This window comes from Ruegeria sp. YKSF070 (assembly GCF_059612725.1).
This window is the reverse complement of the sequence record NZ_JBXWRD010000025.1, coordinates 1-57,671: the sequence shown is the minus strand read 5'-3', so window position 1 is coordinate 57,671 and position 57,671 is coordinate 1. Positions and strand designations below refer to the sequence as shown.

The following is a 57,671-nucleotide window of genomic DNA, read 5'->3' as shown; positions in this document are numbered from 1 at the left end:
CCTCGGGCCTGTTCGACCACGTGATCGTCTCGACCGATGACGCCGAGATTGCCGATGTGGCCCGCGCCGCGGGGGCCGAGGTGCCCTTCATGCGCCCCGACAATCTGGCCGATGATTTCAGCCCGACCCGGGTGGTGATCAACCATGCCATCCGCGCCATGGAAGACATCCACGGCCGCCCGGTCGAGATGGCCTGCTGCATCTACGCCACCGCCGCCTTCGTACGCCCCGAGGATCTGCGCGCCGCCCATGCCACGCTGACCGAGCGCGACGACACCCGGTTCGTCTTCGCCGCCGCCACCTTTGCGCATCCGGCGCAGCGGGCCATGGTCGAGACCGGCCAGGGCGGGGTCGAGATGCTGTTCCCCGAACATGCAAAGACCCGCAGCCAGGATCTGGCGGAAACCTTTCACGACGCGGGCATGTTCTACTGGGGCCGGCGTGACGCGTTCATCGACGACCACCCGATGTTCGGCTCGCAATCCCGCCCGCATATCATGCCGCGCGCCCGCACCCAGGACATCGACACGCCCGAGGACTGGGAGTTTGCCGAGGCGCTGTTCAGGTTACTCTGATCAGGTCCCGGACCGGCCTCTGCCGGGCGCAGGAACAGGAGACGCTCCATGGATCAGGACCCTTCGGATGACGCGCGGTTCGACGCCGGGTACCAGGCCTGGCTGAAAGACAATCCGGGCAAGCGGTTCTCGAAATATTTCGAGGCCGTCTATGTGCCGAAGATCGACCGGGGCGTCGCGCATGACAGCCTGGGTCAGAACCTGAAACACGCCGATTGGCGCGAGATGGGCAAGGGGCCTTTCAAGCTGATCAACCGGATCCATGATGCCCTCACCGGCAGCACCGGGGGTCTGCCGCAGGACATGACGGTTTGCGATTTCGGCTGCGGCACCCTGCGGGTCGGCGCCCATGTCATGGCCCACCTGGCGCCGGGGCGCTATATCGGCCTGGATATCGCACAGGCGCTGATCGACAATGGCAGCGCGGCCTGGGCCGACCGGGTCGCCGAGCGGCAGCCGCTGCTGGGCACTTTCGACACCACCCTGGATGCCGCCATCGCCGCCGCGCCGGACCTGCTTTTCGCCTTCAACGTAGCCTGTCACATCCATCCTGACGAAGAGACGGTGTTCTTCGACCGGATCACGTCCCTGCTGCACAAGCCCGGCGCAATCGCGCTGATTCATGTGCTGGTGGCCGACAAATCGCTGCGCTATCAGGAATCCGGCTGGGCCCACCCGGTGGATCATTACGTCCGGGCCCTGGCGCCGCTGCGCCTGCGCCCCCACCCGCTGGAATTCCTCACCTCGGTCGAGAAGTCATCCCAACGCCTCGACTCCCGCGTGCTTGCCTTCGAGAGACCCCGCTGAGGAGCCCATCCCCGCCGGGGATCAGGCGAGCTGGCCAAGCGCCCTGAGCTTCAGTTCCACCTTTGCCAGATGCCGCCGGACGGCGGCGTTGCCCGGCTCCCGCCGCAGGGCCCGCAACAGGCAGAACCGGGCCGGCTGGAACTCGCGATCCGCCACATGGGTCAGGGCAAGAGAGATCAGCGTGCGCACATGTCCGGGCTGTTTTTCCAGGATGCCCTGGCAGATCGCCTTGGCCCGCGCGGTGCCCTGGTTCAGACGCAGCGCAACGCAGAGCAGCAAAAGCAGGTTCACGTCATCGCCACAGCCGACCGCCGCCTGGGACAACACCGTCAGCGCCTCGGCCGGACGGTTCAGATGCAACAGCGCCTCGCCCAGCAGGGCTTGGGCCGCCTCGCCGTTGGGATAGGCCTCGAGCGCGGCCCGTGTCAGCCGTTCCACCCTCTCCCAATCGGCACCGTCCGACCGGGCCTCGCACAGCGCCTCGAACCCCTGTTCCACATATCCCTTTGCCGTCAGCGCCCGGCCAGTCCCGGCCTCGACCCCGACCCCCTTGCCCGCGACGAAATCGCGCAGCAACGGACCGAGCCGGGCCTGGCGCGACAGGAAGGTCGGCATGACATGGCTCCCGCCCACCATCGAGATCGCCTTGATCCGGGCAACCCGCATCAGATCCCTCGCCGACTTCAGGTCGGACAGGTCGCGCTCTCCCACGATCAGGGTCAGATCCGGCGCCGCCTCTCGCACCAGCGGGCGCAGGTCGGGACATGTTGGGGGTTGCGTGCCGGTGAAATGCGCCGCGCTCTGCGATTGCGGCGCATTGAGCACCGCATCGGTCGAGAAGGCCAGGATATCGGCCCCGAGCGCGGCCCCGTAGCGGATCGCGGCATAGCCCCCCATCGAGGTCCCGACCATGTAGATCCTGGTCGCCTGCAACACCTCCCGCCAGCGCGCCAGCAGGTCGAGCACCGCGGCGTCGCTGTCGGCGAAACCGGGGATCCCGTATTGATACCAGTGGTTTTCGCCATTGTTGAAGAAGAACCTGTGCGCCTTCAGCTCGCGCCCCTGCTGGAAGAAGTTGAAAACCCCTTCGGCAAGATCCTTGGCCCCGAAGAAGACCACCATCGGCCGCGGGGAACTGCCCTCCCAAGGCAGGATGTGATGACAGGGGCCGCAGAGGCTCGAAGGATAGGGTTCACACGACATCACGTGCTCCCCCGCAAGACTGGTGCGCGTCCCCATGTCACGGTCGGTCACGACACATCCCCTCTCCTTTCCGCCCGGCAACGACGCGGCCCAGACCCGCATGACGCGTCCCGGGCGCGCGTCCGGTTGCCGGGATCAGCCTTTCAGGGCCATACGGCGATAGGTTGCATTCGACGGTTGCAGCCGGAATGCCTCGGCATAACCGGCCTTGGCCGCTTCCTTGTCGTCCAGCCGGTTACAGATCTGTGCCAGATCGAAATGCGACGGGTGATAGTCGGGCCATTTCTCGAGGATGATCCGGTGGTGAAAGGCGGCTTCCTCCAGATCTCCGGTCATGCGCAGGCAATGGGCGAACAACGAGCGGTGTTCCACGAAATCCGGGGTCAGCGCCGCCGCCATGGCGGCATGCTCGCGCGCCCGTTCCGGATGCCCTTCCTTGAGATTGAGACGGGCCATCAGGTAATTGACCCGCGCCGATATCGGATATTGGACCAGGGCGTTTTCCAGTTCGGCACGGGCCCGCACGTAATCCTTGTTCAGGTAATGCACCCAGCCCCGGAAGAAGCTGCGCGGAAATTCCTTGATCTCCAGCGCATTGCCACGATCGACCAGCGTGGGCATGGGCTGCCCTTCGGTCATCGCCCGGATCGCGGGCACCAGCCGGTCCGAGAAATTCAGGTTGCGCATGACCGTATGTTCGTCATTGCGCAGGGTGACGATATTGACCGTATCCAGCTTCTTGACCAGGGCCGCGCAGTACAGATCGACCGGATCCATCTCGCCGGTGTAGATATGGAGCTTTTCCTTCGCCCCGGCCAGAATGTCATGCAGGTCGCCATACCGGTGCGGCGTTCCCGGCGGCATCATCTTGAGCGAACGGCTATAGGGCAGACCAAGGCGCGTTTCGGGGCTGAAGGCCAGCGCCGCGCCGCCCAGTTTCGCCGCGAAGAGCAGCGCGGCATAGCCGCCCATGCTGCTGCCGCAGACCCCGATCCGCTTCACCTTCAGCCCATCCGCAAGCCGCCGGATACTGTCGAATGTCTCGTCAAGGTTCGATCCCAGGCCGGGAACCCCGTTCTGATACCAGTCGTTGACCGGAACCCGCAGATACAGCTTGTGATAGGGCAGTTGGTCGGCCAGCTTCCACAGGTTGAAATGGCTCGGCTTGGTCCCGGTCGCACTGAGCAGGATCAGCAGATGCCGTGACCGGCCATGGGTTATGAGGTGATGTGACTCACTGCGCCGCGGCGTACCATTTAGGGTTTCCCCCGAACGTACCATCTTAACTATCCCCATTGAAAACGTTGCTCCTTCTTGCCCTGCCATACGAGGATCAACAAGCTGACCGCTCCACAAACCGCACCGGGTGTTCTGCGCAGGCTACATGATCGCGGCTCCGGCCCCCCGATCGGCCCGAGAAATCGCGTGCGCCCCCCGCCGATGGCCGGGGCAAGGTGGAAAGGAGGCTGGAAAGGGTGATCTTCATATCTGTCTCGTCTGGTATGCGCCCAAAAAGCCCTGATCCTAAACCGGAACGGCGGCCGCGGCAAACCCCGGCTCGAACCGTTCCCCCAGGGCGCGTCCCGCCAGTTCGATAACCGCCGGGTCCGGGGCTTTCTGATGCCGCTTGACATCGTCCTGGAACCAGTAGGGCGGGTAGAGCACCTTGTTGGTCACCGGGCGCGCATGATAGCGATAGGCCTGGGTGAACTCCTCGTTTGCCATGTAATCCAGCCAGACCGCCGCCCGCTCGCGCAGATCGGGGGCCACTTCGGCCGGCTTCTCGAAGCGCAGATACGCCTCGAACTCCTGCCGGTCGCGCACCGAGACATGGCCGATCGGATAGTCGATCGGCGCGAAATGGCCGGCCAGCACACAGGGCACGCCCATGATCCCCAGCTCGATCGCCGTGGTCCCGTTATAGACCAGCCCCAGATCCATCCGTTCAAGCATGTCATGCATGTCGAACCAGCGATGCCCCATGAAGACGGCATTCTCGCCCAGTGGCTCGTCCAGCAGGTCGCGGAAATACTCGGTCGGAAAGGTGGCGATCTGGTTGTTCAGCTCATGCGGATGCGGCTTGATCAGCAACAGCGTGTTGCTGCCCTGGACCGTCCGGATACAATGGTTGATCCAGTCCTTCATGTTGCTATGCGCCGGGCCGCCGTCAAAGGGCACCGCGCTGTCGCACACCACCTTGCCAAAGGCACAGGCGATCTTGCCGCCCTTGGCCCGCCATTCCTTCAGGCGCTTGTCCAGCGCCTGGGCCTCCTTGGGCAGCCCCGAGGTCCCCTCGGTCGAGCGCTTGACCTTGGTCACCCCGATGAAACGCTCCATGATCGCCGGGATATCGCCCTTTTTCTGTTCGTAATAATTCTCGAAAAACTCGGGGATCGGGAAACTGCCCGAGCGCACCTGCGGATATTGCGTCACGTTCCGCATGACAAACCGCTGCGAGATATTGGTCGAGAAATTGGTGAAATAGTTCTGGTACCCGTTGGCGACCTGCAGGCAGAAGAAGTTTTTGGGGTCGCCGTGTTCCTCGCAGAAGAAACGGAACAGCGAATCCGGCAGGCGGCAGCTGAACAGCGCGATACAGGCACCGGGCAGGTTGCGGTCGCGCGTGGTCTTCAGGGCATATTGCAGCACCCGCGCCTCGGCCCGGGTCCAGTCGACCAGCCCGCCCAGATAATGTTGCAGCTCGGGGCAATGCCAGTGGATCGAATAGCGGCGCCGGTTGATCGCCGCGTCTTCCCACAGCGAATGCCCCAGGTCGATCTTACCCCAGCGCAGGGTCGCATTGTCCGGGTCGAAGACGAAATCCTCCACGTCCGGCATCACCTCGGCGGCCTCGGGGCTGAACACGATATTGGGATTGAGCGCGCCATTGAGCACGTCGATCTCCTTGATACCGGTCAGTTCCCGCGGCAGGAACCCTTCGACAATGGGCACCACGGCCCAGCCCTTGCGCTTGAGTTCCGGCAGGACCATCAGCGGGTTGCGCCGGAGATGGTCGATATTGCGCGGCGCGATCAGCAGCACCCCCTTGGGGTTCTTGGGCTGTGGCACCGATTTGAAATGCTTGGCAGTCTCGATCAGAAAGCGCAGCTCGCCCACCCGCTTGATCAGACTGTGACTGGAAAAGGCGTTGACGGTGCTGGGATTGCTCAGCATCTGCCCATAGACTTCCTTGACCAGGTTCAGCGCCTCGTTGAACCGGCCCTGGCGTTGCAGGATATTGGCATAATACAGCAAGCCGCTGCGCCGGCGCAGGTTCTTGGGCAGAACCTTGTAGAAGGCGTTGGCCTTTTCATATTCCCGCGCGATCATCGCCCAGCGGAAAAAGTTCTGCATGTCCCGGTTGACCTTGGGCTTGAGCCCCTCGAGCCGGGCCATGATGCGGCAGGACAAGGCGACCCCGCCGGTATCGCGCGCGATGGTGGCCGGCACCGACCACAGGAAGGGCAGCATCTCGACGCGTTCCGACAACGCCTCCATGCGCGCATGCACCCGGTCGATCTCGGCGGCCAACCCCAGCCGGCGGACCAGCAGCAGATAGTCGCACAGCACCAGAACCATATCCGTGTTCTGTTTCGCGGTCCGGGGCGCGCTGTCGTCGAACAGCGGCTCCAGCTCGGCCTTCATCTCCGCCAGCCGGGTCCGGGCCAGCTCGTACGAGCTGCTGTAATCGGGCACGTGCCGCACGCTGGCGCGCACCATGTCCTGGATCGCCTTGATCCGGGCCTGAAGCGTCTCGGCCTCGGCAAAATCCTTGTCGCAGATCTCGAGATAGGTGTCGCGCATCCGGCCTTGCAGGGCCAGTTCCTTGAAATCCTGCATGCCGGCCACGCCAAAGGATTCCTCGGCCGCCGCGCCACTCTCCTCCGCCTTGGCCGAGGCCTTCTCCGACTTGCTCTCCTTCTTGCCCGCCGAAGCGACCACCAGGCTGTCGTAATCGCCGTCCTCGCTGGCCCAGTCCATGGCCTCGCGGGCGATCAGATCCACCATCCGCAGACTGTCCTGCAGGATCTTGGTGCGCCGCTTCATCAGCAGTTCGGGCGCGGCCTCGAGATTGGCCAGTTCCTTCACGATCCGGCGGGCAGCCGGGTGATAGGCGCCCTTCATCGCCCGGCACAGGGTGATGATATGGATCAGGAAGATGCTGTCGGTATATTGCTTCTGCGTATTGAGAGCCGCCGCCAGCAGGCGACGGCGCCCGGGTTCGGACACCATCTGCTGCGCGATCAGGTAACCGGCCTTGTAGGGGGCCGGACGGCAGGTCCGCTCCATCTCCGCCATCAGGGCGAACAGCCTGGCATAGTCCTTCTGCTCGATCGGTTCGGCCATCTGCGGTCGCAGCTGCCGGGCCCTGTACTCGGCGGCGCGCTCGAAATCGCCCAGCCCTTCATAGGCGCGTTCCTTCAGCCGCAGGGTCTTGGGACAGTCCGGCTTGTACTGGCCCGGCAGGTAGAGCAGCTGGCTCGCCAGCTTGTAGCGATTATAGCGCAACAGCACCTTGCTCAGCCGCAATGGCGCGCCATAGGTCAGTTTCCGGACGACCACGCTTTTGACACGATACAAGCTCTCGCGGAGCATAGCGTTCACCCCGCCTTACGATTTGTCGTCCAGAAGATCCCAGCTCATCGGCGTGCCACGCTTGACATCCTGTCCGACCCGGCGGCCGATCAGCGCATCGAAATGGCGCGGCGCCAGGCCCAGGCCCGGACGGATACGGCGCAGGTTCTCGGGCGTCAGCACATCGCCGGCCGTGAGATCGGCCCCGATATAGAGCGAGCGCCGCTTGCGGCGTCCGGCCTGTTCCGAGGCGGTCCCGCCAAAGGTGATCTTGCCCATGCCCGCCGCGGCGCGCTTGACCTCGGTCACCAGCGCGGTGAATTCGTCGGGCTCCAGCGAAAAGGCGCTGTCCACCCCGCCGGCGGACCGGTCGATGATGAAATGCTTCTCGATCACTGATCCCCCCAGGGCGGTGGCGGCACAGGACACGCCATTGCCCATGGTGTGATCGGACAGGCCGTAATTGCAGCCGAAGGTCTGACCGATCAGCGGCATGGTCACCAGGTTGGTGTTCTCCGGGCTGGCCGGATAGCTGGACGTGCATTTCAGCAGGGTCAGGTTGGTACAGCCCGCCGAGCGCGCCGCCTCGACCGCCTCGCCGATCTCGACCGCGCTGGCCATGCCGGTCGAGATGATCATCGGCTTGCCGGTCGCCGCCACGCAGCGGATGAGCGGCAGGTCGACCGCCTCGAACGAGGCGATCTTGTAGGCCGGCACATCCAGGCTTTCCAGCAGCTCGACCGCATCCTCGGAAAACGGCGTCGAAAAGGCCAGAATGCCTTTCTCGCGGGCCCGGTCGAAGATCGGCTTGTGCCATTCGGCCGGGGTCTTTGCCTCTTCATAGAGACTGTAGAGCGTGCGCCCGGTCCACAGCGACTTGGGATCGGTGATGGTGAATTCGCCCTCGCTCAGATCCAGCGTCATGCTGTCGGCGGTAAAGGTCTGGATCTTGAGCGCATCGGCCCCGGTGGCGGCGGCGGCATCGACGATCTCCAGCGCCCGGTCCAGCGACTGGTTGTGGTTGCCCGACATCTCGGCAATCACGAAGGGGCTGCCGTCATTTGCGATGCCGTGGGTTTTGCTAAGTTCTTCTCTCAGTGTGAGCATGAAACATGTCCTGTTTGTTCTGGGTTGGTCATCGCGCAATGACTTTGGAATCTTTGGAGCCTTCTATACCCGCGATGGCCGCGTTTTCCATGATAAGTTCGAGATTCAGCACCCTGAGGCAGCGCCCCCATTGAAAGGTGGTGATCCGCTCCGCCTCACCGCCGTGCAGCGCCTTCCACAGCGACGCGTAGACCTGGGTGACATAGGTGCGCGTCTCGGCGTCGGTCACCGCCGCCAGCACCCGCGAGGTTTCGGGGTTGAGATAGGCCACATGGTCGCGCACCATCTTCTCCATCGCATCCATCGACAGGGTCTTCACCTCGTCGACCGTCGGCCCGGCGCGCAGCTTGCGATAGGTTTCCCCGGCAAAGCGGCGGCACAGATCATAGACTTCGCGCTTGGGCACGGTGGCATCCAGCAGGTTTCTGGGCCGGCCCAGGTAATAGCTCAGCAGCGGCCCGCTCATCGCCACCAGCACCGAGCGGGAGTTGCGCCCCACCGGCAGCGTCGCCAGACGCTTGTTCGACAGGTGGCCATAGGTCAGGTAACGGACCATGTCGAGCGACATCCGCGGCGAGAGACCGGGCCCCACATGCGCCTTGAACAGGTCCAGTTCGCGGTTGAGATAGGTCATCCGGTCATGCGGATGATGCGCCGGCGACAGCAGGTTGGGATACTGGTGCGAGATCATGCCGCGCAGGATCCCGTCCAGTCCCGGCTCGGGATCGGGATCGGCCGGCCCCTGGATATGGGCGTAGAAATCCATCGTCCGGCGCTGAAAGACCGGGTTTTCCAGAAACTCGTCGGTGAACTGGAGATTGGTCAGGAACGCCTCGTATTGCAGGACCTTCTCGGCATTGGTCTTGATGCTGCGGGTCTTGGCGCGGGACAGAAAGCCCAGTTCGTGATTGGCATGCAGGATGGTCATGTTGGTATTGACCAGCGCATCCATGTTCTGCCCGTGCAACAGGTCGGTATCGGTCAGGTCCTGCCCCAGCAGGGCCAGGTGCACACTGCGCGCGCTGATGACTTCCTGGCGCATCATGTCGATGATCCCGGCCTGCACCTCGGGCCGGTCCCATGTGGTCTCGGGCAGGATTTCCAGGTCGATATCCAGCTGGTTGCTGACCGGCACCGCGCGCGAGGGCCCGTTGCTGCCCGAGAACTCGACCGAGAAGTTGCGGATCCGCTCCACCCCCATCTTCCAGCGCAGGCCGAGATAGATCAGCAGGCTGTCCACCCCGCCCGAGAACATCACCCCGATCTTGTTGGTGCCGCGGCTGCCGTAATAGCGCGCCAGCTGCGCCATCACGTCCTTGAACGCGCTTTCAAAGGAAATCGGTTTTTTCAACGGCGACGGGCGGGACAGATAGCTGTAATTCTCGCTCACCCGCCCATTGCGCAGCTCGAGCACCGCGCCCGGCACAAGCCGCAGAACATCCTTGAACACCGTGGTGAAGGGCATCTGGTTGAAATTGCTCTGGGGCGCGTAGCTGAACCAGAAACAGATCCCGAACGGATCCATCTCGACCGGCCCCGGCAGGTCGCGCAACACCGCGGACAGGGTCGATCCGGCGACGAACCGACCGTCCCGGGCACAGAAATAGCCGCCGCAATATCCCGGTGCGGTGATGATGCGCAGGCCGTCCCCGCTCTGGTCGACCAGCACGTAATTGCCGATCCCGTGGCGCGCCTCGGCGGCAAGATAGTCCTCCAGCGGCTGCTGGCCGTATTCCTGCAACAGCTTCTTGCGGCTCTTGTGCATCGGATCGCCGAAAATCTGCAGGGACGGCGTATCCGCCCCCTGCCCGGCGGTAATCAGGAACGTCTCGACCGGCTGCCCCGGCACGTCCTCGTCATTGACGGACACGGTCGAAAAGCTCCGCCGGGCGTCGTCTTTCAAACGCCCCAGCCGCCGCAGCACTCTTGTCGTCAGTCGTTCCATTCCGACCCCTGATCCTCAAATTTCCGACGCATCGGGCGGCACGCCTGCAAGGCCGCCATGTCAGAGCACGGCCAAGGCCGGGTTCCGCAACACCGGCGGGACATGGCTATTCCGCGCGGCCCCCCGCCTGTCGCTGCATGCGCTCGAAATCCTCAAGCCCCGCGCGCAGGGAAAAGCCCGGCGCCCAGCCGAGCATCCGCTCCGCCTCGTCCAGCGCCATCGCCGTTTCTGGCATCGGCGTGTCGCTGTCGGTGTCATAGCGGATATTGCCCGCGTTGCCGAATACCGCATTGACGGTTTCGGCGATCTCGCCCACCGGGATGGCGCGGCCGCCGCCGATATTGCAGACCCCTGTCGCCGCGCCGCGCAGCGCCGCCAGGAATGCCGCCGTGGCATCGCGCACGTAAAGCTGGTCGATGCGGTAATCGGCATTGCCGGTCAGCACGATGGTTTCCCCCGCGCTGGCCTGGCCTACAAACCGCATCAAGGCGGGCGTGCCCTTTTCACCATGGCCATAGACCGCCGCCAGCCGCAGCGCCACCGCCGCCGGCCCGCGGGCCCGGGTCAGCATCTCCAGATGCTGCTCGGCCATCAGTTTCGACAAGGCATAGGCATTGATCGGACGCGCCGGCGCGGTTTCGCGATAGGGCAGGCCGCTGGCGGGCGAATAGACCGCGATGGTCGAGGCCAGCACGATCTTTTGCAGCCCGTTCTCGCGCGCGGCATGCACCAGGTCGCCGATCGCCGCGACATTGGGCTCCCAGAACGGGGCCAGCTCCATCGGCGCGTCTTCGCGGGTCATCCGCCGCCCCGCCAGGTGGATCACCGCATCGGCCCCATCCAGCGCCGCCACCAGGCTGTCGCGGCTGTAATCGGTCTGTCGGTCGTCCGGCTGTTCCGCCGGTCCGCGTCCCAACCGGCGCACCCGGTATCCGGCCGCCTCGAGATCGGCGCACAGATAGCGCCCGATAAACCCCGAGGCGCCGGTGACCGCGATCAGGCCCGAGGCGACGGCTCCGCTCATGGGGTCTCCCTCACGTAATAGCCCACCACCTCGAGCGTGCCGTTGACCGGGCGCACCTCCTGCCCCGCCTCATAGCGATACTCGTGATAGATCGCGCCCTCGGGCTGGGGGAACCGCCCGGGGTCGAAGGCCGCGCCCGGCGCCATCTGCTGGAACATCAGCTCCATGTCGCGCCCGTGGCGGTCGCCCTCGCCATTGTTGGGCAGCACCCCGGGCGTGCCCTCGCCGGTCAGGCAATCCATGGTCATGGCGATCAGATCGACCTGTTCCGCCGCCCGGATCAGGCGCCACATGTGGCAGCCGTCCAGCCGCGGCGCAATCTCCACCACGCGCGGACCCTCCGGGGTCACGATCATCTGGAAATACAGCACCCCGTCCCGGGTTCCCATCGCCGCGATGATCCCGTCGACCAGCTCCAGCGCGGCGCGCTGGTTGTCTTCGCTGACATCCTTGCAGGGCACCAGATGCCCGCGCGGCACGCCAAGCGCATGGGGCCCGTGCACCAGGCGCTCGGACAGCACCTTCATCCGCACCTGGCCGCCGCAGACCATCACGTTGCACGAGATCTCGACCCCTTCGAGAAAGCCCTCGACAATCGCCTTGCGGCTGCGCGAGAAGCCGATCGCCCGGGTGATCGCGGGTTCCAGATCCTCGGCCCGGTCGATACGCACCACGCCGCGCTGGCCCTGGGCATCGGTGGGCTTGACCATGCAGGGGAAATGATCCCAGCCCGCCGCCGCCGCCGGGTCGCTTACCTCGACAAAGGGCACCGGGCTCAGGTCGTGCTCTTTCAGGAACGCCCTGAGTGCCGCCTTGTTGTCCAGCAGCGCGATGAAATCGCTGTCATAGAAATGCGGCAGGCCCAGGCGCTCGGACAGGGCCACCACCGAGGTCATCGCGATATCGGACGAGATCGAATAGACCAGATCGACCTGATGGCGCTGCGCCGCCTCGGCCAGCGCGTCCAGGTCGACGATGTTGATCGCCTCGACCACATCGCAATAGGCCTGCCCGGACTCGCCGGCGACCGGAGAGACGCCGATCACGAACCAGCCGCGATCCTTCATGTGGCGGATCAGATCCGCCTGACCGGCATTGGTGCCCAGCACCATGATCTTCTTCTGAGTACTCATGCGTGTTCTCTTTCCCGTTCCAGCAGGGCCTCGACCAGCCGTCTGGTCCCCTGCCCGTCCACCAAGCGTCGCCCCTCGGCCGCCATCGCGGTCCGTGCGGCATCATCCTCGACCAGCGCGGCCACGGCCGCGTGCAGTTCCAACGGCGTCACCGCCCCGACCTGGCCAAGATAACGGGCCCCGGTCAGTTCCTGCCAGCCCCGGCAGGGCCGCTCCTGATTGGGGGCCAGTCCCATGAACACGATCGGCAGGCCGCAGATCGCCGCCTCGTAGCTCATCGTGCCACCGCCGATCACCGCCAGGTCGCAGTCCCGCATCAGCCCCGCCATGTCGGGCGGATTGACATGAAACTCGGCCTGGCCCGCGGGCAGGGCCGCCACCTCGGCGGCAACCGCCTCGCGGCGCGGGTTGCCCGCCCCCGACACGATCACCAATGTCACATCCGGCCCCAGACGGCCCGCCAGCGCCGCGATCGCGGTGGCGATGGCGCCCCGGTCGTCGCCGCCGCCAAAGGCCACCAGGACGCGCCGCACCGGGCGCCCGTCGGCCCGCGCGGCGATGCCTGCAAAGGCCGGGCGCAGCACCGCGTAGCGCGGCCCGAACAGGGTCCGGGTGCGCGCCGGCTCCTTCAGCCAGGGCAGATATTGTTCGCGCCGCTCATAGGGGCTGGCATTGACCAGCAGGTCGGGCTGAAATTCCCAGGGGGCACTGGCATCAAACTGCTGCAGCCAGCGCAGGCCCGCATCGCGCAGGATCTGCTGATATTCGGGATCGCCGCGATAATCGTCCATCACCGCATAGGGGGTGGCATGGTCCCGGCACAGCGCCACCAGCCGGGCCGCATCCTCGGCCGAGCTGCCGCGTTCGGGCACCTCGATCCAGTCGGCGAACAAGCGCGCATCCTGATCCGAGCGCAGCGTCTCGGGCGGCCCCAGCAGCACCGCCTGCCCGCCCAGGGATTGCAGATATCGCGCCATTTCCCGGCAGCGCATCAGATGCCCGATCCCCACCGCGGCGGATACAGCACAGCGAAATATCACCTTGTCTGTCACGCCTCGTCTCCTTGCGGACGCGGCTCGCGGCTTGGCTGTTCTGACATATCTTACATAATGATCTTAAAATGAAACGTCTGACATCGGCCCTTCGGTAGGCCGATTTCGGCAAGGTTGCAAATAAATAAATGCGGCCTGCGACCCTGCCGACCGGCCCGGTTCAGACCGGGTCAGGATGCCGTCCATTTGAGCTTGTCGCGCTGCACCTGCTCCACCGGCAGGATCTCTGCACGCTTGTAGGCCAGCGCCTGATCGACATTGCGCACATCCCGGCACAACCGGCGCAGCCCGTCGGGTTCCAGGCTGGCGGCGTGGTCGGTGCCCTTCCAGGTGCGGTCCAGGGTAAAGTGGCGTTCGATATGGGTGAACCGGCCCTTGCCCTCGGCCTCCATCCGGCGGCCAAGCGCCAGCGCGGCCACATCCGCGGCAATGCCCAGATGATGCCCGGAAAAGCCGATGCCCTTGACCGTGGAGCCGAACTTTTCCATCAGATTGCAGATTTCGAACAGGCAGATATCCTCGAAGGCCACCGGATAGCCCGAGGTGCAGCTGTAGATCACCAGATCCCCGGCCCGGCCCCGCTCGGCATAGAACTGCACCAGATCGGCGATTTCCTTGCCCGTGGACATGCCGGTCGAGACATGGATCTCCCCGGCGAAATTCTCGCACAGAAAGTTCTGCATCTCGTAATGCAGGTTGGTGGCCGAGGGAATCTTGAGCATGGTCGGGTTCAGCGCCGCCATCTCGCGCGCCGAGGTCAGATCCCAGACGCTGGTGGAATAGGCGATGCCATGGGCCTTGCAGGTCTCGATCAGCTCCTGGTGCTGATCGGTGTCGAATTCCAGGAACTCGCGATGCGCCCCATAGGTGTCGCCATAGGCATTGGCCGGCACCGGATGCGGGGTGTCATAAGCCTCGGGCGACAGCAGCTCTCGGTTATGGCGTTTCTGGAACTTGGCGACATCGGCATTGCACACCGTGGCCGCGACGCGGATCAGCTCCTTGGCAATGTCCATGTCCCCTTTGTGATTGCACCCGATCTCGGCGATGATCTGAACGGGTCGGGTTTCTTGCGTCATATTGAAATCCTAAAAGAATTGGGGGGTCGGGATTTTCTGCCCGGACTTGAGCCGAGAGTTACCCCGGACCTTCCATATGTGTCAAACACTCCCCTCGGGCCGGGGCGCCGCATCCGCGTCGATCTCGTGCAGGACCCGGGCGCCCAGATCGGGGGGACAGAACATGTCGTCGACCCAGCCGGGATCGGGCGCCCGATAGCGCAGGTGCAGCAGATCGCGCAGCGAGACGACCAGGTTGCTGGCCTCGAACAGGGCGCGCATCGGCGGCACCAGGGGATCGACATAGGCATCGACATAGTCCAGATGCACCATCGTCGGCACCCCTGCCCGCACCAGGTCCATCGCCGCCGTCGAGGTGCAGACGATCCCGATCGCGGCCTGGGCCAGCGCGCTGTCCATGTCGCAGGCGGTCAGGCGCAGATTGTCCGGCACCGCGAGCGCCTTCATCAGGTCCGGATAGCTGAACCGCTCCCTGTGCACATGGGTGGTGTTCTCTTCGGGCAGGTGGCGCAGCTTGATCCACACGGTCCGCTCCGGGTTGGACCGGGCGAGGGCCGCCATCACCCGCAGCATGTGCAGCCGTCCCCGCCGGGTCGAGGGCGACAGCGCCTGGGCAAAGAAATAGATATCCCCGTCGGGCAGCGCGGGTGGCGTGGCCCGCTCGGGGCGCAGACAGGCCGGGTGCCCGAACCCCACCCGCCGGGCCTTTCCCGGCCCGCCCGGATCATGCGGCGGCAGTTCCGCGGCCTGCAACGCCCGGAACCGTGGCAGGTAATCGCGGGGGAACAGATAGACACTGTCGCAATAGAGCCGGTTGCGCATGCCCCGGTCGGGAAAGAAATCGAGCCCGGGCAGAAAGGCGATGATCCGGGGCCGGGCGCTGCTCTGGCGATAGGCGGGATCCATCAGCAGATCGGTCAGCACCCGGGGCACCTTGCAGACGATGATGGCATCCAGATCCGGCGCCCGCGCCGCCGCCGTCAGCCCGGCAAGGTCCAGCACCGTGTAATCCCCCTCGGGCACATGCAGCGCCAGCTGCCGGGGCGACAGGGCCAGCTCGTCGGCAAAGGCGCCCAGCGTCACCTCGGCCACCGGGTCGGCCGCGCGCAACTGGGCCCGCATCCGGGTGGCAAAGAACAGGGTGGAATCATCGCCGAACAGGATCAGCAGGCGTCGGGGCCGGGTCATGAACTCAGCTGTCTCCGCGTTCGAAATCTTCAAGGATGCGCTGCTGTTCCCGGTTATGGGCACGGTTGGCCGCCTTCAGATGCGCCGGAGACGGGATCCGTTCATAGACCGGCGCCGCCCGTTTGCCCAGCCGCCAGACCGCCCGACGCAGCCGCCACAACGCCCGACCCAGAGACGAGTTCTTGAGCTGCAAAAGCATCCTGCAAAACCGGTAAATCCAAGATCCACGAAGGATTTACACAGCGCCCCCCGGTTTGTAAAGGTAACCGGACTGCGGCGCCCGGACCCCGCGCCCGCCTGCCCGCGGCGCTTGGGCGCGACCCGACCCCGCGGCGCCAAATGCGCAAGACGACAGAGTATCGACATGACCGGCACAGCCCCCGCCCCCGAGGCCACCGCCTGCATCATCCTGGCCCGTGGCGGGTCCAAGGGCATCCCCGGCAAGAACCTGCGCCCCGTCGGCGGCGTCTCGCTGATCGGACGCGCCGTGCGCGCGGGCCGTGCCGCGCCCTCGGTCGAGGCGGTCTATGTCTCGACCGACGATGCCGCCATCGCCACCGAGGCCCGCCTGCATGGCGCCCGGATCATCCACCGGCCCGCCGATCTGGCCGGAGACACCGCCAGTTCCGAATCCGGCTGGCTGCACGCGCTCGGCCCGGTGCGCGCCGATCTGCCGGCGCTGGAGCGGCTGGTGTTCCTGCAATGCACCTCGCCCTTCACCACCGGCGAGGATATCGAGGCCTGCCTGGCCGCGATGCGGGGCCAGGGCGCCGATTGCGCGATCTCGGTGATCGAGGATCACTCGTTCCTCTGGCGCCCCGATGCCCAGGGGTTCGGCACCGGCATCAATCATGACGAGACCGGCCCCAGGATGCGCCGCCAGGACCTGCCGCCCGCCTTTCGCGAAAGCGGCGCGATCTATTGCGTGCGGGCCGACGCCTTTGAACGGGTGGGCAACCGGTTCTGCGGCCGGGTGGCGCTCTGCCCGGTGGATCACCCGGCGGTCGAGATCGACAGCCTGCGCGATCTCGACCTGTGCAGCCAGCTGGCGCGCAGCCACGGGCTGGACAGCCCGGCGGCGGATCGTCTCGGCCGTATCCGCGCGGTGGTGATGGATTTCGACGGGGTGCATACCGACAATCTGGTGATCACCGACCAGAACGGGGTCGAAAGCGTGCGCACCTCGCGCGGCGATGGCATGGGCCTCTCGCTGCTGCGCGAGGCCGGGCATTGGCGGCTGATGATCCTGTCGAAAGAGCGCAACCCGGTGGTGCTGCGCCGGGCCGAGAAACTGCAGATCGAGGTCCAGAACGCCACCGACGACAAGGTGGCCGCCCTGTCCGGCTGGCTGTCCCGGCACGGGCTGGACTGGGGCCAGCTTCTCTATGTGGGCAACGACATCAACGACCGCGCGGCGATGGAGCAGGCCGGCCTGTCGGCCTGCCCCTCGGATGCCCATCCCGAGATCCTGGGACTGGCCGACTGGATCCTGCCGCATCCGGGCGGGCATGGCGCGCTCCGGGCCATGGCCGACACGCTGCGGGCGGCACCGCGCGCGGGACAGCCGGACGACCGGAAATGACATCCGACACCTTTGTCGTGGCCGGCGGCGGCCTGTCCCTGACCCGGCTGATCCCCGGCCAGGTGCTGGTCACCGACCGGATTGTCCGCACCAACAATTTCTTCTTCGAGCCGATGCACTATCTGGGCCGCCGGGTGGATCTCGCCTTCATGGGCGGCGATCCGCGGGTGGCGCCCTTCATGTTCGAAACCCTCTGGCGATGCCGCGCGGATTACGACCTGGCGGCCTGGAGCAGCCACAACCCCGCCGTCATCCGCGCCGGGCAGCGCCGGTTCGGCGCCTGCTACCGGGTGATGCGCTATCGTGACGCCGCGATCGAGGCCGAGGTCGCCGCCCTGATGGCCCGGCACGACCGCAAGCCGACCACCGGCACCTATGCCGCCCTGATGGCGCATGGCATGGGGGCGCGGCGCATCATCCTGACCGGGATCGACTTCTACAATGGCGGCCAGCGCTATCCGTTCGAACCCGGTCGCCACCAGCGCGACCTGATGGGTCAGGATCTCAACCGCCGGGGCATTGATCAGCACCTGCATGCGCCGCAGCTGGATCTGGATATCCTCTCCGCGCTGATCCGCCGGGGCGATGCCGAATTCCTGCGCAGCGGCGCGGGAACGCCGCTGGACAGCCTGATGCCGCAGGCCCCCGTGCGCACGGGGCAGCCGGTGATCCCCACCCCGCGCACGCCGCCCACCGACTGGGCGTCGCGGGCGGGGCTCTATCCGATCGCCTGGCTGAAGCTGATGCGCCGGGCCAGCGCCATGCTGCGCGGCCTGCGCGGCCAGAGCTGAGATCCGGTCGGAAACAGGCTCTATACAGGCCCTATGAAGGGGGTTTCGCTATTCCACGGTCACCGATTTGGCCAGGTTGCGGGGCTGGTCCACATCGGTGCCCTTTTCCACCGCCGTGTGATAGGCCAGAAGCTGCACCGCCACCGCATAGACGATGGGGGCAAAGGGCCCGTCCACCCGCGGCATCGCCACGGTCTGCCAGATGCCACCGCCGGCCTTGTTGATCCCGGCCGGGTCGCTGACCATCACGATCCGCCCGCCCCGGGCCATCACTTCCTGCATGTTAGAGACTGTTTTGTCGAACATCTCGTCATCGGGGGCCAGCACCACCACCGGCATCTCGTCGTCGATCAGCGCGATGGGTCCGTGCTTCAGCTCGCCGCTGGCATAGCCCTCGGCATGGATATAGCTGATCTCCTTGAGCTTGAGCGCCCCTTCCAGCGCCAGCGGATACATCGCCCCGCGGCCCAGAAAAATCGCATCCTTGAACCGGGCCAGCTGCGAGCTGATCGCGTGCACCTGCGGTTCGCAGGTCATCGCATCGGACACCTGCCCCGGCACCCGCATCAGATGGTCCACATGTGTCGCCAGCGCCGCCTGGTCCAGTACACCGCGCTGCCGCGCCGCCTGCAAGGCCAGTGCCGCCAGCACGACCAGCTGGCAGGTGAACGCCTTGGTCGAGGCGACCCCGATCTCGGGTCCGGCCAGGATCGGCAGCGCCAGATCGCTTTCGCGCGCGATCGAGCTTTCGGCGACATTGACGATCGACACGATGCTGCCCGCCTTGCCCGCGCAATAACGCAGCGCCGCCAGCGTATCGGCGGTCTCGCCCGACTGGCTGACGAACAGCGCCAGCGTGCGGTCGGAAATCGGCGGTTCGCGATAGCGGAACTCCGAGGCGATATCGACCTCGACCGGCAGCTTGGCGATCTGCTCGAACCAGTATTTGGCCGTGAAACAGGCCAGCGAGGCGGTGCCGCAGGCCACCATCACCACCCGGTCGATCCCGGCGAAATCCAGCCGGGTCTCCAGCAGGTGCTGCCCCTCGCGCTTGCTGAGGTAATATTTCACCGCCTCGGCCAGCACGGTGGACTGTTCGGCGATCTCCTTGGCCATGAAATGGCGATATCCGCCCTTGTCGGCGGCGGTCGCATCCACATGCACGGTCTTGCGCTGGCGCGCGACCGGCTGCTGGTCGGCATCCAGGAAGTCGGCCCCCGCGCGGGTCACGATCGCCATGTCGCCTTCTTCGAGATAGGTGATCTGGTCTGTCATCGGCGCCAGCGCCAGCGCATCCGAGCCGACGAACATCTCGCCCTCGCCCCAGCCCACCGCCAGCGGGCTGCCCTTGCGCGCGGCCACGATCAGGTCTTCCTCGCCCTCGAACAGGAAGCACAGCGCATAGGCGCCTTCCAGACGCGCCACCGTCTTCTTGGCGGCCTCGACCGGGGTCTCGCCCTGTGCCAGATACCAGTCGCACAGCATGGCAACGGTCTCGGTATCGGTCTCGGTCTCGGGGGTGATCTGCTGGTCGGCCAGGAATTCGCGCAGGGCGCGGAAATTCTCGATGATCCCGTTATGGACCACCGCCACCTTGCCCCGGGCATGCGGATGCGCGTTCTGGGTGGTCGCGGCGCCATGGGTGGCCCAGCGGGTATGGCCGATCCCCGAGGTGCCGGCCAGCGGCTCGTGCACCAGCAGGTCGCTGAGATTGATCAGCTTGCCCAGAGCCCGGCGCCGGTCCAGCCGCCCGCCATCGACGGTCGCGATCCCCGCGCTGTCATAGCCGCGGTATTCGAGGCGCTTGAGCCCCTCGACCAGGATCGGGGCGGCCTGGTGATGCCCCAATACGCCGACAATTCCACACATCGTCCGTTCTCTCCGGTTGCTTATCCGTTTTCCACTCGGGCACGTGGCCAAGCGACAGCCCGCGCCGTTCCTGCCGCATCAGAGCCTGAAAAGCCGTTTTCCCCACCGCTTGTACACAGCGTGGGAAAGGGCCTGCGCACCACATGCAGGGCGCCTGCGATCATGTCTGGAACCGTCGGCATATCCGAACGCATACGCGTCCCTCTACCGGTCGCTGGAACGATCAAAGCGCATCTCATTACAAATATCTGTCAATCAGTTAACCGATTTCGGTCTTATCCATAAAGCCGCAGTTTGCCAAGCGCGGATCCCCGGAGCTGAAACTATGTTACAACGCCGCCTCGCGCCCGGCCCGCAGCGTGAAAGACCCGGCGGTTTTCCGCCGGGCCCGGATATCGGAGCAGACCGTTACAGCACGCCCGCGCGACTGAAGACCCCGAAGAAGTTGCCGATCACGTTCGAGATGGTGAGCACATCGTTGATCGGCGCCTCGGTCGCCAGCACCAGGTCGTTGGGGTTGATCTTGAAGTTGCGCGCCGAGAACAGCCCGTCGAACGTGGTCAGGTCGATCGAGAACACCACCCGCGTGTTGCGCGGCCCGCGGGTGCCCGGACTGACCGCAGCGGCGGGATATTCCCGCAGGATCAGCAGGCCCTTGGGGTCGGCCCGGCTGTCATTGACACCGCCAATGATCGACACCGCGTCCATCGCCGACAGGTCATCGCGGGTAAAGGGGTGCAGATCCTCCTTGCCGGTGGCGCCGAAGGACAGGAAGTAACGCTGGTCCTCCTCGACAAAGACCTGATCGCCGCCGCGCAGCAGCGTGTCATAGGACGGCGTGTCCAGCAGCCGCTCGACCGAGGTGCCATAGATCGCGTTGCCGCGCACCAGGCGAATCTGCGGGTTGACCAGTTCCGCCGACACCCCGCCGCCATCCGACAGCAGGCTGCGGACCGTATAGTTGCGGTCGGGCATCGGATAGGATCCCGGCCGGGAGACACCGCCGACCAGCTCGACCGAGTTGCCGCGGCCTTCCTTCATGCTCAGCTGTACCTGGGCCGAGGGCACGATCGCCTCCAGATCGCTCTGCAACCGCTCGCGGGCCAGGTCCGGGGTCATGCCGATCACGCTGATATCGCCGACATAGGGCACGAAGACGGTGCCGTTCGAGGCCACCCGCACCTGTTCCAGCGGCACCGCGCGCTGCGTCTCGGTGGTCAGCAGGGAGTTTTCGCTGCTGTCCCAGATCTGCAGGGTCAGCGTGTCGCCGGGCTGGATGATCTGGGTCTTGGCCCCCTGGCTCCGGCTCAGCCAGGACAGGTGCTCCTGCCGACCGGTCGCCGGCCATTGCGACACGGTGGGCAAAAAGGCGCGATTGACCAGATACAACGCGAATTCGCCGCTCTCTTCCTGGACCTGATCGATGATCTCGCTGCTGGCCGGGGCACCGGCCGGCAGGCGGCCGCATCCGAAGAGAGTCAGCAGCACCCCCAGAAGGATGGCGGTTTTTGCAACATGCTTCATCAGTAAGATCGGCCTATGTGTAAAGTTAATGGTTTTTGCCATTGGAGTGTGCGCACAATACCGGCATCGAAGGATCCGTCAACGCTTACAAGAACACCCATGCAATTTCCCGATATCTTGGTTCTCGGAGCGACCGGACGGATCGGCAGAATCCTGCGTAGCGTCTGGAAACCGGAAATATCCCAGAACCATATCCTGTGGCATACGCGCAAGCCCGTGACCGCAGAGCGGCACAACTGGGTCAGCTTCGATCCGCTGACGGAACCCGACAGGCTGATCGCCGCCGCCCGCGGCCGCAAGGCCATTCTGTGCCTGTCCGGCGTGATCCCCGGCCGCGAAAGCCCGGGCACGACGCTGGACGACAATATCGACCTTGCCCTGGCGGCGGTCCGGGCCGGCGCGCAGACCGGCGCCCGGGTTCTGCTGGCCTCTTCGGCGGCGGTTTACGGCAATCAGGCCGGTCTGCTGTCCGAACGGGCCTCGACCCGGCCCACCAATGCCTATGGCCGCGCCAAGCTCGAGATGGAACGACGCGCCACCGAGCTGGCCCGGGCAAGCGGGGTGTCCTGCTGCTGTCTGCGGATCGGCAATATCGCCGGAATAGACGCTGTTCTGGGCAAGTGGACGCCAAAGATCGCGCTGGACCGGTTCCCCGACGGGCACACCCCGAGACGCAGCTATATCGGCCCGCGCAGCCTGGCCCGGGTCCTGTTCGATCTGATGTTGGTCCCCGACCTGCCCCCGGTGCTGAATATCGCGGCCCCCGGCATGGTGGAAATGGGCAACCTGCTGGACGCCGCCGGGCTGCACTGGACCCCGCGCCTGCCGCAGCCGGGCACGATCGCCCAGGTTCAGCTTGACACCACCTCGCTGAACCGGCTGTCTCCGGTGGCGGCCGAAGAGGCCTCTCCGGCCTGTCTTGTTGCGCAATGGCGCAGTTTAGAGCCGGATATCGGGAATATTCAGGACTCAAGATGACTTTTGGCAAACGTCTTTTCGATCTGTTCTTCGCCTCCCTGCTGGTGCTTCTGCTCTGGCCCTTCATCATCGCGCTGCTGGTCTGGCTGCTGATCCGCCAGGGGCGGCCGGTCTTTTACGTGGCCGAGCGGATGAAGGGGATGGGCGAGCCCTTTGCGCTGTGGAAACTGCGCACCATGACCGAGGTCGACGAGGATTCGGGCGTCTCGGGCGGCGACAAGGTCAACCGCATCACCCCCACCGGGGCCTGGCTGCGTTCCAAGCGCCTGGACGAGCTGCCCCAGCTGTGGAACATCCTGCGCGGCGACCTGAGCTTTGTCGGTCCGCGCCCGCCCCTGCGCCAGTATGTCGAGCAGTTTCCCGAGATCTATTCCGAGGTCCTGAAATCGCGCCCCGGCGTCACCGGCCTGGCCACGCTGGTCTATCACAAGCACGAAACCATGCTGCTGGCGCGCTGCAAGACCCGCGAGGAGACCGATCTGGTCTATGCCCGCAGCTGCGTACCGCGCAAGGCCCGTCTCGACCTGATCTATCAGCGGCGGCGCAATGTCTGCTACGATTTCGACCTGGTGTTCCAGACGATCGGTTTCCTGTTCCACCGCCGCTGACCGGCGATATCAGACCCTGTCAAGGGCCGGACAGGCAGGCCGCGTCACTGCCGGGCATAGACATCCTCGTACCGGATGATGTCGTCCTCGCCCAGATAGCTGCCGGTCTGAACCTCGATCAGCACCATCGGCACCTTGCCCGGATTTTCCATCCGGTGGATCGCCCCCAGCGGCACATAGACCGACTGGTTCTCGCTCACCAGGGTGACGGTATCGCCCACCGTAACCTTGGCGGTGCCCTGCACCACGATCCAGTGCTCGGCGCGGTGATGGTGGCTTTGCAGGCTCAGGGCGGCACCGGGATGCACCATGATGCGCTTGACCTGGAACCGGTCCTCGATCACCAGGCTTTCGAACCAGCCCCAGGGGCGGTGATCCTTGGGAAAGGTCTCGGCCTGTTTGACCTGCTTGCGCTTCAGCGCCGCCACCGCCAGTTTCACATCCTGCGTCCGCCCGGCGGCGGCGACCAGCACCGCGTCGGGCATGGCGACAACCACGGTATCCTTCAGCCCGATCCCGACCACCTGAAGGGTATCGTCCTCAGACCGCAGCAGCGAATTCTCGCAATCGATCGCCGTGGCCTGCCCCGACAGGGCGACCCCGCGCGCATCCCGGTCCATCTCGTGCCAGACCGCATCCCAACCCCCCAGATCGGACCAGCTCTGCCCAAAGGGCACAACGCTCAGATTGTCGGCCTTCTCCATCACCGCGTAGTCGATCGAGATATCGGCCAGCCCGGCCCAGGGTTCGGGCGCCAGACGGAAGAAGCCCAAATCCGGGCGCCCCGTCTCGACCGCCTGCCGCACCGGCGCGATCATCTCGGGCGCATGGGTCTCGAAAGCGGCGAGGATCGCCCCCGGCGAAAACAGGAACAGGCCCGCATTCCACAGATGCCGCCCCGTCGCCATCATCCGGGCGGCAGCCTCGGCATCCGGTTTCTCGATGAAGCGGCGCAAGGGCACCGGGCCGGTAACGGCCCCATCGGACACCGGGCCGGTAACAGCCCCATCGGGTGCCGCCTCCAGCTCCAGATAACCATAGCCCGTCTCGGCCCGCGTTGGCTCGACCCCGAAGGTGACCAGCTGGCCCTCCTCGGCCGCCGCGACGCCCGAGGCGATCATCCGGCGGAACAGTTCGGGGTCGGGCACCACGTGATCCGAGGGCGCGACCAGCATCAGCCCCTCGGGATCCTGCGCCTGCAGCCACAGCGCCGCCGCCAGGATGGCCGGCGCGGTGTTGCGACCCTCGGGTTCGATCAGCACCGCCGCCGGGTCGATACCGGCCTCGAGCAGCTGCTCGGTCACGATGAAGCGGAAATCGGAATTGGTCAGCACCACCGGAGCGGCAAAGCCCTCGCCGCTCATCCGCCGGACCGAGGCCTGGAACAGCGAACTGTCCCCGATCAGGCGCGAGAACTGCTTGGGATAGCTCTTGCGCGACAGCGGCCACAGCCGCATGCCCGAACCGCCGCACAGGATGACAGGCGTAATCGTCCGCGCAAACTTCATAGCGTCCATCATCTGGCCCTCCTGCCCCGTGATTTCCCGGTGTGGAATTTCCGACGTGATCTTGCCGGTGTGCTCTTTCTCCCGTGATATTTGCCCCGTCTCGAAATCACAACATCCCAGATCGCACAAACCGCCACGACCGACGGCGCCTGTTTCCCCGCAAGGGTTTGACCGCAATCCGGATTTCCCTCTAGAGATCATATATGCGAACCACCCTCGTCACCGGCGCCGCCGGCTTCATCGGCTATCACCTGAGCTTGCGCCTGCTGGCGGCGGGCTGGCGGGTGGTGGGGCTCGACTCTCTCAACCCCTATTACGACCCGGCGCTGAAACGGGCGCGGCTGGCGCAGCTCGAGGCCCGGCCGGAGTTTGTCCCCGTCATCGGCAAGCTGGAAACCCCCGGCCTGCTGGCCGATCTCTTTGCCGCGCACCGCCCCGCCCGCGTCATCCACCTGGCCGCCCAGGCCGGCGTGCGCCATTCGATCGAGGCGCCGCGCGATTATGTCGAGGCCAATCTGCTGGGCACTTACGAGCTGATCGAGGCCGCCCACGCCCATCCGCCAGAGCACATGCTGCTGGCCTCGACCAGTTCGGTCTATGGCGCCAATACCGCGATGCCCGATGCCGAGACCGACAAGGCCGACAGCCAGATGTCCTTTTACGCCGCCACCAAGAAGGCAAACGAGACGATGGCGCATTCCTATGCCCATCTCTATGGCCTGCCGGTGACGATGTTCCGCTTCTTCACCGTCTACGGCCCCTGGGGCCAGCCCGACATGGCCTATTTCAAATTCACCCGCGCCATCCTGAGCGGCGAGACGATCGACGTCTATAACAACGGCCGGATGCGGCGCGACTTCACCTATATCGACGATCTGGTCGGCGCCATCCTGGGCCTGGCCGAGGCCGCACCCGACCCGGTGCCGGTGGGCGATCACAACAGTCTCAGCCCGGTGGCGCCGTTTCGCGTGGTCAATATCGGCGCCAGCCAGCCTGTCGAGGTGATGGCCTTCATCCGCGCCATCGAAACCGCCTGCGGCCAGCAGGCCCGGATGCGGATGCTGCCGATGCAGCCCGGCGACGTGCCCGCCACCGGGCCGAGACCCGGCTCTTGCGCGACCTGACCGGCGCCGGGATGGACACGCCGCTGGCCACCGGTATGCAGCATTTCGTCGACTGGTATCGCGACTATTACCGGATCTGAGCCGGCACCGCAGAGGGGCGTTGCAACAGGCGTCGGATCCGCCGATTGTAAACAGGCCGGAAGAGCAGCCCGGCGCGACAAGAGAGGTAGGGGTTATGCGGATCGCCATGATCGGAACCGGCTATGTGGGCCTGGTCTCCGGCATCTGTTTTTCCGATTTCGGACATGACGTGATCTGCGTCGACAAGGACGCGAGCAAGATCGGCCGGCTGAATGCCGGCGAGGTGCCGATCTACGAGCCGGGGCTTGATGCGCTGATGGCCAAGAACGTGGCCGCCGGGCGGCTGAGCTTCACCACCGATCTGGCCGCCGCCGTGGACGGGGCCGAGGCGGTGTTCATCGCGGTGGGCACCCCCACCCGGCGCGGCGACGGCCATGCGGATCTGACCTATGTGATGGCCGCCGCCGAAGAGATCGCGCAGGCCCTGACCGGCTATACCGTGGTGGTGACCAAATCCACCGTGCCGGTGGGCACCAACCGGCAGGTCAAGCAGGCGATTGCCAAGACCAATCCGCAGACGGAATTCGACGTGGCCTCGAACCCGGAATTCCTGCGCGAGGGCGCGGCCATCGAGGATTTCATGAAACCCGACCGGGTGGTGGTGGGCGTCCAGAACGCCCGCGCCGCCGAGGTGATGGCCGAGATTTATCGGCCGCTCTATCTGCGCGACTTTCCGATCCTGACCACCGATCTGGAAAGCGCCGAGATGATCAAATACGCCGCCAACGCTTTCCTCGCGACCAAGATCACCTTCATCAACGAGGTGGCGGGCCTGTGCGAACGGGTCGGCGCCGATGTCAAGGAAGTGGCACGCGGTATCGGGCTGGACGGCCGGATCGGCAACAAGTTCCTGCATGCCGGTCCCGGTTATGGCGGCTCGTGCTTTCCCAAGGATACCGCAGCGCTGGCGCGGATCGGGCAGGACCATGCCTTTCCCATGCGGATCACCGAAACGGTGATCCGGGTCAATGACGAGGTCAAGAGCCGCATGGTCGAGAAGATCCGCGACGCGCTGGACGGCAGTTTCAACGGCAAGACCATCGCGGTGCTGGGGGTGACCTTCAAACCCAATACCGACGACATGCGCGAGGCGCCGTCGCTCACCATCGTGCCGACCCTGATCGGCGGCGGCGCCCGGGTGCGGGTGGTCGACCCGCAGGGCCAGGCCGAGGGCGAGGCCCTGCTGCCCGGCGTCAAATGGATGGACGACCCCTATCAGGCCGCGCGCAAGGCGGATCTGGTGGTGCTGCTGACCGAATGGAACGAATTCCGCGCCCTCGACCTCAAGCAGATGGCGCGCAAGATGGAGACCCCGCGCATGGTAGACCTGCGCAACATCTATTCGGAAAAGGCCGCGCGCAAGGCCGGGTTCGAGTGCTATATCGGGGTCGGGCGCTAGAGCGCTTGGCTACTGAAATGTTTCGCGCGCGAAACATCGCGGGGCAAGGTGGGGGCTCTGCCCCCGCCGTGCAAAACGCGGCTCTCCCAGGATATCTGGAGCAAGAGAAAAGACCCTGTCAAAGGGATTTTAGCCAGTCTTCCAGCATCTCGGCCAGACGATCCGAGACGCCCTCGCCCACCAGTTCGATACGACCCTGATCGGGGGTGAATCGCATTTCGATACCCTGCGTCACCCGGGTGACGATCCGCTCGCCGGCTGCCGGGTTCTGCGCGGTCGAGCGCAGCCGGGGCCGGGCAGGGGGCTCGGGATCGGCCGGCGGGGGCGGTGGTGCCTGCCGTTCGGCCAGCGCCTGGGCCAGGATGCGCATCTCGGCCGGGGCGCTGTCGCGGGGGCTGTCCTTGAGCCGCGCCTTGAGCAGATCGGCAAAGCCCGGATCGCGCACCATCTCGCGCGCCAGCGCCAGGCCCAGCTTCTCGGAGATCGCCGAAGGGAAGTAGAGCACCGCGTCGAATGCCTCGACCAGCAGGATGAAGGTGCCGATCTTGGAACGGCGCGAGCGGGTGGTATTGCCAAACAGCCCCTGCAAGGCGGCGCGCTGATTGGGGTAGACGCCTTCCTTCATCGCGCGCACTGCGATCCGGGCGCGCTCGTAATGGCTGAGATTCACCCGGATCTCGTTCTCCTCGACCATCGCGACATAAGCGTCCTGGGCGGTCTCGGGGGCAATCACCATGGCACGCACAGTGGCGAACTTAGGGTCTGATGTCTCTTTATAGAGCCTGCGCAGCGCCGTCAGCCGCCGCCAACCCGAGATCAGGCCATGGGTGCGCCCGCCAGCGGGATCGGGCAGGGGGACCACCTCGACCGGCATCTGCTGGCCGCGCGCCCGCAGACTGTCGGTCAGCGCGGACATTTCCTCTTCGTTCTGCTCCAGCCGGTCGCGCACCAGATGGCGTTCGTCGATCACGTCAAGCGGCAGCAGCTCGATCATCCGACCTTCGGCCCGCGCCGTGGCCATGACCTGGCTCATCTCGTCCAGCGCCGCCCGCGCCGAGGCATCGCCCGCCACCTGGGCGATCGGCGCCTGACCGGCGCCCAGCGGCATCGACTTGGTCTCGGGCGCCCGCTGGCCCGGCACGGGACCGTCCAGGAAAACCGGTTGTGCCGGGCTCAGTCGCTTGCGTTTTGCCATCTCTACTCTCCGGGTTTGCCCTTGTTAGGCCCTGTTATTCCGCTGCCGCCTGTGCGGCCAGTTCGTCACGTCGCCAGACCCCCAGCAACAGCCGCTTGAACGCCGCATAGGTGGCATCAAAGGTCTCGCGCCCCCGGGCATAGGTCTCGCGGTTGAAATCGCGGTAATCGGCCTCGTAGATGCCATGCACCCGTTCGCCCGCCTGACCGATCAGGGCGGTGAAATCCTGTCGGTGGGGTGAGAGCGTCTTGCCCAGATAAGCCTGCATCAGAGCCGAAAGCTCGCCCTGCTGCGCCCCGTCGAACCGGGTCACCACCGCGCGCACCGCATCCCATTCGAACGCCATCTCGGGCCGACCCAGCGCGCGGGCGGCCATGTTCTCGCCATCCTCGATACTGGCGAAAGTCGAATGCAGCATGTCGAAGAAGCGCCCGGTGGAATCGAACTCCAGGAACGAGGCGCCCAGCGGTACCAGCAGGATATCCGCCGCTGCCAGACCGTTGATGGTGAGGTATCCCAGCGCGGGCGGCGTGTCGATGAAGACCAGGTCATAGTCGTCCAGTACTCCGTCGGCGGCCAGCCGGTCGGTCAGCGCGTCCCACAGCTTCCAGCCGCGCGCGGCCATGCGCCAGACCGGGATCTGGAACTCGGCCCAATAGAGGTTCAGCTGCGCGCCGATCAGGTCGATATTGGGCCAATGGGTGGACTGGATCACATCCCCCGCGGTCATCTTCATGGCCGCACTCAGCGCCTCGTCCAGCGGCTGGGGCGCATCGCCCCGATCCAGCCGACGCTGGTTCTCGACCCGCAGATATTCGCCGTAATGACGGGCCAGCAGCGGGAAGGCGGTCTGCCATTCATCCTCGACCCGGCCGCCAAAGATCGAGGTCATCGAGCCCTGGCTGTCGAGGTCGATCACCAGCACCCGGTAGCCATCGAGCGCGGCCGACATGGCCAGATGCGCCGCCGTGCTGGTCTTGCCCACGCCGCCCTTGAAATTGGCCACAGCGACCAGTTTCGCAGGCTGCCCGGCGGGGCGGTAGGGCAGATAGTTCTTGGCCTTCGATCCCTGCGCCCCGAAATGCGCGCGCAGGCGCAGCACCTCGTCCAGCGTGAACCACTTGGCGCCGCCCTCGGTTTCCGACCGGCCTTGGGGCAGGTCGGGGTTCTGTTTCAGCACGCGGCGGAAATGGGCCTGGGCGACGGGGATCAGATAACGGGTGATCTCCCAAGTGGAAAACAGGCGCAGCGTCTTGCGCCCTTCCTCGTTCATGCCCCGGCTGGCCAGATCGGCGCGCCCGCGAGTGCAGGCCTCGGCAATGGCGGCAAAGCCATGGGTGCCTGTGGGTAAGTCCAGCTCGGCCAGCGCCGCGTCCGGGTCGATGTTGAAATAGGGGGGCAGGGGGGTGCCGTCCTTGGACATGGGAAATCTGCTCGATGTGCTGCGTTTTCCTTATGATACCGAAAAAGGTGTCACATGGAAGAAAAAGGCGCATGTCATGCGGATTTTCTAAGCAAAATAAGGGGGTGGTGCGGCGGTTTTACCGCATTTCCACCGGGTTGGCGATTTTTTTGTAATGTTAGATCTGTGTTATCTATGTGTTACTGGGCAGAGGATTTGTTATTTTTCCCTTTATAATCAATCGGTAAACCACAAATTCATAAGGGTAGGCGACTCTGAACCCCCGAAAGACTGACTCCGAACCCCCGATCAGGCGACTCCGAACCCCCGTTGTGCGGGCTTGTGGATAACTCTAGGTTGGTGTCACTAAAACCACGAAAGAAAACGAGTCGGATACCGACCGCAAAACAGGCACCAAAGGCAGGGCCATGAGCAGGGCAGTGACAGCAATGGGCGCGGGGCTTTTGCCCGATCGCCACCAGCAGGGCGATTTTTTCGTCTGCGACATCTTCGATGCGATCCCCAAGGACGATATCGCCAGCATGGAACATCCGCTGTTCTCGCTGGCAACCCGGCCCGACCGGCGCATCCTGCAATACGACCACAACGGTACCGAGATCACCGTCATCCCCAGCATGCGGGGCCTGGCCACCATCCATGACAAGGATATCCTGATCTTCTGCATCAGCCAGTTGATGGCGGCACTGAACGCGGGCCGCCGGGTCAGCCGCACGGTGCAGCTCAAGGCGCATGACCTGCTGATCGCCACCAATCGCGAGACCTCAGGCGACGCCTATCGCCGCCTGCGCGAGGCCTTCGAGCGGCTGGCGGGCACCCGCATCACCACCAATATCGTCACCGGCGAGATCGAGACCACCACCGGGTTCGGCCTGATCGAGAGCTGGGAGATCGTGCGCAAGACGCGGGGCGGGCGCATGGTCAGCGTGGCGGTGACGCTCAGCGACTGGCTCTATCGTGCGGTGCTGTCGAAATCGGTGCTGACGCTCAGCCGCGATTACTTCCGCCTGCGCAAACCGCTCGAGCGGCGCATCTACGAGTTGGCGCGCAAACATTGCGGGCGCCAGCCGGCCTGGACCGTCTCGGTCGACACGCTGCTCAAGAAATCCGGCTCGGCCTCGCCCCGCCGGGTGTTTCGCAAGATGTTGCGCGACATGATCGAGGCCGGTCACCTGCCCGATTACGAGATGACCGAGGAACCCGGCGACCTGATCCGCTTTGCCCCGCGCGGCGGGTTGGTCGAGGGCGAGGCCCGCCCGCCGGTGCTGCGCGCCGAGACGCTGGAAGAGGCCCGCCGCCTGATGCCGGGGGCGGATGTCTATGCGCTCGAGGCCGATTGGCGCGGGGTCTGGGCCCGCACCGGCGCACCGCGCCTGCGCAAGCCCGACGCCGCCTTTATGGGTTGGGTCCGGAAACGGGCAGAAGGATGACAGCCGCGGCCCGGTTTTGCTAAGGATCGGAAAACAGTTCCAAAGAGGCGACGTGTACATGCAGGTGGAAAAGACTCCCTTGTCCGGGGTGCTGATACTGACCCCGGCCCGGTTTGGCGACGAACGCGGATTTTTCAGCGAGACCTGGAACCGGGCGCGGCTGGCCGAACACGGGATCGAGATGGATTTCGTGCAGGACAACCATTCGCTGTCCACCCGGGTGGGCTCGGTCCGGGGCCTGCATTTCCAGGCGCCGCCCCATGCCCAGGACAAGCTGGTGCGCTGCGGGCGGGGGGCGCTATTCGATGTGGCGGTCGATATCCGCAAGGGCAGCCCCACCTACGGGCACTGGTTCGGGGTCGAGCTGAGCGCCGAGAACGGCCGCCAGCTTCTGGTGCCCAAAGGCTTTCTGCACGGGTTTGTCACCCGTGCCCCCGATACCGAGATCTGTTACAAATGCACCGATTACTACGCCCCCGAATGTGACGGCGCGGTGCGCTGGGACAGCTGCGGCATCGACTGGGGGATCGATGGCGACCCGGTGCTGAGCGCCAAGGATGCCACGGCCCCCGCCCTGGCCGAGTTCGACAGCCCCTTTGTCTGGGAGGGCGCGGCATGAAACTGCTTGTCACCGGGGGCGCGGGGTTCATCGGTTCGGCAGTGGTGCGCCGGGCCATCGCCGATGGCCATGCGGTGGTCAATCTCGACGCGCTGACCTATGCCGCCTGTCTGGACAATGTGGCCAGTGTTGCGGATCACCCCGATTACACCTTTGTAGAGGCTGATATCCGTGACCGCGCCGCGCTGGATGCGGTGTTTGCCGAACACGGGCCGGACGCGGTGATGCACCTGGCTGCCGAAAGCCATGTGGACCGTTCGATCGACGGGCCGGGTGATTTCATCGAGACCAATATCACCGGCACCTTCAACATGCTCGAGGCGGCGCGGAAATACTGGGTGGGGCAGGGACGGCCCACGGCGTTCAGGTTCCACCATATCTCGACCGACGAGGTCTATGGCAGCCTGCCCGCCGATCCGGCGGTCAGGTTCACCGAAGAGACAGCTTACGATCCGCGCTCGCCCTATTCGGCCTCCAAGGCCAGTTCCGACCACCTGGTGCGGGCCTGGCACGAGACCTATGGCCTGCCGGTGGTGCTGACCAATTGTTCCAACAATTACGGCCCCTATCATTTCCCCGAGAAGCTCATTCCGGTGATCATCCTGAACGCGCTGGCGGGCAAGCCGCTGCCGATCTATGGCGACGGGTCCAATATCCGCGACTGGCTTTATGTCGAGGATCACGCCGAGGCGCTCTTGTTGGTGGTGACACGAGGGGCCGTGGGGCGGACCTATAATATCGGCGGCGAGAACGAGCGGACCAATCTGGAACTGGTGAAAACCCTCTGCGCCATCCTGGATGACCTGCGCCCGCGCGCTGACGGCAAGGCTTATGCCGATCTGATCACCTTTGTCACCGACCGTCCGGGACATGATGCGCGCTATGCGATCGACCCGACCCGCATCCGCGAGGAGCTGGGCTGGCGGCCCAGCGTCACCGTCGAGGAGGGGCTGGAGAAAACCGTCGCCTGGTATCTGGGCAACGAGGCCTGGTGGCGCGCCCTGCAGAGCCGCGACGGTGTCGGCCAGCGGCTGGGGGTGCGGGCATGAGAGATTTTTCGACGAAAAATCTCGCCTCCGGCGGGAGTATTTGGGGCGGAATGAAGACAGGGGAGGGGGCATGACCGTTCTGGTATTCGGGCAGACCGGGCAATTGGGGCGCGAACTGGCGCGGTTGCCCGGCACCATCTGCCTGGGTCGCGACCTGGCGGATTTCACCGATCCTTTCGATCCGGTGACGCGGATAGAGGATACCGGAGCAGAAGCCGTGATCATCGCGGCGGCCTATACCGCCGTCGACCGGGCCGAAAGCGAGGAGGAGCTGGCCACCACCGTCAATGCGCATACGCCCGGCGCCATCGCCCGGGCCTGTGCCGCGCGTGGGCTGCCGCTGGTCTACGTGTCCACCGATTATGTCTTTGACGGCAGCGGTGAGGCGCCCTGGCATCCGGATGACGCGACCGGGCCGGTGAACGCCTATGGCCGCTCCAAGCTGGCGGGCGAGCAGGCGGTGCGCGCGGCGGGCGGGGTTCATGCCATCCTGCGCACCTCCTGGGTGGTGTCGGCACATGGGGCGAATTTCGTGAAGACCATGCTGCGGCTGGGGCGGGAGCGGGACCGGCTCACCATCGTGGCCGATCAACTGGGCGGGCCGACACCGGCCGGCGCCATCGCGGCAGCCTGCCTGGAGATCGCCGGCCAGTTGGTGGACGATCCTGGCAAGTCGGGCACCTATCATTTCGCGGGCACCCCGGATGTGAGCTGGGCCAGTTTCGCGCGCGAAACATTCGCGCTGGCCGGGATCGCCTGCGAGGTCACCGATATTCCCAGCTCCGATTATCCCACGCCCGCGCGCCGGCCGCTCAATTCCCGCCTCGATTGCGCCTCACTGGAGGCGGTTTTCGGTATTAGACGTCCCGACTGGCGGGCCGGGCTGGCCGGGATATTGAGAGATCTGGGAGAACGGGCATGAGCGGACGCAAGGGGATCATTCTGGCAGGCGGCAGCGGCACCCGGCTTTATCCGATCACCATGGCGGTGTCGAAACAGCTCTTGCCGCTCTATGACAAGCCGATGATCTATTATCCGCTCAGCGTGCTGATGCTGGCGGGGATCCGAGAGATCTGCGTCATCACCACGCCGCAGGACCAGGACCAGTTCATCCGCACCCTGGGCGATGGCAGCCAGTGGGGAATTTCGCTCAGCTATGTGGTCCAGCCCAGCCCCGACGGGCTGGCGCAGGCCTATCTCCTGGCCGAGGATTTCCTGGACGGCGCCCCCAGCGCGCTGGTGCTGGGCGACAATGTCTTCTTTGGTCACGGGTTGCCGAAACTGCTGGCGGCGGCGGATGCGCATGCGACCGGCGGCACCGTCTTCGGCTATCACGTGGCCGATCCCGAACGCTATGGCGTGGTCGCCTTCGAGGCCGGCATCGCCCGCCGCATCGTCGAGAAACCCAAGGAGCCGCCGTCGAACTATGCGGTGACCGGGCTCTATTTCCTCGATGGTACCGCCCCCGAAAGGGCGCGCGCGGTGACCCCCTCGCCCCGGGGCGAGCTGGAGATCACCGATCTGTTGCAGATGTATCTGGAACAGGGCGCGCTCAGGGTCGAGACCATGGGCCGCGGCTATGCCTGGCTGGATACCGGAACCCATGCCAGCCTGCTGGACGCGGGCAATTTCGTGCGCACGCTGGAAGAGCGGCAGGGGTTGCAGACCGGCTGCCCCGAGGAAATCGCCTATGAGGCGGGCTGGATCGACGCCGATCAGGTGCGGGCGCGGGCGGCGCTGTTCGCCAAGAACGCCTATGGCGCCTATCTGGAGAGGCTGATCCGGTGAAGATCCTCTTTGTCCATCAGAACATGCCGGGCCAGTACCGGGAGCTGGTGCAATGGCTGGCCGCCCAGGGCGGGCACGAGCTGGTGTTCCTGACCCAGCGCAGCCCGGCGCCGCGTATCCCCGGTGTCCGGACGGTGGTCTACAAGCCGCATCACAAGCCCGCCAAGGGCGCCTATGGCCTGTCCAAGACCTGGGAAGAGGCCGCCGGTGCCGGCTTCGGCGCCGCCATGGCGGCCCGGGATCTGGAACGCGAGGCCGGGTTCCGCCCCGATATCGTGCTGGGCCATACCGGCTGGGGTGAGCTGCTGTTCTTCAAGCAGATCTGGCCCGACGTGCCGCTGCTGGGCTTCTTCGAATATTTCTACATCAGCGAGGGCGGGCTGGTCGGGTTCGACCCCGACGACAAGCCCTCGGAACATTCGCCCTTCCTGCTCGAGGCCCGCAACGCGGTGCCCTATACCAATATCCAGCATGTCGATCTGGGGCATGTGCCGACCCGCTGGCAACGGGATGTCTTTCCCGCCAGTTTCCACGACAAGTTCTATACCTGTCACGACGGCATCCGCACCGACCTGCTGCACCCCGATCCGCAGGTGCAGCTGGGCCTGGGGCGGCTGGACCGGCCGCTGACCCGCAATGACGAGGTCTTTACCTATCTGGCGCGCAACCTGGAACATGCGCGCGGCTTCCATATCTTCATGCGCGCGCTGCCAAGGATCCTGCGCGCGCGACCCCAGGCCCGGGTGCTGATCCTGGGCGGCAACGAGGTCTCCTATGGGCGCAAGAGCCGTCACGAGGGCGGCTTGCGCGCCGAGATGGAGGCCGAGGTGGGCGGGGACCTGGACTGGGAGCGGGTGCATTTCCTGGGCCGCGTTCCCTATGACAAGTTCCGCCAGATCGTACAGCTCAGCCGCTGTCACATCTACCTGACCATGCCCTTCGTGCTCAGTTGGTCGCTGCTCGAGGCGATGTCGATGCAGGCCACCGTGGTGGCCTCGGACGTGGCCCCGGTGCGCGAGGCGGTGAGCCATGGCGAAACCGGGCTGTTGGTGGATTTCTTCGATCACGGCGCGCTGGCCGATCAGGTGATCGACGTGCTGGCCAATCCGGAGGCCCATGCCCATTTGGGCCCGGCGGCGCGGGCGCATGTGGTCGAGAAATACGATTTCCTCACCCGCTGTTTGCCCGAGCATCTGCGCCGCATCAACGCATTGGCGCCCGACGCCGCGCCCATCGCATTGCCCTGAGGCCGGCGCGCGCGGGGCAGGGCGGGTGGCCGTCCTATGCCTCGTAATGCCCGCTCTGGTGCCAGCGCCAGGCGTCCGAGATCATCGTCTGCAGATCCGAGCGGTGCGGCTGCCAGCCCAGTTCGGCGGCGGCGCGGGTGCTGCCCGAAACCAGCTTGGTGCAATCGCCCGCCCGGCGCGGGCCGGTCTCGTAGGGCACCGCGCGGTTGGTGACGGCGCGCGAGTGCTCGATCACCTCCATCACCGAAAACCCGCTGCCGGTGCCCAGGTTGAAGACCCGCGATCCCTTGCCGTCCTCGAGCCATTTCAGACCCAGAACATGGGCATCCACCAGATCGCAGACATGCACATAGTCGCGGATGCAGGTGCCGTCGGGGGTGTCGTAATCGGTGCCGAACACGGTCAGCGCGGCGCGCTTGCCCTCGATCGCGTCCAGCATCAGCGGCACCAGATGGGTCTCGGGGCGGTGGAACTCGCCCACCTCGGCCTCGGGGTCGGCACCCGCCACGTTGAAATAGCGGAAGATCACCGACCGCAGCCCATGGGCGGCGCCGAAATCGCGCAGGATATCCTCGACCGCGCGCTTGCTGGCGCCATAGGCATTGAGCGGCTGCTGCGGGGTCTCTTCGTCCAGCACCACATTGTCATGTTCGCCATAGGTGGCGCAGGTCGAGGAGAACACGAAATCCAGGCAGCCGGCGGCCACCGCCGCCTCGATCAGGGTCAGCGACCCGCCCACATTGTTGGCCCAGTAGCGGCCCGGTTCGTTCATCGCCTCGCCGACCTGGCTCAGCGCCGCGAAATGCATCACCGCGGCGGGCCGGTGTTTGGCGAAGACCTGATCCAGCCGCGCCCGGTCGGTCAGATCGCCCTGTTCGAAGGGGCCGAATTTCACCGCGTCGCGCCAGCCGGTGACCAGGTTGTCATAGGTGACCGGCGTATAGCCGGCGGCCCGGAGGGCCTTGCAGGCGTGCGACCCGATATAGCCCGCGCCGCCGGTGACCAGAATGGCCGTCATGTCCGTCATCTCCCCCTTGGGCCTGTCGCCAAAGCGCAGTGGTGTCCGATGTCCTGCCCGCCATAGCAACTGGGTCCGGGTTCTGCCAGCCGATATCCCCCGGAGGGGGCGGTCCGGGGCCCGGACAAGCCATTCCGGCCCGCCAAAAGACCCGTTCTGCTGGTGCGCCAAAGGCACAACATGCTGGTGCGCCAAAGGCACAACCCCAAGCGCGGGATCGGCGCCGGGCGAAACATCCTCGGGTTGCCGGTCATTCTCTGCTACAGCAGGCAGCAGACCGCCGCGGGGCATGGATGGCAGATTTGTGCGGAGACGCGGGCCGAACGGCGGTGGCAGGCTGGAATGACATTGATTCCGGTTCGCGCACAGGCCTATACGAAGGCGAAACCGGGTTCGCGTAACGTGGACCGGAACGGAATGATTATCGAGGGTATGTCATGACGCGAAAAGTTACCAAAGCCGTCTTTCCGGTGGCGGGGCTGGGCACCCGGTTCCTGCCGGCAACCAAATCGGTGCCCAAGGAAATCATGACCCTGGTCGACCGGCCGCTGGTCCAATATGCCATCGACGAGGCCCGCGCCGCCGGCATCAAGGAATTCATCTTCGTCACCTCGCGCGGGAAATCCGCGCTCGAGGACTATTTCGATCATTCCCCCATCCTCGAGCAGGAATTGCGCAAGAAGGGCAAGACCGAGCTGCTCGAGATCCTCAAGACCACCAACATGGACAGCGGCGCCATCGCCTATATCCGGCAGCACCGGGCGCTGGGGCTGGGCCACGCGGTCTGGTGCGCGCGCCGGCTGATCGGCGACGAGCCCTTTGTGGTGATGCTGCCCGATGACGTGATCGCCGCCGAGAAACCCTGTCTGCAACAGATGGTCGAGGCCTATGCCGAAACCGGCGGCAACATGGTGGCCGCGATGGAGGTGCCCACCGAGAAGGCCAGTTCCTACGGCATGCTGGACGTGGCCGAGGACATGGGCGCGGTGGTCTCGGTCAAGGGCATGGTGGAAAAGCCGCCGGCGGCGGAAACCCCGTCGAACCTGGCGGTGATCGGACGCTATATCCTGGCGCCTTCGGTCCTGAAGAACCTCAACAAGATCAAGTCGGGCGCCGGGGGCGAAATCCAGCTGACCGATGCCATCGCCCACGACATCGAGAACGGCAACCCGGTCTATGGCTACCGGTTCCGGGGGCAGCGATTCGATTGCGGCTCGAAGGCGGGGTTCCTGCAGGCGACCGTGGCCTTTGCCCTGGCCCGCGCCGACCTGCGCGACGACCTGCGCCAGTACCTGGTCGAGATCATGCAGAGCAGGGAAGCCGCCCAGTAAGGGCATTTCACCGAACCGCGCCTGCATGCGGGCGCCGGATTCGGGTCGGATTCGGGTTGGATTCGGGGGGCACCGCCGGCCTGTTCCGCGGCCGTCTGGCCGGGACCCGGAAAAATTCCGTATATTGCAGGTGTTGCGTCCTACCGGTTTTGAGGGGTAGGAGCAGATGGTCCTGATCGGCAGGATACAAACGGTGGAAAGCTCTATATGATCCGATTGCTTAACCGGATGACCCGCACACAGAAGGCGGCGGTTTTCATGGCGATCGACATGGCGCTGATCCCGCTGGCCCTGCTGTTCACCTATGCGGTGCAGCCGCTTGCGGCCTCGCCGCTGGAGACCCTGCGCCAGGCGGCGCCGATCCTGCCCGCGCTGATGACCATCGCCGCGGGGTTGTCGATCTGGCTGAAGCTGCCCTATATCCAGCTCAATGCCTTTGAGCATCACGCGGTCGGCCGCAGCACCGTGCTGGTGCTGGTGCTGACCGGCAGTGCGGCCGGGTTGACGGCGCTGGCGAAGATTCCGCTGCCGCCGGGAACCCATGTGATCTTTGGCGCCAGCTATTTCCTGTCCTTTCTGGCGGTGCGGGTGCTGCTCTATCAGATCGTGCTGGGGATCTATCGCCGGGCGCGACCGCGCCGGCCGGTCCTGATCTATGGTGCCGGCAGCACCGGCCTGCAACTGGCCCAGGCGCTCAAGACCCATGAACGGATCGTTCCGGCGGCCTTTGTCGATGACAATGTCTCGTTGCAGGGAATGACGCTGATGGGCCTGCCGGTCTATCCGCCCGCCCGCCTTGCCGAAGTCGCCCGCGCGCGGGGTATCCGGCGGGTGCTGCTGGCGATGCCGTCGCAGAGCCAGCCCAAGCAGGCGCAGATCGTCACCCGGTTGCAGCAGATGGGGTTCGAGGTGCAGGCGCTGCCATCCTTTGCCCAGCTGATCGGAGAGGAGCCGCTGGTCGACAAGCTGACCTCGATCCCGCCGCAGAGCTTTCTGGGACGGGCGGCGCGGGATGTGGAGCTGGCCCAGGCCAGCGCCAGCTATGCGGGGCGCAGCGTTCTGGTCAGCGGTGCGGGCGGCTCGATCGGGGCGGAACTGTGCCGCCAGATCCTGAGCTGCGGCCCGACCCGGCTGGTGCTCTACGAGCTGAGCGAGCTGGCGCTTTATACCGCGCACCAGGAAATCACCCAGCTGACCGAAGGAACCGGGATCGAGGTGGTGCCGGTGCTGGGCTCGGTCACCGACCCGCGCCTGGTGCGCAAGGTGCTGACCGAAAACAGGGTGCAGGTGGTGCTGCATGCGGCGGCCTACAAGCATGTGCCGCTGGTCGAGGCGAACCCGCTGGCGGGGCTGGCCAACAACGTGTTCGGAACCCAGACCCTGGCGCGCGAGGCGGCCGAGACCGGGGTCGAGCGGTTTATCCTGATCTCGTCGGACAAGGCGGTGCGCCCGGCCAATGTGATGGGCGCCTCCAAGCGGATGGCCGAACTGGTGGTGCAGGATCTGGCGGTCCGCCATCCGGGCACGGTGTTCGCCACGGTGCGGTTCGGCAATGTGCTGGGATCCTCGGGATCGGTGGTGCCGCTGTTTCAGGACCAGATCAGCCGGGGCGGGCCGGTCACGGTGACCGACGCCCGCGTCAAACGCTATTTCATGACCATCCGCGAGGCGGTGCAGCTGGTGCTCTGTGCCGGGGCCGAGGCCACGGGGGACGAGATCTTCGTGCTGGACATGGGAGAGCCGGTGGCGATCCTGCACCTGGCGCGACAGGTGATCCAGAGCGCGGGCTACAGCGTGCGCGACGAGGACAACCCGCAGGGCGATATCGCGATCGAATTCATCGGGCTGCGCCCCGGCGAGAAGCTGCAGGAAGAGCTGTCGCTGAACCCCGATCTGCGCCGCACCCGCTATCAGAAGATTTTCTGCGCCCAGGAGGACAAGCTGTCGGAGATCGAGGTCGCTGGCATGCTGCGCGGGCTGCGCCAGGCGATGGCGGCCAGCGATGCCGAGCTGGCCCGCGATCTGCTGGAGCGCTGGATCGACTGGGTGCCGACCCCCGCCGAGGACCTGACCGGCAAGCTCTGAGCCTGAAAGCCGGGCTTTCGGGCCGCGCCCCGGCCCGTTGTTTGGCCCGCGGCCAGCATTGCGGCTTTACGAATGCGGGGGCCGCATCGCATAAGAGATTAACAAGTTCGAGGGCAGGATTGTTTCATGCGACGCATTGCGGTGACGGGTTGGATGCTGGCCGCGGTTCTGGGGGCCGCCGCGCAGGCACAGCAGGCCGATGTCGTCATCCCCGGTGCCGTGGCGCAGGAACCGGTGTTTCGGACGCTGCCGGTCCCGACGCTGAACTTTTACGGTGTGCCGGGTGTCATCGACATGCCCTCGGCCGAGATGCTGCCCGAGGGGCAGTTCACCACCACGATCAGCTATTTCGGCAATCAGGGGCGCTATACGCTGACCTTTCAGCCGACGCCCTGGGTCTCGGCCAGCTTCCGCTACAACTCGATCGGCAACTGGAACCTGCGCGGCTTTCCCACCTATTATGACCGGGGCTTCGATGTGCGGTTCCGGCTGGCGCGGGAAACCCGGTACCGGCCCCAGATCGCGCTGGGTTTGCAGGATTTCGCGGGCACCGGCGTCTACGCGGCCGAATACCTGGTCGCCACCAAGACATTCGACACCCCGCCGCTGGGGGCCTCGCACCTGCCCGGACGGCTCAAGGTCACGGCCGGTCTCGGCTGGGGGCGGCTGGGCAGTTTCGGCTCGTTTGGCGGCTATGGAAGCCGGCCGGCCTTCACCCCCGGCAGCACCGGCGGCCAGCTGTCCTATGACCAGTGGTTCCGCGGCCCGATGGCGCTGTTCGGCGGCCTGGAATGGCAGGCCAACGACAAGTGGAGCTTCAAGCTGGAATATTCCTCGGACGATTACGTGACCGAGACCCAGACCACCTCTGTGTTCCAGAAGAAATCGCCGGTCAATTTCGGGGTGGAATGGCAGGCCAGCCCACGCACCCGGCTGGGGGCCTATTACCTTTACGGGTCGGAATTCGGCCTCAGCGCGCAGATCCAGCTGAACCCGAAACAGCCGGCGATCCCGCGCACCCTGGCGGCGCCGCAACCGATCCAGCCGCGCCCCGACCGTGCCACCAACCCCGAGGCCTGGAGCACCAGCTGGTCCGAAGGCCGCCCGGCGCCGTTGCTGCGCTCGCTGTTGCAGGCGGCACTCAAGGACGAGGGGCTGATCCTGGAAAGCCTCGAGATCGACGCCCACAGCGCCCGGCTGCGGTTCCGCAGTTCGCGCTACCGGTCTTACGCGGTGGCAGCAGGCCGGGCGGCCCGGACCATGGCCCGCATCCTGCCGCCCTCGGTCGAAACCTTTCACCTGGTGCCGGTCTCGCGCGGGATGAGCCTGTCCACGATCACCCTGCGGCGCTCGGATCTGGAGGCGCTGGAATTCGATGCCAATGCCTCGGAGGCGATGCTGGCGGTGACCGGGTTCAACTCGGCCGCGCCGGCCTCGGACAGCGCGGTCTATGGCCGCGAGCTCTATCCCGATTTCAGCTGGTCGGTGGCGCCCTATTTCGCGCCCGCCTTCTTTGACCCCGATCAGCCGCTGCGCATCGACGTGGGCGTCGATTTCGGCGCCACCTACCAGCCCGCGCCGGGCTGGGTGATCTCGGGCAAGATCCGCCAGCGGCTGGCCGGCAATACCAAGGACGGCCGCCTGTCGCCCTCGGCGCTGCCGCCGGTCCGCACCGACCAGGTGCTGTATGCGCAATATGACACGACGCTGAACAACCTCTACGTGGCGCGCTACTGGCAGCCGGGCAAGGATCTCTATGCCCGGGTGACGGCGGGCTATTTCGAATACGGCTATGGCGGTCTGTCCACCGAGGTTCTCTGGAAACCTGTCAACAGCCCGCTGGCGCTGGGGGTCGAGGCCAATTACGCGCTGAAGCGGGATTTCAACCAGCGGCTCGGCTTCCAGGATTACCGGGTCTTCACCGGCCATGCCTCGGCCTACATGGATATGGGCAACGGGTTTCACGGCCAGATCGACGTGGGCCGCTATCTGGCCGGCGATATCGGCGCCACCGTGTCGCTGGACCGGGTGTTCGCCAATGGCTGGTCGGTGGGGGGCTTCTTCACGCTCACCAATGTCTCGTCGGCCGATTTCGGCGAAGGCTCGTTCGACAAGGGCATCCGCTTCAGCATCCCGCTGGAATGGTTCCTGGGCAAGCCCAGCCGCAAGTCGCTGGGCACCACGATCCGGCCGATCCAGCGCGACGGCGGCGCCCGGGTGCATGTGCCGGGCCGGCTCTACGGTCAGGTCCGCGAGGCCCATCGCAAGGCGCTGACCGACGAATGGGCGGGGTTCTGGGAATGACGGATATGAGACGCAAGGGGCTGATCCTGGGGCTGCTGGCGGTGCTGACGGGCTGTGCCTCGGGCACCGAAGAGGTGCCGTTGCAGGTCGAGATCGCCAAGAATACCCGCGACATCATCAAGGCCCGCCGCGCCGGTCCGGCCGAACTGCCGCCGGTGACCCGGGCCGAGCTGGACGCGTTGACCGCCCCGGCGCTCGAGGCGCGGGTCGAGCGGCTCGACATGGCGGCCTATCTCTATGTCTCGGCCGAGCGCGACGAGGGGCCGGCCGGCCATGTCCAGGTCTGGCGCACCGGCGACAATGTCTCGCTGACGATGCGCAACGGCGTGCTGGTGGCGACCCGCGGGATTGGCGGCGATATCCTGTCCAGCACGGTGCAGGTGAGCGGATCCTTGCCGGGCCCGTCCGAGGGCGGGCCGCAGCTGCAGATGATCCGGACCGGCGATATCGAGGAGCGCCGCATGACGCTGGCCTGCGATCTGGCCGATCGGGGACCGGCCCAGATCGAGATCGTCGGCCGGCGCCATTCCACCCGGCTTATCGAGCAGTACTGCGTTGGAGATACAGGAGAAATCACCAATTCCTACTGGATCGACACCGGCGCGGGCGTGGTCTGGCAATCACGGCAATGGGCGGGTCCGGAGATCGGCTATATGCGGTTTCGCCTGCTGCGAAAATGAACGTACGGGGCAAAACTGGAAAAAAGTGTCCCATCTCAGGGGTCTCTAGGTGCATGGCACGTTGAAAAGAGATATGATTCGGTCTACAACCCAGTCAAGTTCAGCCAAAAGGGGTTTGATTATGAAGAAAACGATTACCGCGCTTGCCGCTCTCGCAGTTATGACGCCCGCGGTTGTGTCGGCTGCAGCCATCGATGATGCACGTGACGCCAACATCTGCGACGTGACCCGCGCCGAGTACCTGGAAGACGGTCGTCTGAAGGTCTGGTGCGTTCCCGGCACCGTGAACCCCGCCTATGCAGGCGCGGTCAGCGGCGGTACCGCAGCTGGCGGTCTGGTCGGCGGCACCATCAGCGCAGGGGCAGCAGCTGGTATTCTGGCCGCTGTTGTGGTTGTCGCGGCCGTTGCCGGCGACGACAGCTCGACCACCACGACCACGACCGGCAGCGGCAGCTGATCCGGACGGCCTTTCGGCCGACCATGGTCCATGTAATCTGAGGCAGGCCCCTTTGCGGGCCTGTTTTCGTGTCTGCGCCCCGGCCCCTGCGCTCCGGGGGACGCCTTGCCGGGTGGAGGGTCGCTTGCAAATCCCCTGCCTGGACCGGTATCACCGACAGACAAATGCCCGCGGGCACAGCAGGAGAACCTGAACGCATGTCGAAAACCGCGCTGATCACCGGGGTCACCGGGCAGGATGGATCCTATCTGGCCGAATTCCTGCTGGAAAAGGGCTATGAGGTGCACGGGATCAAGCGCCGCTCGTCGCTGTTCAACACCCAGCGGATCGACCATATCTACGAGGATCCGCATACCGACCATGCCCGGTTCCGGCTGCATTACGGCGATCTGACCGACAGTTCCAACCTGACCCGGATCCTGTCCGAGGTGCAGCCCGACGAGGTCTATAACCTGGGCGCCCAATCCCATGTGGCGGTTAGCTTCGAGGCCCCCGAATATACCGCCGATGTCGATGCCATGGGCACGCTGCGCCTGCTCGAGGCGATCCGCTTTCTGGGGCTGGAGAAGCAGACCCGGTTCTATCAGGCCTCGACCTCGGAGCTTTACGGGCAGGTGGCAGAGACGCCCCAGCGCGAGACCACCCCGTTCCATCCGCGCTCGCCCTATGCGGTGGCCAAGCTGTATGCCTATTGGATCACGGTGAACTATCGCGAGGCTTACGGCATGTATGCCTGCAACGGCATCCTGTTCAACCACGAGAGCCCGCGCCGCGGCGAGACCTTCGTCACCCGCAAGATCACCCGTGGCCTGGCCAATATCGCCCAAGGGCTCGAAGAGTGTCTCTATATGGGCAATATCGACAGCCTGCGCGACTGGGGCCATGCCAAGGATTACGTGCGCATGCAGTGGATGATGCTGCAGCAGGAGGTTCCGCAGGATTTCGTGATCGCCACCGGCGTGCAATATTCGGTGCGCGAGTTCATCGCCTGGTCGGCGGCCGAGCTGGGCGTCACGCTTGCCTTCTCGGGTGACGGCGTGGACGAGATCGCCACCGTGACCGCCATCGCGGGCGACATGGCGCCGGCGCTGAAACCGGGCGACGTGATCATGCGCATCGACCCGCGCTATTTCCGCCCCGCCGAGGTCGACACGCTGCTGGGCGACCCGTCCAAGGCCAAGCGCGAACTGGGCTGGGAACCGGAGATCACGGTGCAGCAGATGTGCGCCGAGATGGTGGCCGAGGATCTGAAGACCGCGCGCCGTCACGCCCTACTCAAGGCGCATGGCATGGATGTGCCGGTCTCGGTCGAGGGGTGAGCGCGATGAAGATCTATGTGGCGGGCCATCGCGGCATGGTCGGCAGCGCCATCCTGCGCCGGTTGCAGGCGCGGCAGGCGGCGGGCGAAGCGCTGGAGCTGATCACCCGCAGCCATGCGGAACTGGACCTGACCGACCAGGCGGCAGTGCGCGATTTCATGGCCACCGAACGTCCCGACCAGGTGATCCTGGCGGCGGCCAGGGTGGGGGGCATCCATGCCAACAACACCTATCCGGCGCAGTTCATCTATGAGAACCTGATGATCGAATGCAACGTGATCCACCAGGCCTTTGCCGCCGGGGTCACGCGGCTGTTGCAACTGGGGTCAAGCTGCATCTATCCGCGCGCAGCCGCCCAGCCGATGGCTGAAAGCGCGCTCTTGACCGGCCCGCTGGAACCCACCAACGAACCCTATGCCATCGCCAAGATCGCCGGCATCAAGCTGTGTGAGAGCTACAACCGGCAATACGGGGTCGATTACCGCTCGGTGATGCCGACCAACCTTTATGGGCCGGGCGACAATTTCCACCCCGAGAATTCCCATGTGCTGCCCGCCCTGATCCGGCGGTTCCACCAGGCGGTGCGGGAAGGTGCCGACGAGGTGGTGATCTGGGGCAGCGGCACGCCCATGCGCGAATTCCTGCATGTGGATGACATGGCGGCGGCGTCGCTTTTTGTCATGGATCTGGAACGCGCGGTCTATGACCGCGAGACCGAGCCGATGCTGAGCCATATCAACGTGGGGTCGGGCGTCGATCTGAGCATCCGCGCGCTGGCCGAGCTTGTTGCCCGGGTGACCGGCTTTGCGGGGCGGCTGGTCTTTGACGCCAGCAAACCGGACGGAACCCCGCGCAAGCTGATGGATGTCAGCCGCCTGGCCCGGCTGGGCTGGCAGGCCTCGATCCCGCTGGAGCAGGGGGTCGAGAGCACCTATGCCTGGTTCCTCGGGCATGTGCCGCAGGACTGACAGATAATCCGTTTTATGTAAAACAACCTGCCTGCCGGATGTGCAGGCGGGTTTCCCGCCCTTGATGTGACGCAGGTTACAGACGAAGTCGGCACCCCTCCCTACGCTCGCGCATGGACGCATACGCTGGCGGGTCCCGGACGCGTTTCCTGGCCGCCGGAGCGGGAAAAGATGGGTCGGAGATACCTTTTTTCCCTTCCCGGCACGGGCAGGCGGACAAAGCACGTGACACGCGTGTGCCGAAGGGTAGACTCGCCGGTATAGTTTAAACGCAAAATCAGTCAGCCATTTCCCATGCGCGGACTTTCAGAGGGAGCATTCCATGACCATTCTCAATCAGGGCGATGTCGCCGTTGTTGGCTGGCAACCCGATACGGTTGACGCCTTCAGCGTTGTCTTGCTGGTCGATGTGGATACCAACCATCCGATCATCTTCACCGAGCAGAGCTGGACCGACGGCAACAATTTCGCCACCGGCGAGGGCGAGATTTCCTGGACCCCGCCCAGCAACCTGACCGCCGGAACCATCGTCACCTTTTCCGAGACCGGGTCCGAGGGCGTGATGAACGTCTATGTCAACGGTGTCTCCAGCGGCACCGTGAACGCAACCCAGGTCGGGATCGGCGGCAATTTCTGGTCCACTGCCAGCGGTGGCGACCAGCTCTTTGTGCTGCAAGGCTCGATCGCCTCACCCACCCTGATCTGGGGCACGGATTTCGACGACAGTGCTCCTGAAGGCGCCTGGTCGGGCATTCCGGCCGGGACCTCGGGCACCAATTCGACGCAGCCGCTCAATTCCGATCTGAACACGGCCTTTTCACCGGCTTACATCGAACTCGGCGGCGGCACAAACGGCAACCTCTATTACAGCGGGACCACCACCGGCACCAAGGCCGAGTTGCAGACGGCGATCGCCAATGCCGCGAACTGGACCGCCCAATCCACCCCCTTTACCTCGACAGCGGGCGCCGACCCCTTCACCTCGCTCAGCGCCATGACGGTGCAGGCGCCGGGCGCCGCGCCGACGGTGGACACCAATACCGGCTCGTCGCTGAACGAGGGCGCGGTGGATGTCATCACCTCGACCGAGCTGGACACCAACGATGCCGACACCACGGATGTCAATCTGACCTACACGATCACCACCAACTCGGTCTCCAATGGCACGCTCTGGCGGGATTTCAATTTCAACAACGTGGTCGATGCTGGTGAAAGCGCCCTTGGTGTCGGCGGCACCTTTACCCAGAACGAAATCAACAGCGGCACCATAAGATACCAGCACAATGACGGTGAGACCACTTCGGACAGCTTCGGCTTCCAGGTGTCGGACGGCACCACCCCGGTCACCGGCCAGACCTTCACCTTTACCATCACCCCGGTCAACGACCTGCCGGTGATCACCGGGTTTCAGGGCGATGTCTCGGCCTATAACGAGCTGTTCGGCGGCCCGGTTCCGATCGAATCCGGGACCGATGTTTCGGTCACCGACCCCGATCATGCCAATTTCAACGGCGGCAGCCTGACCGTCTCGATCACCGGCGCGCTGAGCGAGGATCAGCTGTCGGTCAACAATGGCGGTGCCACGGGCATCGGCGTTGCCGGCGTTGGCGTGTTCTACAACAGCGTCCAGTTCGGCACCGTCAGTGGCGGCACCAACGGGGCGAACCTGGTGATCACCTTCACCTCGGCCCTCGCGACACCGGCGGTGATCGAAGAGCTGATCGAGGCGCTGCGCTATGACAATTCCAGCGATGACAACCCGACCGGCGGGGCCCGTTCGATCAATATCGTGCTCAATGACGGCGCGGGCAATTCGGCGACCTCGACGGCGACGGTGAATGTCACCGCGGTGAACGACAACCCCGGCATCTCGGGCCTGCCCACCGACGTCACCGTCACCGAGGACACCGCCGGCAATATCGACCTGTCCTCGGTCACCCTGACCGATCCGGACAGCGACCCGATCACCGTCACCCTGAGCGTGGACGCGGGCACCTTCTCGACCCCGGCGGACGGGGCGGGCGTGGGCAGCGGAGTCACCGAGACGCTGGTCAATGCCACCACCATCACGCTGGTGGGTTCGGCGGCGGATATCACCACCTATCTCGATACCGCCTCGAACATCCAGTATACCGGCGCGCTGAATGCCAATGGCGACGATGCCGCTACTCTGAGCATCACCGCCAATGATGGCGATGGGTCGGGCGATGTCAGCCTGGGCTCGGTCAATATCGACATCACCGCGGTCGACGATCCGGCGGTTGCGGTGGATGACGCGGTCTCGGTCAACGAGACGGCAACGCTCAACGGCGATGTGTTTGCGGCCAACCCGACAACCGCGGATTCGGATGCGGACAGCGATCCGTTCAGCGTCACCGAGGTGAATGGCAATGCCGCCAGTGTCGGCACCCAGATCACGCTGGCCTCGGGCGCGCTGCTGACGCTGAACGCCAACGGCACCTTCTCTTACAACACCAACGGCGCCTTTGACGGCATGGCCCTGGGTGCCACCGACACCGATACCTTTAGCTATACCATCACCGGCGGCGATACCGCGACGGTGACCGTCACGATCAACGGCGAGGATGGCGACGAGGTGTTTGACGGCACCGCCGAGACCGGCAATTTCAACGGCGGCCCGCTGGGCCACGATACGGTGACCTATATCACCTCGGCCAGCGGTGTGGTCGCGGACATGAACAATCCGGCCAACAATACCGGCGATGCGGTGGGCGATAGCTATACCGATATCGAACAGCTGGACGGCAGCAACCAGAACGACACGCTGACCGGCACCAGCGGCGACGACATCCTGGAAGGCTGGGACGGCAATGACCGGATGATCGGCCTGGGCGGCAATGACTTCTACTATGTCGACAACCCGCTGGACGAGATCGTCGAGACCGCGGGCAACGGCACGATGGACCGGGTGTCGGTGCATATGAACGGCAGCTATACGCTGGCGGCCGGGGTCGATATCGAACTGATGACCACCGCCAATTCGGCGGGTACCACGGCCATGGACCTGATTGGCAACGAGGTGGCCCAGACCATCGTCGGCAATGACGGCGTCAACACGCTGGGCGATGGCGGCGGGGCGGGCGCGGATATCCTGCACGGCCGGGGCGGCGACGATACCTACCGGGTCTACAATGCCGGCACGCAGGTCTTTGAATCCTCGTCACAGGGGGCCAATGACCGGCTTGGCGCCGGGGTCGATTACGTGCTGGCCGACGGGGTGTTCATCGAACTGCTGACCACCACCTCGCGCAATGCGACCTATAGCCGGGACATCGAGGGCAACACGTCGAAACAGACGATTGTCGGCAATGACGGCAAGAACGTGCTGGGCGATGGCGGCGGGTCGGTGGCCAATGGCGACACCCTGATCGGCGGCGATGGCAACGATGTCTATGTGGTGCGCAGCGCCGGCACCACGGTTGTCGAGGCCGTGGGCGAAGGCACGTTCGACCGGGTCTCGACCAGCAAGGACTTTACCCTGTCGGCGGGGTCCGAGGTCGAGAGCATCAACACCACCTCGCGGTTCGGAACCAATGCGATCGACCTGACCGGCAACGAGCTGGCACAATGGTTGCAGGGCAATGGCGGCGCCAACCGGCTGGACGGCAAGGAAGGCACCGACGAGATGTCGGGCGAAGGCGGCAGTGACACCTTCGTGTTCTCGACCGCGCTGGGGGCCGGCAATATCGACACCATCCGCGATTACAGCGTCGTGGACGACCAGATCGAACTGGCGTCGGCGATCTTCACGGGCCTGTCCGCTGGCACGCTGGGCGCCAACGCCTTTGTCGCCAATACCTCGGGCACGGCGCAGGCCGCCGACCACCGGATCATCTATGATACCGACAGCGGCGCGCTGTTCTTCGACGCGGATGGCAATGGGGCCGGGGCGGCGCAGCAATTCGCCATCCTCACCACGGGCCTGTCGCTCACGAACGCGGATTTCGACATCGTCTGAGCCACCCAAAACAACCAGCGGCGCCAGACACATATGGCGCCGCTGCCACAAAATAGTTCCGAAATAGTTAACAAATTTTGCTATAGTCGCAGGACGTTATAGCGGCGCACCAATCTTGAGCTCCCCTCTCCCAGTATTTTCCGGAGGGGGATTTTGTAGTCAGGTGATTTCTTGCGCGGGCCTTGGCCGCCGCCATCACGCTTGGATGACCTCTCTTCCAGGGGTCTTGGCCGAGTTCATTGATCCGGGCTGTCCTGCGCGCATCCGCATGGGCCGTTTCGAAGAGAAATTTGAAAGGAACCGCACATGTGCGCCAATGTCGTCGCTTCGGGAACCTCAACCGACGAGTTCGACTCCTGGCTGGCGTCATTCAAATGGGCCGATTCCCACCTCACCTTCGCCTTTCCCGATGCAGCCTCCTATTATGGCTATACCGTTGGAACCGCAGGCCCTTTCCAGGCGTTCAACGACGTTCAGAAAGCCGCCGCCCGCATGATCTTTGCCGAGGTGGCAAGTTTCACCACCCTGACATTCAGCGAGTTGCCCGGTGACGGAACCGGGGACAAAGCCGTGTTTGCACTGCATTCCGAAGTGGGAAATTTCGGTGCCTTCGCAGGCCTACCCGGGACCAGCGAGTATAACGGAGATACAGTTTACGCCTCTCCCGAGGTGGACAACCCGATCAGCGGCAACGAGGCCTATCTTTATATCCTGCACGAGCTTGGACATGCTTTCGGGCTGGAGCACGGTCATGAATTTCCCGCCTTCAAGGCGTTTGGCCTCGATTCCCAGAACTACACGACCGTAACCTATACCGACTTCTTCGAGGACACTCAGGGGACATTCGACGGCGGGCCCATCGATTGGGCGCAAACCTTTCCCATCCTCGATATCGCGGCCCTTCAGTTTTTGTACGGGGCCAATTACGCCACCACGGGCGAGGTCTGGAGCGGCAATTCCACCTATACCTTCGACACGACAACCGGAGAGATGTCCATCAACGGCACCGGGCAGGGTGCGCCCGCCGGCAACCGGATCTTTCGAACCATCTGGGACGGCGATGGCGAAGACACCTATGATCTGAGCAATTACACCACAAACCTGAAGATCGACCTGGCGCCCGGTGAATTCTCGATTTTCGACGATGCGCAGCTTGCCGATCTGAATGGCAAGACCGGTGCCCGGGTGCCCGCGGATTTCAACGTCGCCAATGCCCGGCTGTTCGAAAACGACACCCGGTCACTGATCGAACATGCCAAGGGCGGAACCGGCAATGACCGGATCGTGGGCAACCAGGCCGCCAACCGGATCGAAAGCGGCGCGGGCGACGATACCGTCCTGGGCGCCGGGGGCAACGACACCCTGCTGGGCGGGGAGGATGCGGATCTGCTGCTGGGTGACGGCAATTTCGACATGGTCCGGCTCAACTACGGCCTCCCGACCGACCAAAGCGTTTCGGTGGCGGGTTTTGCCATGCCGGCGGGCGATCTGACGGTCGATTGGCTGTTCCGATCCGATGCGCATCCTTTCAGCGGGCGCTTCCAGAGTTTTCTGTCCTATGCCGTCCCGGGGTCGTTCAATGAACTCCTTGTCGGGCTTGGCACCGATGGCGAGATCGAGCTCTACTACAACGACCAGTTTGTCGACACCGGCGTCGATGGCAGGGGCCTGTTCGACGGCGACCTGCACCGGATGGCCCTTGTGGTCGACGCCGATGCGAGCAGTACGGTGACCCTTTATGTCGATGGTGTCGTCCTGGCCAGCACGACCTTTCCCACAGGGGCTGTGACCACGGGCGGAACGCTGGTGTTCGGGCAGGATCAGGATACCTTGGGCGGCGGGTTCGACGGCGCGCAATCCCTGACCGGCAGATTGGGCGATATCCGGGTTTTCGATGTCGCCCGCACTGCCGACGAGATCAAGGCGGACGCGTTTACCGAGGTCAGCGCCGCCGCGGTGCCCAATCTCAAGGCGCATTGGTCGGTCGACGCGGCAAACAGCCAGTTCGTCAATCTGGTGTCCCCCGGAACCCCGGTTCTTGTCACAGCGGGGGCCGTTGAGTTCATTGCCGACGGCACCGGCGGGAATGACGAGATCGCCGGAAACGACGGCAATGACACGTTGCGGGGCGGTGTCGGCGACGACACGCTCGACGGCGGCAATGGCAACGACACCCTGGACGGAGGTTCGGGCAATGACACGCTTACCGGGGGGCTGGGCGGCGATGTCATGGAAGGCGGAACCGGCAACGACTATTACTACGTCGACAATGTCGGCGACGTGATAACGGAAACATCCGGCCAGGGGACGGGGGATCATGTCGCCGTGCGCCGCCTGTCCAGCTTCGAGCTCACGGCCGGGACGGATATCGAAATTCTCTCGACCACCAATTCCGGCGGCAGTACCGCCATCTCCCTTTTCGGCAATGAACTGTCGCAGACCATCGTCGGCAATGACGGCGCCAACACGCTGGGCGATGGCGGCGGCGCGGGCGCGGATATCCTGCATGGCCGGGGCGGCAACGATATCTACCGGGTCTACAATGCCGGCACGCAGGTCTTTGAATCCTCGACCCAGGGGGCCAATGACCGGCTTGCGGCCGGGGTCGATTACGTGCTGGCCGACGGGGTGTTCATCGAGCTGCTGACCACCACCTCGCGCTTTGCAACCTATAGCCGCAACATCGAGGGCAACACCTCGCAACAGACGGTCATCGGCAATGACGGCAAGAACTATCTCGGCGATGGCGGCGGCTCCGTTGCAAACGGTGACACCCTGATCGGCGGTCGGGGCAACGATGTCTATATCGTGCGCAATACCGGCACCACGGTTGTCGAGGCCGCGGGCGAAGGCACGTTCGACCGTGTCTCGACCAGCAAGGACTTTACCCTGGCGGCGGGGTCCGAGGTCGAGAGCATCAACACCACCTCGCGCCTTGGCACCTCGAACCTGGCCCTCACCGGCAACGAACTGGGCCAGTGGATCCAGGGCAATGGCGGCAACAACCGGATCGACGGCAAGGAGGGCACCGACGAGATGTCGGGCGAAGGCGGCAACGACACCTTCGTGTTCTCGACCGCGCTGGGGGCCGGCAATATCGACACCATCCGCGATTACAGCGTCGTGGACGACCAGATCGAACTGTCGGTGGCGATCTTCGACACCCTGTCGGCGGGTGCGCTGGCGGCCAACGCCTTTTTCGCCGATACCTCGGGCACGGCGCAGACCGCCGATCACCGGATCATCTATGACACCGATGATGGCGGGCTGTTCTACGACGCCGATGGCAATGGTGCCGGGGCGGCGCAGCAATTCGCCACCCTCAGCACCGGGCTTGCGCTGACCAATAGCGATTTCGACCTGGTGTGATCCGCCCGGACCCGGCGCCGCTTTGCGCCATGCCCCCTCCCCCGCTCGCGGATGGGGTCAGCCGATGCGCATGTTCCGGTCATGCACGCTGATCGCCTCGTCGAGATCGTCGTAATAGGTCAGCCGGCCGTTTTCCAGCACCGCCCCCGCGTCGCAGACCCGCCGCACCGAGGCCATGGAATGGGACACGAACAGGGCGCCGCTGCTGTTGAGCCGGTTCATGAACAGGGCTTCGCTCTTGCGCTTGAAGGCGGCATCGCCCACGGCGGTGACCTCGTCGACCAGATAGATGTCGAAATGGATGCCCATCGAACAGGCAAAGCCCAGGCGCGAGCGCATGCCGGATGAATAGGTATGGACCGGCTGGTGAAAATGCGCGCCCAACCCGGCGAAATCCTCGACAAAGGCCAGCAGTTCGCCGGTATCCACCCCATAGACCCGGGCCAGGAACTTGGCATTCTGCGCCCCGGTCAGGTCGCGGTGAAAGCTGCCGGAAAACCCCACCGGCCAGGACACGGTGCCCAGGGTGACGATACGGCCCGAATCCGGCTGGATCGCCCCGGCGATCATGTTCAGCAGGCTCGACTTGCCGGCGCCGTTGCGGCCCAGCAGGGCGATGGAGCGCCCCTTGGGCACCTCGAGGGTGATGTCGTCCGCGATCACCTTGCGCGCGCCCTTGAGGACGAAGGTTTTCGAGACATGCTCCAGTCGCAGGGTCATGACGGTTACCGGCGGTCCCGCAGGCTGTAGAAGACGAGGCTGAGGATGGCCCAGATGCCGAACATGACCAGGGCGGTCAGCAGGAGCAGGATTTCGCGCCGCGGATATTGCGGGGTCTGCGCCAGGGTCGGGCGGACATAGGCGGCCAGATAGCGGCTCTGCCGGCGGGCTTCGGCGACGGCGGAGTCATAGGCCGACAGGGCCGAGACATAGGCTTCCTCGGCGAATTGCCGGTCCACCTGAAGGCTTTCGAACGTGCCCACCAGATCGGCAAAGACGCCGGTGTCGCCATGCTGGCCGCTCACGCCCAGCTTGCGGCGTTCCTCGCCGATGCGTTTCTCGATCACCTCGATCTTCAGCTTCGCCTGTTCCAGCCGCGGGTCGTTGGCCCGGGCGGTTTCGCGCAGCAGATCCTGTTCGATCAGGGTTTCGGCCAGCTGTGCCTGCAACGAATTCAGCAGGCCCATCTGCCCCTGGATATCGGCGCCGGGATCGACGATCTGGGTCTCGTTGCGAAACACGGTCAGCGCCCGGCGCGCCTCTTTCAGCCGCTCGATGGCCAGGTCCAGCTCTTCCTTGGCATAGCGGGTCAGGTCGGCGCGGGCGATCGCGGACAGCTCGTTGATCATGTCGCCGGAATAGCGAAAGATCGATTCCGAGATCGCCTTGGCATCGGCGGCCTCGAAGGCGCGGGTCTCGACCTCCATCAGGCCGGTCCCCGGATCGTAGAGAATGCGGACCATCCGGGTCCAGTACTCCACCAGCTCCTCGATCGAGGCGTCTTCGGTCAGGGTGAAGATCGGGTCATATTCCGGTTTGCGATAGAGGCTGCGCAGATCCAGCTCCCTGTCCACCGCCTGCACCAGTTCCTGGCTCTGGATGAACTGATAGAGCACATCGGTATCGGTGGAGCTGGCCCCCGACAGGTTGCGCAGCCCGCCCAGCACCTCGAGCGCGGAGCCGCTTTCCTCCTGCCGCACCGTGAAGGCCACGGTCGAGGCATATTGGTCGGCGGCATGGGTATAAAGGTAATAGCCCGCCACCAGCGTCGGCGCGACCACCGCCAGCAGGAAGCTGAACACCAGCATCCAGTGCCGCGCCTTCATGCTGGCGGGCTGGGCGGCGGGGGCCACCTCGATCACGGTGGGCGATGTACCGGTATCCCGCGGCCGGGCCGCGGGGGCGGCTTCGGGGGCCTGGTCGACGACGCTGTCGGTGACATCGGTCAGCTCGACATCGGTCATTTCGAACCATTGCTGGTGCTCTTCGTTGCGCACGAAGACCCGCAGATAGATCTTCTCGACCGTGGCATCGCCCAGGGTGACGTAATCCTCGACCTGGGTGAAGGTTGTGGTCAGCCGGCTCAGCCCGGATTCGTGCGACTGCAACCGTCCCACGTCGTTGCGGCTGGCGATCTGATAGCGGACGCGGATGCCGGTCCGGCTGGCCCGGGCCATGAAGCGGACCCGGAACCGGCGATGCCGCAGCCCCGGAGCCGGGATCGCCTCGCTATAGACCCCGCCGCTGCCCTCCTCGCCAAAGGTGATGCGCAGCGCGCTGGACGAGGTGGGTTCCGACTGGTCGTGATTGCGCCGGGTGACAGTGGCGCCCAGGCTGCCTAGCCAGAGGGTACGGTCCTCGCAACCCGGATCGCTGAGGAGATTGTCCTGAGAGCCGGTATCGGCCTCGCCCCGCGTTTCCGCATCGTCCGATGCGGTCTCGTCAGAGGGGGAAGTCGGGTTCGGGTTCGCAGATGACGGTGTGTCGGCCACGTCTATTCCGTTCTTTCAATTATCTAACAAAATCCTTATCTTGCTTTACCGACAAAGGCCATCCTGATCCAGAGTTATTGAAAGCATCCCAACCATGGCATTTCCCGCGGCGCAACAGCCAGGACCCCGCCGTTTTCGCACGTTCCGGAGCATCTCCGCGCTGGTTCTGCGGGAAATGAGCACCTCTTACGGGACCTCGCCGGGGGGGTATATCTGGGCGATTCTGGAACCGGTCGCGGGCGTCGCCCTGCTCAGCATCGTGTTCAACCTGATCCTGCGCAGTCCCAGCCTGGGTACGAACTTTCCCTATTTCTACGCGACCGGCCTGCTGCCGTTCCTGTTCTACATGTCGATCAGCGGTCAGATCGCCGCCTCGATCAGCTATTCCCGGCCGTTCCTGTCCTATCCGGCGGTCACCTTCATGGATGCGCTGCTGGCCCGGTTCCTGCTCAATGCGCTGACCCAGTTCCTGGTCATGGTGATCGTGATGACGGGCATCATCTGGATCTTCGACCTGAACCCGATTCTGAACTGGCCGGCCATCATGCTGGCGATCGGAATGCTGGTTTCGCTTACCCTGTCGGTGGGCGTGATGAACTGTTACCTGTCCACCCGCTTTCCGGTCTGGGCCCGGATCTGGGCGGTCGGCAACCGCCCGATGTTCATCCTGGCCGGGGTCATCTTCATCCCCGAGAACGTGCCGGCCCGGTTTCGCGACCTGTTCATGCTGAACCCGCTGCCCCATATCACCAGCCAGATGCGCAAGGGGTTCTTCGCGACCTATGACGCGGTCTATGTCAGCCCGCTCTATGTCTTTGTCATCTCCCTGGTGCTGGGCATCTTCGGATTGCTGTTCCTGACCCGGCACCACAAGGACATCCTGCTGATGCGCTAGGCCGGAGAGGAAGGCCTGACGATGGATCACCCCCTGCCCCGCCGTCTGCGCATCCTGGGCCGGTTTCTCTGGCCGGATGCCGAGACCCGCGCCTATGTCCGGCTGCTGCGGCGAAGCGCGTATTTCGACCGGGCCTTCTATCTGGCCTCGAACCCGCGCCTGCGCTGGCTGTTCCGGCTGGCGCCCGAGCGCCATTACGCGCTGTTCGGCGAGGCGCTGGGGCTGAGCCCGGCGGCGGAGTTCTCGCCGCGGGCCTATCTGTTCCACAATCCCGATCTCGACCCGGCCCGCACCCGGGCCCTGCTGCATTACCTCGGGACCGGGCAGGCCGAGAACCGGACCGCCCTGCTGCCGCCGGGCGGCGGAGAGAGCGACGGGGTGACCCTGCCCCGGATCGGCCCCGGGGATGCGCCGCAACCGGGGGCGGATCACGCGGTGGTTCTGCATCTCTATTACCCTGAGATGTGGGGTGATTTCGCCCGGGCGCTGGCCGGGCAGCACTTTGACTTCGATCTCTACGTCACGCTTTGTGGCCCGGCCGGGGCGGATGAAACCCTGCGGGCGCGGATCCGCGCGGCGTTTCCCCGGGCGCGGATATGGGTGTTTCCCAATCGCGGGCGCGACATCCTGCCCTTCGTGCATCTGGTCAATTCCGGCCTGCTCGCCCGCTATCGGGCGGTGTGCAAGCTGCATGGCAAGAAATCGCCGCACCGGGCCGATGGCGATCCCTGGCGCAGGACCCTGGTGGCGGGCGTGCTGGGAGACCCGGAGGTGATCCGGCGGCGTTTGCGGGCGTTTCTGGACCGGGACGACCTGGCGCTCTGGGTTGCCGATGGCCAGCTTTGCCGCGGGACCGACTGGTGGGGCGCGAACC

Annotated in this window: 43 protein-coding genes and 1 pseudogene (1 of these 44 running past the window's edge); 25 read left to right on the top strand and 19 right to left on the bottom strand. The window is 65.1% G+C overall.

What is annotated here, in order from left to right:
* Together pseF and AC2FL1_RS13590 are read left to right on the top strand one after the other, a co-directional pair.
* Positions 1-575, top strand: partial view of a pseudaminic acid cytidylyltransferase gene (pseF, locus tag AC2FL1_RS13595; RefSeq protein WP_496829828.1) — the 3' portion only. 112 nt of this gene lie to the left of the window's left edge; only the last 575 of its 687 coding nucleotides appear in the window; the start codon falls outside the window, past its left edge; its stop codon occupies positions 573-575.
* Positions 576-623: 48 nt separating this feature from the next.
* Entirely contained in the window at positions 624-1,382 is a 759-nt protein-coding gene (locus AC2FL1_RS13590) for a class I SAM-dependent methyltransferase (RefSeq protein WP_496877302.1), read from the top strand.
* A 21-nt stretch (positions 1,383-1,403) separates the two neighbouring features.
* On the opposite strand, the gene AC2FL1_RS13585 is transcribed toward AC2FL1_RS13590, so the two are convergent.
* The 11 genes from AC2FL1_RS13585 to AC2FL1_RS13535 form a co-directional block, all read right to left on the bottom strand.
* A complete protein-coding gene (locus AC2FL1_RS13585) occupies positions 1,404-2,636 on the bottom strand; it encodes a hypothetical protein (RefSeq protein WP_496877301.1) in 1,233 nt (410 codons plus the stop codon).
* An 84-nt stretch (positions 2,637-2,720) separates the two neighbouring features.
* Positions 2,721-3,866 carry a tetratricopeptide repeat protein gene (locus AC2FL1_RS13580; protein ID WP_496877300.1) on the bottom strand — a complete coding sequence of 382 codons (1,146 nt, stop codon included), beginning with the start codon at positions 3,864-3,866 and terminating at the stop codon, positions 2,721-2,723.
* Positions 3,867-4,109: 243 nt separating this feature from the next.
* Positions 4,110-7,190, bottom strand: a complete 3,081-nt coding sequence (locus AC2FL1_RS13575; RefSeq protein ID WP_496877299.1) for a hypothetical protein — start codon at positions 7,188-7,190, stop codon at positions 4,110-4,112.
* Positions 7,191-7,196: 6 nt separating this feature from the next.
* A complete protein-coding gene (pseI, locus tag AC2FL1_RS13570) occupies positions 7,197-8,267 on the bottom strand; it encodes a pseudaminic acid synthase (protein WP_496877298.1) in 1,071 nt (356 codons plus the stop codon).
* A 28-nt stretch (positions 8,268-8,295) separates the two neighbouring features.
* Positions 8,296-10,212 (bottom strand): hypothetical protein, encoded by a 1,917-nt coding sequence (locus AC2FL1_RS13565; RefSeq protein ID WP_496877297.1) that lies wholly within the window; start codon positions 10,210-10,212, stop codon positions 8,296-8,298.
* 106 nt (positions 10,213-10,318) lie between these two features.
* Entirely contained in the window at positions 10,319-11,236 is a 918-nt protein-coding gene (locus AC2FL1_RS13560) for an NAD-dependent epimerase/dehydratase family protein (RefSeq protein ID WP_496877296.1), read from the bottom strand.
* Positions 11,233-12,369, bottom strand: coding sequence for an ATP-grasp domain-containing protein (locus AC2FL1_RS13555; protein WP_496877295.1), 1,137 nt, complete (start codon positions 12,367-12,369; stop codon positions 11,233-11,235). The genes AC2FL1_RS13560 and AC2FL1_RS13555 overlap by 4 nt, the downstream gene beginning before the upstream one ends.
* Positions 12,366-13,421, bottom strand: a complete 1,056-nt coding sequence (locus AC2FL1_RS13550; RefSeq protein WP_496877294.1) for a PseG/SpsG family protein — start codon at positions 13,419-13,421, stop codon at positions 12,366-12,368. The genes AC2FL1_RS13555 and AC2FL1_RS13550 overlap by 4 nt, the downstream gene beginning before the upstream one ends.
* A gap of 170 nt (positions 13,422-13,591) precedes the next feature.
* Positions 13,592-14,500 carry an N-acetylneuraminate synthase family protein gene (locus AC2FL1_RS13545; RefSeq protein ID WP_496829852.1) on the bottom strand — a complete coding sequence of 303 codons (909 nt, stop codon included), beginning with the start codon at positions 14,498-14,500 and terminating at the stop codon, positions 13,592-13,594.
* Between the two features lie 81 nt (positions 14,501-14,581).
* A complete protein-coding gene (locus AC2FL1_RS13540) occupies positions 14,582-15,688 on the bottom strand; it encodes a DUF6716 putative glycosyltransferase (protein ID WP_496877293.1) in 1,107 nt (368 codons plus the stop codon).
* 4 nt (positions 15,689-15,692) lie between these two features.
* Positions 15,693-15,887 carry a hypothetical protein gene (locus AC2FL1_RS13535; protein ID WP_496877292.1) on the bottom strand — a complete coding sequence of 65 codons (195 nt, stop codon included), beginning with the start codon at positions 15,885-15,887 and terminating at the stop codon, positions 15,693-15,695.
* Between the two features lie 165 nt (positions 15,888-16,052).
* Here AC2FL1_RS13535 and AC2FL1_RS13530 point away from each other — a divergent pair, with 165 nt between their 5' ends.
* Entirely contained in the window at positions 16,053-17,270 is a 1,218-nt protein-coding gene (locus AC2FL1_RS13530; protein WP_496877291.1) for a cytidylyltransferase domain-containing protein, read from the top strand.
* Complete coding sequence (locus AC2FL1_RS13525) at positions 17,267-18,061, top strand: hypothetical protein (RefSeq protein ID WP_496877290.1); 795 nt, start codon at positions 17,267-17,269, stop codon at positions 18,059-18,061. The genes AC2FL1_RS13530 and AC2FL1_RS13525 overlap by 4 nt, the downstream gene beginning before the upstream one ends.
* A 48-nt stretch (positions 18,062-18,109) precedes the next feature.
* On the opposite strand, the gene glmS is transcribed toward AC2FL1_RS13525, so the two are convergent.
* Positions 18,110-19,930 (bottom strand): glutamine--fructose-6-phosphate transaminase (isomerizing), encoded by a 1,821-nt coding sequence (glmS, locus tag AC2FL1_RS13520; RefSeq protein WP_496877289.1) that lies wholly within the window; start codon positions 19,928-19,930, stop codon positions 18,110-18,112.
* A gap of 408 nt (positions 19,931-20,338) precedes the next feature.
* Entirely contained in the window at positions 20,339-21,454 is a 1,116-nt protein-coding gene (locus tag AC2FL1_RS13515; RefSeq protein WP_496877288.1) for a polysaccharide biosynthesis/export family protein, read from the bottom strand.
* A gap of 99 nt (positions 21,455-21,553) precedes the next feature.
* Here AC2FL1_RS13515 and AC2FL1_RS13510 point away from each other — a divergent pair, with 99 nt between their 5' ends.
* Complete coding sequence (locus AC2FL1_RS13510) at positions 21,554-22,432, top strand: NAD-dependent epimerase/dehydratase family protein (RefSeq protein ID WP_496829866.1); 879 nt, start codon at positions 21,554-21,556, stop codon at positions 22,430-22,432.
* Positions 22,429-23,040, top strand: a complete 612-nt coding sequence (locus AC2FL1_RS13505) for a sugar transferase (RefSeq protein ID WP_234145700.1) — start codon at positions 22,429-22,431, stop codon at positions 23,038-23,040. The genes AC2FL1_RS13510 and AC2FL1_RS13505 overlap by 4 nt, the downstream gene beginning before the upstream one ends.
* 44 nt (positions 23,041-23,084) lie before the next feature.
* On the opposite strand, the gene AC2FL1_RS13500 is transcribed toward AC2FL1_RS13505, so the two are convergent.
* A complete protein-coding gene (locus tag AC2FL1_RS13500) occupies positions 23,085-24,560 on the bottom strand; it encodes a mannose-1-phosphate guanylyltransferase/mannose-6-phosphate isomerase (protein ID WP_496877287.1) in 1,476 nt (491 codons plus the stop codon).
* Positions 24,561-24,751: 191 nt separating this feature from the next.
* On the opposite strand from AC2FL1_RS13500, the pseudogene AC2FL1_RS13495 reads away from it, so the two are divergent.
* Together AC2FL1_RS13495 and AC2FL1_RS13490 are read left to right on the top strand one after the other, a co-directional pair.
* Positions 24,752-25,752, top strand: a pseudogene (locus AC2FL1_RS13495) (NAD-dependent epimerase/dehydratase family protein).
* 95 nt (positions 25,753-25,847) lie between these two features.
* A complete protein-coding gene (locus tag AC2FL1_RS13490; protein ID WP_496877286.1) occupies positions 25,848-27,152 on the top strand; it encodes a UDP-glucose dehydrogenase family protein in 1,305 nt (434 codons plus the stop codon).
* 118 nt (positions 27,153-27,270) lie between these two features.
* On the opposite strand, the gene AC2FL1_RS13485 is transcribed toward AC2FL1_RS13490, so the two are convergent.
* A complete protein-coding gene (locus tag AC2FL1_RS13485; protein WP_496877285.1) occupies positions 27,271-28,347 on the bottom strand; it encodes a ParB/RepB/Spo0J family partition protein in 1,077 nt (358 codons plus the stop codon).
* Positions 28,348-28,381: 34 nt separating this feature from the next.
* A complete protein-coding gene (locus AC2FL1_RS13480; RefSeq protein ID WP_496829873.1) occupies positions 28,382-29,770 on the bottom strand; it encodes an AAA family ATPase in 1,389 nt (462 codons plus the stop codon).
* 407 nt (positions 29,771-30,177) lie between these two features.
* On the opposite strand from AC2FL1_RS13480, the gene AC2FL1_RS13475 reads away from it, so the two are divergent.
* The 6 genes from AC2FL1_RS13475 to AC2FL1_RS13450 all read left to right on the top strand — a co-directional run bounded on the left by AC2FL1_RS13475 (position 30,178) and on the right by AC2FL1_RS13450 (position 35,900).
* Positions 30,178-31,197 (top strand): replication initiator protein A, encoded by a 1,020-nt coding sequence (locus AC2FL1_RS13475; protein WP_496877284.1) that lies wholly within the window; start codon positions 30,178-30,180, stop codon positions 31,195-31,197.
* A gap of 58 nt (positions 31,198-31,255) precedes the next feature.
* Positions 31,256-31,816 carry a dTDP-4-dehydrorhamnose 3,5-epimerase gene (gene rfbC, locus AC2FL1_RS13470; RefSeq protein ID WP_496829877.1) on the top strand — a complete coding sequence of 187 codons (561 nt, stop codon included), beginning with the start codon at positions 31,256-31,258 and terminating at the stop codon, positions 31,814-31,816.
* Positions 31,813-32,865, top strand: a complete 1,053-nt coding sequence (gene rfbB / locus AC2FL1_RS13465; RefSeq protein ID WP_234145693.1) for a dTDP-glucose 4,6-dehydratase — start codon at positions 31,813-31,815, stop codon at positions 32,863-32,865. The genes rfbC and rfbB overlap by 4 nt, the downstream gene beginning before the upstream one ends.
* Before the next feature lie 70 nt (positions 32,866-32,935).
* Entirely contained in the window at positions 32,936-33,787 is an 852-nt protein-coding gene (gene rfbD / locus AC2FL1_RS13460; protein ID WP_496877283.1) for a dTDP-4-dehydrorhamnose reductase, read from the top strand.
* A complete protein-coding gene (rfbA, locus tag AC2FL1_RS13455) occupies positions 33,784-34,653 on the top strand; it encodes a glucose-1-phosphate thymidylyltransferase RfbA (protein WP_496829883.1) in 870 nt (289 codons plus the stop codon). Before rfbD ends, rfbA begins: the two co-directional genes overlap by 4 nt.
* On the top strand, positions 34,650-35,900 hold the full coding sequence (locus tag AC2FL1_RS13450) for a glycosyltransferase family 4 protein (protein ID WP_496877282.1): 1,251 nt from the start codon (positions 34,650-34,652) through the stop codon (positions 35,898-35,900). The genes rfbA and AC2FL1_RS13450 overlap by 4 nt, the downstream gene beginning before the upstream one ends.
* Before the next feature lie 34 nt (positions 35,901-35,934).
* On the opposite strand, the gene galE is transcribed toward AC2FL1_RS13450, so the two are convergent.
* A complete protein-coding gene (galE, locus tag AC2FL1_RS13445; RefSeq protein WP_496877281.1) occupies positions 35,935-36,918 on the bottom strand; it encodes a UDP-glucose 4-epimerase GalE in 984 nt (327 codons plus the stop codon).
* Between the two features lie 437 nt (positions 36,919-37,355).
* Here galE and galU point away from each other — a divergent pair, with 437 nt between their 5' ends.
* From galU to AC2FL1_RS13400, 9 genes are all read left to right on the top strand, one after another.
* Positions 37,356-38,249 carry a UTP--glucose-1-phosphate uridylyltransferase GalU gene (gene galU / locus AC2FL1_RS13440; protein WP_496830723.1) on the top strand — a complete coding sequence of 298 codons (894 nt, stop codon included), beginning with the start codon at positions 37,356-37,358 and terminating at the stop codon, positions 38,247-38,249.
* 207 nt (positions 38,250-38,456) lie between these two features.
* Entirely contained in the window at positions 38,457-40,334 is a 1,878-nt protein-coding gene (locus AC2FL1_RS13435; RefSeq protein WP_496830725.1) for a polysaccharide biosynthesis protein, read from the top strand.
* A gap of 126 nt (positions 40,335-40,460) precedes the next feature.
* Positions 40,461-42,638: a YjbH domain-containing protein gene (locus tag AC2FL1_RS13430; protein ID WP_496877280.1), complete on the top strand. Its 2,178-nt coding sequence runs from the start codon at positions 40,461-40,463 to the stop codon at positions 42,636-42,638.
* Positions 42,635-43,318 (top strand): YjbF family lipoprotein, encoded by a 684-nt coding sequence (locus tag AC2FL1_RS13425; protein ID WP_496830729.1) that lies wholly within the window; start codon positions 42,635-42,637, stop codon positions 43,316-43,318. The genes AC2FL1_RS13430 and AC2FL1_RS13425 overlap by 4 nt, the downstream gene beginning before the upstream one ends.
* 121 nt (positions 43,319-43,439) lie before the next feature.
* On the top strand, positions 43,440-43,775 hold the full coding sequence (locus tag AC2FL1_RS13420) for a hypothetical protein (RefSeq protein ID WP_496830731.1): 336 nt from the start codon (positions 43,440-43,442) through the stop codon (positions 43,773-43,775).
* Between the two features lie 197 nt (positions 43,776-43,972).
* Positions 43,973-45,094, top strand: coding sequence for a GDP-mannose 4,6-dehydratase (gene gmd / locus AC2FL1_RS13415; protein ID WP_496877279.1), 1,122 nt, complete (start codon positions 43,973-43,975; stop codon positions 45,092-45,094).
* Positions 45,095-45,099: 5 nt separating this feature from the next.
* A complete protein-coding gene (gene fcl, locus AC2FL1_RS13410; protein WP_496877278.1) occupies positions 45,100-46,062 on the top strand; it encodes a GDP-L-fucose synthase in 963 nt (320 codons plus the stop codon).
* A 322-nt stretch (positions 46,063-46,384) separates the two neighbouring features.
* Positions 46,385-50,041: a beta strand repeat-containing protein gene (locus AC2FL1_RS13405; protein ID WP_496877277.1), complete on the top strand. Its 3,657-nt coding sequence runs from the start codon at positions 46,385-46,387 to the stop codon at positions 50,039-50,041.
* A 306-nt stretch (positions 50,042-50,347) separates the two neighbouring features.
* The gene (locus AC2FL1_RS13400) at positions 50,348-53,410 is read left to right on the top strand and encodes a M10 family metallopeptidase C-terminal domain-containing protein (RefSeq protein WP_496877276.1); all 3,063 of its coding nucleotides are present in this window, start codon (positions 50,348-50,350) and stop codon (positions 53,408-53,410) included.
* A gap of 57 nt (positions 53,411-53,467) precedes the next feature.
* Here the strand turns inward: AC2FL1_RS13400 and AC2FL1_RS13395 are convergent, their stop codons facing one another.
* Entirely contained in the window at positions 53,468-54,130 is a 663-nt protein-coding gene (locus tag AC2FL1_RS13395; protein WP_496830740.1) for an ABC transporter ATP-binding protein, read from the bottom strand.
* Between the two features lie 5 nt (positions 54,131-54,135).
* Positions 54,136-55,902: a KpsE/RkpR family capsule polysaccharide export protein gene (locus AC2FL1_RS13390; RefSeq protein ID WP_496877275.1), complete on the bottom strand. Its 1,767-nt coding sequence runs from the start codon at positions 55,900-55,902 to the stop codon at positions 54,136-54,138.
* 94 nt (positions 55,903-55,996) lie between these two features.
* On the opposite strand from AC2FL1_RS13390, the gene AC2FL1_RS13385 reads away from it, so the two are divergent.
* Positions 55,997-56,797, top strand: coding sequence for an ABC transporter permease (locus AC2FL1_RS13385; RefSeq protein WP_496858994.1), 801 nt, complete (start codon positions 55,997-55,999; stop codon positions 56,795-56,797).
* Between the two features lie 21 nt (positions 56,798-56,818).
* Positions 56,819-57,671 (top strand): rhamnan synthesis F family protein (locus tag AC2FL1_RS13380; protein WP_496877274.1); only part of this gene is annotated, 853 nt, incomplete at its 3' end.

What these genes read in the sequence shown, in the direction of transcription:
- fcl (WP_496877278.1), top strand. Translation starts at nt 45,100, where the DNA reads ATGAAGATCTATGTGGCGGGCCATCGCGGCATGGTCGGCAGCGCCATC.
- AC2FL1_RS13475 (WP_496877284.1), top strand. Translation starts at nt 30,178, where the DNA reads ATGAGCAGGGCAGTGACAGCAATGGGCGCGGGGCTTTTGCCCGATCGC.
- AC2FL1_RS13485 (WP_496877285.1), bottom strand. Translation starts at nt 28,347, where the DNA reads ATGGCAAAACGCAAGCGACTGAGCCCGGCACAACCGGTTTTCCTGGAC.
- AC2FL1_RS13590 (WP_496877302.1), top strand. Translation starts at nt 624, where the DNA reads ATGGATCAGGACCCTTCGGATGACGCGCGGTTCGACGCCGGGTACCAG.
- galU (WP_496830723.1), top strand. Translation starts at nt 37,356, where the DNA reads ATGACGCGAAAAGTTACCAAAGCCGTCTTTCCGGTGGCGGGGCTGGGC.
- AC2FL1_RS13555 (WP_496877295.1), bottom strand. Translation starts at nt 12,369, where the DNA reads ATGAGTACTCAGAAGAAGATCATGGTGCTGGGCACCAATGCCGGTCAG.
- AC2FL1_RS13530 (WP_496877291.1), top strand. Translation starts at nt 16,053, where the DNA reads ATGACCGGCACAGCCCCCGCCCCCGAGGCCACCGCCTGCATCATCCTG.
- AC2FL1_RS13545 (WP_496829852.1), bottom strand. Translation starts at nt 14,500, where the DNA reads ATGACGCAAGAAACCCGACCCGTTCAGATCATCGCCGAGATCGGGTGC.
- galE (WP_496877281.1), bottom strand. Translation starts at nt 36,918, where the DNA reads ATGACGGCCATTCTGGTCACCGGCGGCGCGGGCTATATCGGGTCGCAC.
- AC2FL1_RS13500 (WP_496877287.1), bottom strand. Translation starts at nt 24,560, where the DNA reads ATGATGGACGCTATGAAGTTTGCGCGGACGATTACGCCTGTCATCCTG.
- AC2FL1_RS13515 (WP_496877288.1), bottom strand. Translation starts at nt 21,454, where the DNA reads ATGAAGCATGTTGCAAAAACCGCCATCCTTCTGGGGGTGCTGCTGACT.
- AC2FL1_RS13385 (WP_496858994.1), top strand. Translation starts at nt 55,997, where the DNA reads ATGGCATTTCCCGCGGCGCAACAGCCAGGACCCCGCCGTTTTCGCACG.
- AC2FL1_RS13430 (WP_496877280.1), top strand. Translation starts at nt 40,461, where the DNA reads ATGCGACGCATTGCGGTGACGGGTTGGATGCTGGCCGCGGTTCTGGGG.
- rfbA (WP_496829883.1), top strand. Translation starts at nt 33,784, where the DNA reads ATGAGCGGACGCAAGGGGATCATTCTGGCAGGCGGCAGCGGCACCCGG.
- AC2FL1_RS13580 (WP_496877300.1), bottom strand. Translation starts at nt 3,866, where the DNA reads ATGGTACGTTCGGGGGAAACCCTAAATGGTACGCCGCGGCGCAGTGAG.
- rfbD (WP_496877283.1), top strand. Translation starts at nt 32,936, where the DNA reads ATGACCGTTCTGGTATTCGGGCAGACCGGGCAATTGGGGCGCGAACTG.
- pseI (WP_496877298.1), bottom strand. Translation starts at nt 8,267, where the DNA reads ATGCTCACACTGAGAGAAGAACTTAGCAAAACCCACGGCATCGCAAAT.
- AC2FL1_RS13395 (WP_496830740.1), bottom strand. Translation starts at nt 54,130, where the DNA reads ATGACCCTGCGACTGGAGCATGTCTCGAAAACCTTCGTCCTCAAGGGC.
- AC2FL1_RS13420 (WP_496830731.1), top strand. Translation starts at nt 43,440, where the DNA reads ATGAAGAAAACGATTACCGCGCTTGCCGCTCTCGCAGTTATGACGCCC.
- AC2FL1_RS13535 (WP_496877292.1), bottom strand. Translation starts at nt 15,887, where the DNA reads ATGCTTTTGCAGCTCAAGAACTCGTCTCTGGGTCGGGCGTTGTGGCGG.
- gmd (WP_496877279.1), top strand. Translation starts at nt 43,973, where the DNA reads ATGTCGAAAACCGCGCTGATCACCGGGGTCACCGGGCAGGATGGATCC.
- glmS (WP_496877289.1), bottom strand. Translation starts at nt 19,930, where the DNA reads ATGTGTGGAATTGTCGGCGTATTGGGGCATCACCAGGCCGCCCCGATC.
- AC2FL1_RS13400 (WP_496877276.1), top strand. Translation starts at nt 50,348, where the DNA reads ATGTGCGCCAATGTCGTCGCTTCGGGAACCTCAACCGACGAGTTCGAC.
- AC2FL1_RS13435 (WP_496830725.1), top strand. Translation starts at nt 38,457, where the DNA reads ATGATCCGATTGCTTAACCGGATGACCCGCACACAGAAGGCGGCGGTT.
- AC2FL1_RS13565 (WP_496877297.1), bottom strand. Translation starts at nt 10,212, where the DNA reads ATGGAACGACTGACGACAAGAGTGCTGCGGCGGCTGGGGCGTTTGAAA.
- AC2FL1_RS13505 (WP_234145700.1), top strand. Translation starts at nt 22,429, where the DNA reads ATGACTTTTGGCAAACGTCTTTTCGATCTGTTCTTCGCCTCCCTGCTG.
- rfbC (WP_496829877.1), top strand. Translation starts at nt 31,256, where the DNA reads ATGCAGGTGGAAAAGACTCCCTTGTCCGGGGTGCTGATACTGACCCCG.
- AC2FL1_RS13540 (WP_496877293.1), bottom strand. Translation starts at nt 15,688, where the DNA reads ATGACCCGGCCCCGACGCCTGCTGATCCTGTTCGGCGATGATTCCACC.
- AC2FL1_RS13480 (WP_496829873.1), bottom strand. Translation starts at nt 29,770, where the DNA reads ATGTCCAAGGACGGCACCCCCCTGCCCCCCTATTTCAACATCGACCCG.
- rfbB (WP_234145693.1), top strand. Translation starts at nt 31,813, where the DNA reads ATGAAACTGCTTGTCACCGGGGGCGCGGGGTTCATCGGTTCGGCAGTG.
- AC2FL1_RS13525 (WP_496877290.1), top strand. Translation starts at nt 17,267, where the DNA reads ATGACATCCGACACCTTTGTCGTGGCCGGCGGCGGCCTGTCCCTGACC.
- AC2FL1_RS13425 (WP_496830729.1), top strand. Translation starts at nt 42,635, where the DNA reads ATGACGGATATGAGACGCAAGGGGCTGATCCTGGGGCTGCTGGCGGTG.
- AC2FL1_RS13490 (WP_496877286.1), top strand. Translation starts at nt 25,848, where the DNA reads ATGCGGATCGCCATGATCGGAACCGGCTATGTGGGCCTGGTCTCCGGC.
- AC2FL1_RS13405 (WP_496877277.1), top strand. Translation starts at nt 46,385, where the DNA reads ATGACCATTCTCAATCAGGGCGATGTCGCCGTTGTTGGCTGGCAACCC.
- AC2FL1_RS13510 (WP_496829866.1), top strand. Translation starts at nt 21,554, where the DNA reads ATGCAATTTCCCGATATCTTGGTTCTCGGAGCGACCGGACGGATCGGC.
- AC2FL1_RS13560 (WP_496877296.1), bottom strand. Translation starts at nt 11,236, where the DNA reads ATGAGCGGAGCCGTCGCCTCGGGCCTGATCGCGGTCACCGGCGCCTCG.